This is a genomic window from Actinoplanes sp. DH11, from assembly GCF_020873875.1.
In the GTDB taxonomy this organism is placed as follows: domain Bacteria; phylum Actinomycetota; class Actinomycetes; order Mycobacteriales; family Micromonosporaceae; genus Actinoplanes.
On sequence record NZ_JAHWGU010000017.1, the window covers coordinates 57,672 to 113,672 of the forward strand.

The following is a 56,001-nucleotide window of genomic DNA, read 5'->3' on the forward strand; positions in this document are numbered from 1 at the left end:
GGTCGTCGTCATCGATGTCACCCCGATCCCCACCGCTTCGCGCGGCGGTCATGGCTGCGTCCGGCCCTGCCAAAGTACGCCCGGAGCGCAACCGTGTCGTCAGGGTCAACCCCCTACGGGGGCTCCCGGCGGCACGAACGGCAGCCCCACCGGCGCGCCCTTCTCGATCAGCCGCCACAGGGCATCGGTGTCCAGATGCTCGGCGACCAGATCACCGAGCACGTCCAGGGCACGCTCCCGGATCGCCGCGTATCGGGTGTCCGGCGCGACCCGGAAACCCGTCCGGCCGGCCTGCCGGGCAGCCCGGTCCAGGAACCGCCGGCGGAACTCGTCGGACTCGAACGCGCCATGCCAGTGCGTGCCATGAACGTTTTCGGCCACGGCACCTTCCGGACGGCCGTCCGCGTACCTCAGCAGCGGCTCCGGCGCGCCCGCGGACACGTACCCATGATGGATCTCGTAGCCCCGCACCGGCGCGCCCAGGCCCGACCCGGACGGACGCGCCAGCGTCTTGCGCGCCGCGAAAGTCACCTCGGTGGGGAGAAGTCCCAGGCCGGGCACCGTGCCGCGGCCGCTCTCCACCTCGTCGTGGATGCTGCGCCCCAGCATCTGGAAGCCGCCGCAGACGCCGAGCAGCGGCTTGCCGGCGGCGGCATGCGCGCGCACCGCGTCGGCCAGGCCGGTCTCGCGCAGCCAGGCCAAATCGGTCACTGTCGACTTCGAACCGGGCAGCACCACCAGATCGGCATCGGCCACCTCGGCCGGTTCGGCGGTCAGCCGCACGTGCACGCCAGGCTCGGCGGCAAGGGCCTCGGCATCGGTGGCGTTCGAGATCCGCGGCAGGCGGACCACCGCGACACGCAGCCACTCCGTGCCGCGCGGCGGGCCCGGACGACCCAGGACCCGGCCGTACGCGAGGGAGTCCTCCGCATCCAGCCAGATGTCCGGATGGAACGGCAGCACACCGTGCACCGGACGGCCCGTCGCCTCGGTGATCATGTCCAGCCCGGGCCGCAGCAGACCCAGGTCACCGCGGAACTTGTTGATCACAAAACCGGCCACGAGCTGCTGATCCTCCCGGGACAGCAGCGCCAGCGTGCCGAAGAACGCCGCGAAGACACCACCCCGGTCGATGTCACCCACCACCACCGCCGGCAGGCCGAACCGGCGGGCCAGACCCATGTTGACGAAATCGCCGTCCCGCAGATTGATCTCGGTGGGGCTGCCGGCGCCCTCACAGATCACCGCGTCGTACTCCGCACGCAACTCGGCCAGCGCGGCGTAGGCGGTCTCCGCCAGCCGCGGCTTCAACGACCGGTAGTTGCGCGCCGTCGCCGTGTCCACCGCCTCGCCCAGCAGGATCACCTGGCTGGACCGGTCGCTGCCCGGCTTCAACAGAACCGGGTTGAAGCGCAGATCCGGCGCGACGCCACAGGCCGCCGCCTGCATGGCCTGCGCCCGGCCGATCTCACCGGCCCGGCCGTCGCGACCCAGGACGACGACCGAGTTGTTCGACATGTTCTGCGCCTTGAACGGGGCGACGCGGACGTTGTTGCGGTGCAGCCAGCGGCAGATGCCGGCGGTGAGGATGCTCTTGCCGGCGTCCGAGGTGGTGCCGGCGACCAACAGGCCGGTCATCTGATGGGCCCTTGCGGGCCCGCCCCGCCCCCGCCGCCACCAACCTTGATCGAGCCCCGCACGCCCGCCGCGGCTGCCGCCAGCACGACCGCGACCGCACCCACCGCCCCCGAAACCCGGGCCGCCCGCCGCAGATGCACAGCACCCGGCCGGGGCCCGTCCCCCAGGAACGGCCGGACCTCACTGCGCCCGAAGTAGACGTTGCGCCCACCCAGCCGCACACCCAGCGCACCGGCCATCGCCGACTCGCACTGCCCCGCGTTCGGCGACGGATGATCGTTCCGGTCGCGCCGCCACACCCGCAGCGTCTCCGTCGGCGACCCGCCCGCGATCGGCGCGACCGCGACCGTGAGCAGCCCGGTCAGCCGCGCCGGCGCCAGGTTGAGCGCGTCGTCGAGCCGTGCCGAGGCGGTGCCGAACCGCGCGTACCGCGTCGACCGGTGCCCCACCATCGCGTCGAGCGTGTTGGCGGCCCGGTAGCCGAGCAGACCGGCCGGGCCGAGCAGCGCACCCCAGAACAGGGGCGCCACCACGGCGTCGGACGTGTTCTCCGCGACCGATTCGACGGTGGCCCGGGCCAGTTCGGGCTCGTCGAGCGCGGCCGGGTCGCGCCCGCAGAGGTGGTTCAACCTGCCGCGAGCGGCGGGCACGTCGCCTGCCGCGAGGTGGCGCGCCATGGTCCGGCTTTCCTTGCGGAGCGTACGGGCTCCGAGCACCGTCCACGTGGCGGCGGCGGTGACCGCGAACCGGGCCGCCGGACGACCCCGCGTGACCCGTGCGGCCGCGTACCCGGCAAGCACCGGCACCCCGACCGCGATCGCGGTGAACGCCGCACCCGCCCCGCGGGTGGGCCGATAGATGCGCCGTTCCAGGGCGGCCGCGGCCGTCCCGAACCCGGCGACCGGGTGGAACCGCCGTGGGTCACCGACGGCGGCGTCGAGCAGGTAGCCGGCGATCAGCCCGGCCGCGTCGGCGGCGGTCACCGGCCGAACGGCGTCAGGTCGACCGCCCACACGGCCAGCCCGGACGGCTCGTCGGGCTCCTCCGGGAACGGAACCGGTTCGAGCTCACCCCAGACGATCGAGCCGGGCGCCCGGTCCTGGAGGAACTCGACGACGATCGAACGCAGGTCGTCGGTCACCTGATAGTGGTCGTCGAACGGGAGGTCGCTCGGTTTGCACGTGCCGACCGAGCAGCGCAGCTGCCCGGCCACGGCGTCGTGCCAGACGTAGAACGTCGCGGCGCCCCGGTGCCCGGCAGCGGCCACCTGCTCGCGCAGCACGGCCGCGGTCTCCTCGAACGTGGTCACGACCTCGTCCGCGGACAGGCCCATGCGCTCGTGCGGTGGTGCACCGAACCAGTTGGTGTTGACCCGCTCGGCCGCCGGGTCTTCCGGCGCGAGCACCACGGTTTCGCTCACGATGGCGCGGATGTCCTTCAGAAGCACGGGTCCAGTTTGCCGCGTCGGGGTGCCCGGCACCCAATCGGGCCGCTCCGACAGCCGGGCGGAGAGAACGGCACGATCGGTTAACGAGGCCTGTTCCGGCAGGCAGCGAGCATCGATGTCCGGACCCGGGATGTCCGGCAACCGGGATGTCCGGCAACCGGCGGCCTGGCCGGTGACCCCTACCGGGCCAGGCCGCCGGGCGCCGCCGCGCCGGAGTGCACCGGGAGAATGCCTCCGGGCGGCGGCTATCCGGGAATGCCTCAGGCCGCGACCGGCTCCCGCTTGGCGCCCCGACGGGTACGCCGTGCGGCGGCCAGCGGCGACGGAGCCGTCTCCGCCGTGCCGGTGTTCTCCTCCTCTCCGGGTTCCGGCTCCCCGGTCCCGCCGGGACGGCCGGCGCCGACCGGACCGTCGGTGAGCCCGGCGACCACTTCGAGGAACCCGGGCTCCGGCTCACCGGGCTCCGGCTCGGGCACGCCGTCGCCGTACCGCACCGGCGCCTCGGTCTCGTCCAGCTCGGTCGTGGACTCGCCGCGGATCAGCGCGTCGGCCTCCGGGTCCTCGACGGCGCTGAGTGCGGGCACCGGCTTGTTGCGCTGGAACCGGCTCCGGCCACGGTTCAGGTCGTGGCCGATCGCGAACGCCTCCAGCTCGTACGAGACGCGGGTCCTCTTGTCCTCGTCGACCCACTCACGCGTGTAGATCCGGCCGTAGACGATCACCGGGTCGCCGACCAGGATCGACGACGTGACCCCTTCGGCGAGCCGGCGCCAGGCGGTGACGCGGACCCGCAGGCTGTCGCCGTCGATCCAGCGGCCGCTCTCCCGGTCGTAGCGGCGGGCCGTCGAGGCGACCCGGAAGTTCGCCACGAGTTGCTGGGAGTTGTTGGTGAGCCGCCACTCCGGGGCGGTGAGCACGTTGCCGACGACAACGATGTTGGTGTCGAACACGAATTCCTCCTCAGGACGTCGTTCGCATCGGTCGGCGGCCAGCCTGTCCGCCGCGGCACCGCGGCGGCGGAAGTTCGGGCCGGGCCTGTGGACAACCGCTGGACTGTGGACAACGCGCCGGTGTGGAGGCCGATCTGTTATGGCGCATCGGCGGCTACTCATGGGTAGCCTGGCTGCGTGGAGACCGATGTTCTGGGATGGCCGTACGAGCGGCACACCATCGACCTGGGCACCGACGACGAGGGCCCGGTCGTCGCGACGCTGGTCCGGCGGCGGGCCGAGACGCCTTCACGGCGGGCCGTGCTGCACGTGCACGGCTTCGTGGACTACTTCTTCCAGACCCATCTGGCCGACTTCTTCACCGAACGCGGCTGGGATTTCTACGCTTTGGACCTGCGCAAGTACGGCCGCAGCCTGCTCGCGCACCAGACACCCAACTTCACCCGCAGCCTCACCGAGTACTTCCCGGAACTCGACGAGGCGGCCCGGATCATCCGCGACGTCGACGGCCACGACCAGCTGCTGGTCACCGGCCACTCCACCGGCGGCCTGATCACGTCGCTGTGGGCGCACGCGCGCAGCGGCCAGGGCCTGGTCGACGGGCTTTTCCTGAACAGCCCGTTCTTCGACTTCAACCTGCCCTGGGTGGTGCGGCGGCCACTGATGTCCCTGATCCTGGCGGTGAACGGCCGGTCCCCGTACCGCAAGATGCCCGTCGCCTCCCTCGGCCTGTACGGCCAGAGCCTGCACAGCGACCACCACGGCGAATGGAGTTACGACCTGAGCTGGAAACCGATCCTCGGTTTCCCGGTCCGGATGGGCTGGCTCGACGCCATCCGCCGCGGCCAGCGCCGCCTGCGCGCCGGCCTGTCCATCGACGTCCCAGTGCTGGTCGCCTGCTCGAACCGCACCTTCCGCGGCCGCGAATGGCACGACGACGTCCACGTCTCCGACGCCGTCCTCGACGTCGACCACATCACCCGCTGGTCCCCCGCGCTCGGCCCCCGCGTCACCATCGCCCGCTTCGACGGCGGCATGCACGACCTCACCCTCTCCGGCAAGGGGGTACGGGCCGAGGTGTTCCGCGAACTGGCCCGCTGGACCGACGCCTTCCTCCCCGCCCCCGGCACCCCCGACGTCGAGATCCCACCCGCCCCGGAGGACCACGCCGGCGTGTCGATGCAGCTCGAGGCCGCCGAAGCAGCAACCGAGCACGCCGCCACCGACGAGGCGGACGACAGATCCGGCACGACCGCCTAGTATGTGCAGGCCAGCGCTCGTAGCTCAGCGGATAGAGCAACGGACTTCTAATCCGTCGGTCGCAGGTTCGAATCCTGCCGGGCGCGCCATCAAGAAGCGGCTTCGACCTTGCAATCCCTGGTGGTTGCAGGGTTCCGCTCCATCGGGCCTCATCGCCAGCGGCCGGGGATGTTGATCTGCTCGCGATGCGAAATCGCGGTTTTGACCCCTTGATCACAGCGATTTCGTAGTGCTAGCAGATCAACACCGCCGCCCGCACCGCCCCGCCCGGACGGTTCGGGTGCGTGGGGGCACCACTTGTTGATCTCCTGGCTTACCGTGGTGATCAGACACCCCACCACCAGGAGTTCTGATCTCGTTGTTCGTTCTCGGCATCATCCTCGCCGTAGTCGCTGTCGTTGCCCTCCTCGTCGCCGTCTCGGGCCGGACGATCCCCAAGACCCGCCGCACCGCCTGGCTCACCTTCGCCGGCGCCTCCCTCGCGGCCGTCGGTTTTCTCGTCGCCTCCTGCATCACCGTCGTGCCCACCCGGAACGTGGGCATCGTGACGGCCTGGAACAAGCCGACCGGCCGGACCACCGGCGCCGGATTGCAGTGGACGGCGCCGTGGGAGGACATCGACGAGTGGGATGCGTCCGGGCAGACGTACGCGCACCTCGGTGAGGAATGTGTGTGGGTGACCATCGCGGCGCAGCGGCGGGCCTGCATCCCGGTGCAGATCGAGTGGTCGGCGAAGGCGGAGAAGGCCCCGGAGAACTGGGCCGCCTACCGGGAGGTGGGTGGCAAGTCGCGGTTCGAGGTGTTCGTGGAGCGCCGGGTGAACCCGCAGATCAACGGGTCGCTGACCTCCATTTTCGCGTCGTTCGACCCGCTCGGGGCGGTGGATGTGACGAGCGGGGACGCACCGGCGCCGGATCTGAACAAGACCTACAAGGAGCCGCTGATCGGGGCGCTCACGTCGGCCCTGGGTGACGAGATCGTGGTGAAGTCGGTGGCGTTCGAGTCGCCGCGTTACGACGACCCGACGACGCAGGCGATCGCCGCCTACGGTCAGAAGATTCTCGAGGCCCGCAACCTGGAGATCGACCGGGCGAACGCGAAGACCCGTGCCGAGATCACCCGTACCGATGCGAGTGTGGACCAGGTGGCCCGTTGTCTGCAGATCGCGGAGAAGCTGGGCAAGGAGCCGGGCCTGTGCATGGGCAGCGGTGTCTCGCTCACCCGCCCGGTCGGTCAGACCGAGAAGTAGCGGCCGGCTCGCGCGCACCGGGCTCGGACGGGGCCTCGGTGCGCCGGGCCAGCCCCACCACGCCCCAGGCCATGACGATCGCGGCCACCCCGGCCAGGACCAGCCCCGCCACCCCGAACCGCACCCGCTCGTCGAACAGCACCACTCCCGCGACGGCCGCGACGAGCGGGTTGGTCACGCTCACCGTGGCGAGCGGCGTGGCCAGCCCGGCACCCCGGTACGACAGCTGACCGAGCACGTACCCGCTCACCGCGAACGCCACAACCATCCCCGCGGCCGGCCGGGACACGGCGCCGAGGCCACCCGTGGTGAACGAGGCGAGCACCGACTTGGTGAGCACGGAGGCGATCCCGAACGCCGTGCCGGACGCCCCGGCGAGCAGCATGGCGCGTACCCGTGGCCCGGACCGCCACGCGCCGAGTGCGCAGACCAGCACCACCCCGGCCGTGATCAGGGCGAGGGCCCGGGCGGCGCCGGAGCCGAGCAGGGCCGGCCCGGAGGCTTCCACGGAGAGCGACAGGATCAGGGCGAGTCCGAGAACGGTCAGTCCGGCGCTCACCCAGCTGCCCCGGCTGATCGGCCGCCGGTAGCGGATCACCTCGATCGGCAGTGCGAAGAGCAGGGTCAGGGTGCCGAGGGCCTGCACGACGGCGACCGTGCCGAAGTTCAGCGCGATCACGTGCAGCCCGACTCCGGCGCCGGTGAGCAGCAGCGCGACGGCCCAGCGGGAGACGCCGCGGTGGCCGCGCTCGGCGAGGCGTTCCTGTGCGACCGCCGCGACCGCGTAACTGGCGGCCGACAGCAGGGAAAGACCCACGGCCCATCCCAGCGACCCCATCGCCCCCCACCTCGCGATCACCGCAGCCGTACCCGGCTTCATCGACGATAGCGAGTGCGAGCCCACCGCCGGGTGACGGATTACCCCGTACGGGCTCGATCCACTCGGTCCGGGAAATACGTTTCGCCCGGCCCGGGTTGTTTGCCACGATCACCGGCACGGAAACGCGACTGAACCACATCCGCTGCGGGGCCGTAACAGTTACCGCATTGACCGGCAGATGGGACCACGAACACACCGATCCGGGTCCGCCGTACCGGGGGACTAGGCTTGACGCCCGTGAACTGGGCTTCGGCGTGGCGGCCCGGGCAGCCCACCGAAACATGGAACGGAAGATGATGATCGACCAGGCCAAGGTGCGAGTCCTTCTATTGGAGAGCATCCATCCCGACGCGGTTTCCCGGCTCGAGGAGGACGGCTTCCAGGTCGAGTCCCTCCGTAACGCTCTCGACGAGGCGGAGCTGATCGAACGCATCCGCGGCGTGCAGCTGCTCGGCATCCGCTCCAAGACCCAGGTCACCGCGAAGGTGCTGGAGGCCGCCGACAACCTGGTGGCGATCGGCGCGTTCTGCATCGGTACCGATCAGATCGACCTGAACAACGCGTCCGCGGCCGGCGTCGCAGTCTTCAACGCGCCGTTCTCCAACACCCGCTCGGTCGTCGAGCTCGCGATCGCCGAGATCATCGCGCTGACCCGCCGGCTCACCGAGAAGAACACGCTGATGCACAGCGGCGTGTGGGACAAGTCCGCGGACGGCGCGCACGAGATCCGCGGCCGGCGGCTCGGCATCATCGGGTACGGCAACATCGGCACCCAGCTGTCCGTGCTCGCCGAGAACCTGGGCATGGCGGTCTCGTTCTACGACACCGCCGACAAGCTGGCCCTGAGCAACGCCCACCGCTGCGCCAGCCTGGACGAGCTGCTGGAGACCAGCGACATCGTCACCATGCACGTGGACGGCCGCCCCGGCAACGCCGGCTTCTTCGGCGCCGAGCAGTTCGCCCGGATGCGGCCCGGCAGCCTCTTCCTGAACCTGTCCCGCGGCATAGTGGTCGATCACCTGGCGCTGCGGGACGCGCTGAAGAGCGGCCACCTGGCCGGCGCCGCCGTCGACGTGTTCCCGAAGGAGCCGAAGGGCCGCGGCGACGAGTTCGTCTCCGAGCTGCGCGGCCTGCCGAACGTGATCCTCACCCCGCACATCGGCGGTTCCACCGAGGAGGCGCAGTCCGACATCGGTGGCTTCGTGGCGAACAAGCTGGCGAAGTTCGTGACCGAGGGCAACACCACGCTCAGCGTCAACCTGCCGGGTGTGGCCCTGCCGGAGTCCCCCGGGCTGCACCGCATCGTGCACGTCCACATCAACACGCCGGGCGTACTCGCCCAGGTCAACCGGATCATGGCGGAGCACAACGTCAACGTCGAGGGCCAGCTGCTCAGCACCCGCGGCGAGTACGGCTACCTGATCACTGACATCGCGGCGGGTTACAGCGACGACGTGCTCGACCAGCTCCGGGCCATGGAGCAGACGGTTCGCCTGCGCGTGCTGTCCTGATCCGGCACGAACAGCGCCGCCCCTCGGCGAGGGGCGGCGCTTCGCGTCATCGCGCGTTCTCGACGGTCAGCAGCGTGATCGGCGCCGCCGCGTCGACGTCGTAGCGGTCGGCGTTCTGCCAGTCCTTGGGCGTCAGCGTGGAGCCGGGCGGAACATCACGGAGAGTACGCGTACCCGCCGTCACCGTACTGGCCCCGCCACCCACCTTGACCCGCACCGGACTGCTCGCCGGCGCCCGCAGCAGCAGTTCCTCCATGCCGCCGGTGATCCGCATGGGCACGGTCCCGTTCGCCTTGGCCAGGGTCATCTCGGCCCGCCGGGTGCCGCCGACGATCTCGATCCGGCTGACCCGGCCGGCGCTGAGGTCCACGATCCGCTCGGCCGCGTACCCGGAGAACCGCAGCGTCCACCGCACCTCCGCGGCGAGCAGCACCTCGATCTCGCCGGCCGCGCTGTCACCCTCCCGGGTCACGTCGAGGCGCACCTCGTCGTCGCGCACCTCCGGGTTGGGGAAGACCCCGGCATCTTCGGCGGCGCTGATCCGGTAGAGATCCGGGCCAAGGTCGGCGATCTTGAGGCGTACGCGGTCGGTAGCCGCCAGCAACTCGAACGACGCGATGGTCCGGTCGTCCAGCGGCGCGCTGACCACCCGCTGGTCACCGCCGCCCTCCCCGATCTGGAGCATCTCCGGGATCTTCGACTCCGGCCCGGAGTAGTACACCATCCCGGTCACCACGATCGCGGCCAGCGCGACGATGCCGAGCAGCGTCATCCCGATGGACACCAGCTTCGACTGCCGCGGCGCCGCCGCCGGTGCGGTCGCGGCCTGCGCACCGCCGTCACCCCACACCACGAGTTCGTCCCAGTCGGACCGCCCCGCCGGCTTGTCCGCCGCGTCCACCGAGGACGCCGGCCGCCCGCCGTTCTCAAAGGAGAGCGGCGCCCACGACGACCCGGCGGCCCAGTGCTCAACCGGCGGTTCCATCCCCGCCGCTCCCGCGAACCCGCCCCGCGCGCTCGCCGACAGACCTGAGTCACTCGATCGCGCGGCATTCACCCCATATGCCGGGAAACCCGAAGAGGTGGCGGAAGCCCGCGAGGCCGAGGGCGCCCGGAGGGCCGAAGAATCGGGGCCCGAAGGAGCTGGGACCGAAGGAGCCGAGGAAGCCGCAGAGGTGGCCGACGCCGAAACGCCTGCGGATCGCCTCCCGTCCTCGTAGCCCGACGCCCAGGCGGAGCCGTCCGGTCCCGTCCCCCAAGCCGGGTTCCCAGCGCCCGAAGCGTCCGTCCCCCGCCTGCGCACGACCGGCGCGGCACCGGGGGCGCCACCGGCCGAAACAGCCGAGGTACCACCGGTCGCGGCAGCCGGGGCACCACCCGTCGAGGCTGCCGGAGCGCCACCCGCCGAAGCCGTCGAAGCGCCACCGGCCAAGGCAGCCGGAGCGCCACCGGTCGCCGCCGCGGTGCCGCCGGTGCGCCGGGCGCCGCCGATGGGCCCGTCGCCGAAACCGAAGGAAGACCGCCCCGGCCCACCGGGTGAGGCGGGTCCGAACTGCGGCGCGGACCGCCCAGCGCCGGCCGCCTCCGAAGCCGAGCGACCCGAAGCCGAACGACCCGAAGCCGAACGGCCCGGAGCCGAGCGGCCCGGAGCCGACAGATCCGACGCCGACGCCGGCGCCGCACCGAACGCCGCGTCACCCTGCCCCGAGACCGCGCCGACCGGGCGGGCGGAAGCCGTACCGGCCTGCTCGAACGACGCACCAGCCGACCGGGGGGAAGTTTCCTCGTAGGACGCTCGGCCCGACCGGGCGGAAGTCTGCTCGAAAGCCGCTTTGCCCTGCCCGATGCTTCCACCCGCCCGCGACGAGAATCCGGAGCCGGACGACGAATCCGGACCCGCAGAGCCCGCGGAGGAGGAACGCACTGAACCCGCGGAGGAGGAACGCGCGGAGGAGGAACCCGCAGAAGAGAAGCCCGCGGAGGAGGAATCCACGGCGGAAGAAGCCGCGGCGGAAGAAGCCGCGGCGGAGGAGCCCGTGCCGGAGGTGCGCGAGGAGGCCGCCCCGAAGAACGCGGCGGCCGAGGATGACGACGATGACGCCGGCACGAAGGGCTTGGGGAGGTAGGCGTCGTCGTCGGCGGGCGTGGATTCCGGCGCCCCCGCGCCGAACCAGCCTTTCTCGGGCGCACCGACCTGCTTCACCGGCATGGTGGCCCCCGGCCGGCGTTGCGGAAGTGCGTTGTCGGTCACGGCCGGCTCCGACGTGCCGACAGCGGTACGGTCCACTGCGATTCCTCCCTGCGGCGCCTCTGGCGGTAGAGCGCGGTAGAGCGTGTCGAGCGCGAGCGCGGCGGAGCGCGCTGGAGCCCCCCGAAAGGAGTACGCACGGAATCGCTTCCCGGATGAGTGACGGGACGGTTTACCCCGGGTCAGCTCGCCGGGGTCACCGCTGGTCGGGCCGGACCAGGCCGCGCCGGGTGGCGATCGCCACTGCTTCGAGCTGGCTGTGCGCGCCGAGTTTCGCGAGCACGGCCTTCTGGTAGCCCCGGCAGGTGTGCACGCTGATCCCCAGCCGCCGGGCCACCGCGCGGGCGTCCAGACCGGCCGCCATCAGCTGTAACACCTCGTCCTCGCGGGCGGTGAGCACGCTGCCGCGGGGCACGCTCGCGGGTGAGGTGCTGCGCAGCAGGCGGGCGAGGATGTCGGTGGAGACGGTCATGCCGCCGCCGTGCGCGGTGCGCAGCGCGTTCAGCACGTCACCGAGCGCGCCGTTCTTGGAGAGGAAGCCGGCGAACCCGGCCGCTGTCGCGCGGCGTACCAATGCCTGTTCTTCGCTGGCAGTGAGGATCACCACACGGGAGTCCGGCTGGCGGACCCGGATCAGTTCGGCGATCGCGATGCCGTCGGCATCGGACAGTTCCGGATCGAGCAGGATCACGTCGGGCGTCAGTTCGGCGGCGAGCCGCAGCGCCTCCTGACCGGTCCGCGCATGACCCACGCACCGCAGGTCGGGCTGCCCGGCCAGCGCGTGCCCGAGCAGCTCGGCGAAGGTCTGGTGGCCGTCGACGACGAGGACCCGTATCGTCTCGCCGTTGTCCATAGGTCACCTTCCCTCTGTCTGCCCCAAGGCTCCGCGCAGTCTAAGGATTACCCGACCCGGTGCCCGCCCTACCAACAGACCGCCCTTGCCGCGCCGGGCCTGGCACCCCCGGTACGCGTGACGCCCGGTTGCCGCCGAGCGGTCGCGATAACCAGTCTTTCGGCCGAGTCTCCCCCTCGCTTTGGGGCCTTGCCGCAGCCCGGACCAGGGCGCACAGTTTTTGATCATGTTCGACATCCAGCTTTTCGGCCGTCTCGAGGTACGCACCCGGGGCATCCGTCTCGGCGGCGACGACTTCGGTGGCGAGCGTCCCCGTCACCTGCTCGCCCTGCTGGCGCTGCGTGGTGACCGGTCGTTCGTGGAGCTGGCGGGTCTGCTGGGTGGACCGGTCGATGCCGTGCGGGCGGACGTGGCGGCGCTGCGGGACAGCCTGGAGCCGGGGGTCCGCGACCGGGACTCGGTGGTGACGTCCCGCCGCGGCCGGCTGCGGCTGGTGCCGGATCGGGTCCCGGTCGACACGGCCACCTTCGACGAGTTGATCGCGGCTGCCGCCGGCCGTACCGCGGAGCGCGCCGCCCGGCCGCTGACCGCCGCCGCCTATCTGGCCTCCCGCCCGCTTCTGGAGGACGAGAACGCGCCGTGGGCCGCCGAGGCCCGCGCGGAGTACCGGGCGAAACTGATCATGGCGGGTCCGGCGCCGGTTCGGGGCTGACGGGAAGCGCCGAGGGCAGACAATCACCGGGTGCGACTGTCCACCCGGCTTCTGCCCGTCCCGCTCGCCCCGGAGCTCCGGCTCCATCTCGTCGACGACGGCCGCGGCCTCTTCGACCTGACCGGCGGCGAGTTCCACAGCGATCAGCCACCCCCGTTCTGGGCGTTCGTCTGGGCCGGCGGCCAGGCCCTCGCCCGCTATCTGCTCGACCATCCCGCCGAGGCCGCCGGCAAGCGGGTCCTCGACGTCGCCACCGGCTCGGGTGTGGCCGCGATCGCGGCGGCCCGGTGCGGTGCGGCCGCCGTCGCCGCGACCGACATCGATCCGGCTGCCGCCGAGGCGGCCCGGCGCAACGCCGCCGCCAACGACCTCTCCCTGGTCACCGACGTGGACGATCCGGAGCTGGTGCTGGCCGGTGACGTCTTCTACAGTCCGTCGGTCGCGCCGCAGATGACCGCGACGTTGCGCGCGGCACGCCGGGCCGGCGCCACGGTGCTGGTCGGCGATCCGGGCCGCGGCTTCTTCCCGGGGCGCCTCTTCGAGCTGGTCACCGAGTACGCCGTGCCGGTGCCGCGGGTCCTGGAGGAGACGGAGTCCCTGACCACCGGCGTGTGGCGGATGAAATGAAGATGCGTTCATCAAGCAACCACTTGTACGCTGCAACCAAACTCCGAGATCGAACGGCGGTGGAACGTTGACCGACGACATCACCCGGCTCGCCGATGAGATCGTTCGATTCGTCCGGATGAGCACCCGCTTCCGGGGCATGCTCAGGACCGGGGATCTCGGCGCCGAGTCCTCCGCGCTGATGCTGCTGCCCCCGCTGGTGGCACACGGTCCGATGCGGGTCACCGACCTGGCCGAGATCAAGCAGGCGGACCCGTCGACGATCAGCCGCCAGGTCGCCCAGCTCGTCAAGGCCGGGCTGGCCCGGCGCGAGGCCGACCCGGCGGACGGCCGGGCGTCCCGGCTCGCCGTCACCGAGGCCGGCGAGGCCGCCTGCGAACGGCTGCGGCAGGCCCGGGTGGCGCTGCTCGGTCAGGCGCTGAGCGACTGGCCCGACGACCGGGCCGCCGCGTTCACCGGACTGTTCGAGGAGTTCAACGACCTGCTCGAGGCGCACCTGCGGCTCGAGCCCACCGCACACCCACGGGAGTCTCCGTGAGCCATCCGAGCCCACCGGCCGCCGCACCGGTGGAATTCACCCACCGCCAGATCCTGACGATCCTCGGCGGGCTGATGATGGGCATGTTCCTGGCCGCCCTCGATCAGACGATCATGGCGACCGCGACGCGCACCATCGCCGACGACCTGAACGGGTTCGACCTGCAGGCATGGGCCACCACGGCGTTCCTGATCACCTCGACGATCTCCACGCCGCTGTACGGGAAGTTGTCCGACATCTACGGCCGGCGCCCGTTCTTCCTCTTCGCCATCGCCGTGTTCATCATCGGCTCGTTCCTCTGCGGCCTCTCCACCGACATGTGGCAGCTGGCCGGCTTCCGGGCGATCCAGGGCATCGGCGCGGGCGGCCTCATGTCGCTGGCGCTGGCGATCATCGGGGACATCGTGCCGCCCCGGGAGCGCGCGAAGTACCAGGGCTTCTTCCTCGCCGTCTTCGGCACCGCGAGCGTCCTCGGCCCGATCCTGGGCGGCTTCTTCGCCGGCGCCGACGAGCTGCTCTGGCTGGCCGGCTGGCGCTGGGTGTTCTTCATCAACGTGCCGATCGGCATCGCCGCGATGGCGGTCGTGGCGAGGGTGCTGCACCTGCCGCACCAGCGGGTCGACCACCGGATCGACTGGCCCGGCGCGCTCATGCTGATCGTCGGCCTGGTCCCGCTGCTCACCGTGGCCGAGCAGGGCCGCGACTGGGGCTGGGGGTCCGGCGGGTCGATCGCCTGTTACGTGATCGGCGGGCTGGGCGTCATCGGCTTCGTGCTGGCCGAGCGGGCCTACAAGGACGAGGCGCTGCTGCCGCTGCGGCTCTTCGGCATCCGCACGGTCGCGGTCGGCGCCGCGTCCAGCACGATCCTCGGCATGGCGATGTTCGGCGGCCTGATGACCGTCCCGCTCTACCTGCAGATCGTGAAGGGCTCGACCGCCACGGCCGCCGGCCTCCAGATGATCCCGTTCGTGGTCGGCATCATGACCGGCTCGATCGTCTCCGGTCAGCTGATCTCCCGGACCGGCCGCTACCGGATCTTCCCGATCGTCGGCAGCTTCCTCATGGTGATCGCGCTCTTCCTGTTCTCCCGGGTCGGCGCGGACACCCCGCTCTGGCAGACCATGCTGGTGATGGTCGTGATGGGCCTCGGCCTGGGCAGCAACATGCAGCCGATGATCACCGCGGTGCAGAACGCGGTGTCGCCGCGGGAGATCGGCGTGGCGACCGGCGCGGTGACGTTCTTCCGCTCGATGGGCGGCACCCTGGGCACCGCGGTCTTCCTCTCGGTGCTCTTCAACGTGCTGCCCGGCAACATCTCGGACGCCTACCAGGAGGCTGCCAAGGATCCGGCGTTCCAGCAGGCCGCCGCCGAGCCGGACCAGCAGGCGCTGCTCGATCAGGCGCGCAGCGCGGACGCGCTGAGCGACACGTCGTTCATCGGCGGGCTGGCCGACGTGGTGGCGCACCCGTTCAAGGTGGGCTTCGCGGACAGCGTCCACCTGGTCTACCTGATCGCCCTCTGCGTCATGCTCGTCGGCCTGGTGGTGGTCTTCTTCCTGCCGGAGCTGCCGCTCTCGCAACGGTCGGCACAGCAGGCCCGCGCCGAGGACGCGATGCAGGCACAACAGAGCGGCGGCGTGCCCGGCCCGGGGACCGGGCCACAGCCGGGACCGGGCGGGGTCAAGGCAGCGTCCGACGGCTGAGCCGCAACTGGGGGTACGGGCGGAGCACCGCGCCCGTACCCCGGCGTAGCGTGACCGTCATGGCTGTTGTGAAGATCAACGCAATCGAGGTCCCCGAGGGCGCCGGCCCCGAGCTGGAGAAGCGGTTCGCCGCCCGCCACGGTGCCGTGGAGAACTCCCCCGGTTTCCTCGGGTTCGAGCTGCTGCGCCCGGTGGCCGGCGACAACCGGTACTTCGTCTACACCCGCTGGGAGACCGAGGAGGACTTCCAGGCCTGGGCCAACGGCAGCGCCAAGGAGGCACACGCCGGCGAGCGCAGCCGCCCGGTGGCCTCCGGTGCCAGCCTCCTCGAGTTCGAGGTGGTCCAGCAGGTGAGCAAGCCGGCCTGACGGTTCGCCGTAAGGACGGACGGGCGGGCGGATTACGTCTGTGACTTGCGGGCGGCCGCGTTCACCAGGCGCTCGGCGACGAGGCGGCGGTCCATGCCGAGGCGCTGGGCGCTCTCCTGGAGGATCGCGTAGGCCTCCTGCACGCCGCACCCGCGCTGGGCGATGATCACGCCGACCGCGCGGTCGACCTCGGCGCCCTCGGTCAGGGCCGCACGCCGGCCCAGCTCGCCGAGGAGCACCTCTGCCTGCCCGGCCAGGGCCATCGCGGTGACCAGCACGTCGGGGCCCGGGTCGCCGGGCTCCTGCAGGTAGACGCTGAGGGCACCGACCGCGGTGCGCCGCACGTCCAGCGGGACGGCGGCCACCGCCCGGACCCCGGAGGTGGCCGCGGCGTCGCGCAACTGCGGCCACCGCTCGTCGGTCACCAGGTCGCCGGCGGTGACCAGGGAGCGGGTGCGGGCCGCGTCGAGCCCGGGGCCGCTGCTCTGGGCGTACATCTGCTGCTCGAAGGCCTCCCCCGCCGTGCCGGTCGTGGCCTCGGTGAGCGGGCCGCCCTCGCCGATCAGCGCGACCGAGCAGCGCACCGCGCCCGGCAGGGAGCTCGCCGCGAAGGCGGTGAGGCGGTCCAAGGCGCGCGGCATGGTGTCCGCCGTGAGGAGCCGGACCGTCAGCTCGTGCAGGAGCCCGGCCAGTTCGACCGGGTGCGGCCCGCCGGCGGTGGTGCTGGGCAGGGCGGACGCGGGTCGCCGGGACCGGCGGGAACTCAGGCTACGGCGGAGCGAACGGCTGCCGCTGGAGGCGGCCGGGACGCGTCGTTGCGGTACGGACACGCCAGGGATCCTGCCACGTCGATCCGGCTGCGTGGGCGGCAAGGTGCCCCGTTAGGGGCTTCCTGTCCGGATAAACCTTCTCGTCCGAACCAACCGAGAAGCCGGTAAGGGGACGGAAAGTCGGGAAAAGCGCGCCGCCCCCCGGTTTCCCGGGGGGCGGCGCAACGAACACTGGTGTGCAGGTCGCCTCGCGGCGAGTGGCTCAACACGGCTCCAGCCGAACGGTATTCCGTGAAGGCAAAGGGTGAGGCCCGGGGACACTTGACACACCAGCACTCGTTCACAACTGTCGGCCGCCCCGCAGGATTCCTGCAGTGATTGTGACCTGTATCACTCTTCCGGGGTTTGTCCGGAGCGGCCCGGGGTAGACCCGCCTGGTGACCGATGACATGCGTGAACTGACCGAATTCCTGGACGGCGCCTACGACGCTCAGGAGCGCCTGTCCAGTGGCGACCTCCAGCGCCGGGCGATCGCTGCGGACCTGCCCGCGGAGGCGATGACCCGGATCGACGCCCTGCCCGACGGCGAGTACGCCCAGGACGAGGCCGCCGAGGCCCTGCGCACGCTGTAGCGCCCGGCGCCCAGGCCCTCGGCGTGGCGCCTCAGCCCTCGGCCTTCTCCTTCGCCATTGTGTACGCCATCTGCAGGAAGTCGGAGACCGCGGTGGCCGTCAGCACGGTCGCCGCGAGCCGGGTGAACCGGGGCGCCAGCACCAGGCCGCCGGTCAGCCCGGTCGCCACCCAGACGGCCAGGCAGAACGGGCAGGTGATCAGTTCACCGATGCCGTGCCGGACGGTGCTGCCCTCGTCCCGGACCTCCTCGTTGAGCTCCGCGGCGCCGGCCGGCTCGGCGTACCGGGTGAAGGGCGCGCGCAACGGACTGGTGACCGCGTCCTTGGCGATCAGCCGGCTGAGCTTGTGCGTGGCGATGGAGATCAGCGCCACGTCGCCGAGAGACGGCCGCTCCGGCACCGGACGGCCGGTCAGCCGGGTGGCCGCCACCAGGCTGGCCGACAGCGCGCCGAACGCGCCCATCGCCAGCAGGTAGCCGTCCAGCGGCCGGTGGTCGTGCGGGGCGTAGGCCTGTGCGATCCGGTCCAGCCGGGGTCGGGGCAACGTCATCTCAGAAGTCCTGGGTGAGACGGGCCGGGTCGACCTCACGCCCCGGGTAGCGGGCCATGTATTCGGTCTCCAGTTCGGCCGTCCGCTTGAAGTGGTTCTCCAGCGCGGCGTCGGGTCCGTGCCGCAGGGTCTGCAACCGGGTGCGGTAAAGGCTGCCGAGCTCTCGGAAGAGATCCTCGTCGGCCAGACCGGCGGGGTCGATACCGGTGTCGAACACCACCGCCGCCCCCTCTTCGAATCGTGCGTCACTCATGCGCGTACCTCCGCCCTTTCGGGTCAACTCGTCCAGCACGGTTGCCCGACCCGGCGCACGCCAAACCCGCGCCGGTACGCTTCAGGACATGAAAGGGCTGTGGTCGCCGGCTTGGGTCGCCCGTCATCTGCTCGCGCTGGTCCTGACCGTGGGCTGCCTCGGCCTCGGCTGGTGGCAGTTCAGTCGCGCGGCCGACGGCAACTCGATCAGCTACGGCTACATGTTCCAGTGGCCGGTGTTCGGCGGGTTCGTGGTCTTCATCTGGCTGCGCGAGATCCAGCTGTTCCGGCGCAAGGCCACCGGCGAGCCGCCGGCGGAGCCGGCGCGAGCCGACCGGGCGCCGCGCGCGCCGGGTGCCCCGGTCACGTTCGGCCGCCCGGTGCGGGTCACCTCCCGGCCGGCGCACGGCGAGGCCACCGGCAACGACCCGGAGCTCGAGGCCTACAACGACTATCTGGCCTGGCTGGCCGCCCACCCGGGTGCCCGGCCCGCCGACTATCCCGGCCGGGTCCCGGCCGAGCCGCAGTGACAGCGAACAAGGAGACACAGGCCGTGCAGGGAGCCCTGACCCGATACCGGACCATCGCGTGGATCGTCGGCGTGGTCCTCATCCTCCTGGTCGTGATCGGCATGCCGCTGAAGTACCTGGGCGACAACCCGGTCGTGGTGGAGACCGTCGGGCCCTTCCACGGGTTCCTCTACATGGTCTACCTGGTGGCGACGTTCGACCTGGCGCGCCGGGTGCACTGGCCGTTCAGCCGAATGGTGCTCGTCATGCTCTCCGGCACCATTCCGTTCCTCTCGTTCTGGGCCGAGCGCAAGGTGACCAAGAACTGGGTGCCGAGTGCGGCGCCCGAACCGGCGTTGAGCAAATAGTCCGATTGGCGCGCGGAATTAACGCTTAGCTGTGATCAAATAACAGCCCGTTATCAGGATTTACCGCGCAAGCCTGGCTATTGGCATAAATCACGCGCGTAGGCCTTGATTTCTTTTCTTGCCTCGATAAGTTGATGCGGTTGGTCCGGTCCGCAGCCACAAACCCTCGGGTGGCGCCGGCCAACGCCGCCGAATCAACCGCGGCGATCCGGTGCCTTCCCCAACGGCGCCGACCGTCGCGACCCGCACCGGGGACGACTGGGCCTTCTTCCCGCCCACGTCCGTCAACCTGTGACCCGGTAGGCGGCGCAGCGGAAGAAAGGCCCTTCGACCAGTGCCACACCCCCGTACCCGGCTCCGGGCGCTCGCGGTCGCGCTGACCGCGTTCGCGATCACCCTGTCGGGAGCCAACGCCGTGCATGCGGCTCCGTCCGCGAGCGAGATCAAGAAGAAGATCAAGACGGCCGAGGAGAAGCTCGAGGACGTCACCGAGTCGTACAACAAGATGCGGCTCGACCTCAAGGAGACCAAGGCCGAGACGAAGAAGCTCGAGCAGTCGCTCAAGCCGACCGAGATCGCCCTCGCCGCGGCCACCGCCAAGGTGAAGACGATCGCCACCACCACCTACATGCAGGGCCGGACCGGCGGCATGACCGTCCTGGTCTCCGGCGAGCAGAGCAATCTGCTGGAGCGCATGACGTTCCTCGAGCAGATCGCTCAGGAGAACCAGCAGGACATCGACGCGTACACGCAGACCACTCAGACGTACGCGGAGCGCAAGGCGGCTCTCAAGACCACACAGGCCAAGCAGACGGCCCAGGTCAAGGAGCTGGCCAACCGCAAGAAGGGCATCGAGAAGGACCTCGACAAGCTGTACGACATGCGCGAGGCCGCATACGGCAGCCCGACCGAGCCCGGCAAGTCCTACAGCGGCTCCATCCCGTCCATCCCCGGTTCCGCGGGCAAGGCGGTCACCTACGCGTTCAACGCCATCGGCAAGCCGTACGGCTTCGGCGACGCCGGCCCGAGCTCGTACGACTGCTCCGGCCTCACCTCGGCGGCGTGGGCGGCGGCAGGCAAGTCGCTGCCACACAACGCGGCCGCTCAGTACAGCGCCACGGCCCGGATCAGCAAGTCCGATCTGAAGCCCGGCGACCTGATCTTCTACCGCTCGAACGCGCACGTCGCGATCTATATCGGCGGTGGTCAGATCATTGACGCCCCGTCGGCCGGCCGCAACGTGCTGAAGCGCTCGATGGGCATCATGACGCCGAACGGCTACGGCCGCATCAGGTAACTCCCAGCATGCCGAGAAGGCCGGTGCCCCCACGCGGGGGGCACCGGCCTTCTCGTTGTCGCAACGTTACTGTCAGGCCGCCTGCAGGCCCTCGGCCCGGGCCAGCTCCCGCAGCCGGCCGAGCGCCTGGATCTCCAGCTGGCGGATCCGCTCGCGGCTGAGCGAGAAGCGCGAGGCCACCTCGGTCAGCGAGTGCTCCCGGCCGTCCTCCAGCCCGTACCGCGCCCGCATGATGCCCGCGGACCGGTCGTCCAGGTGGTTGAGCAGGCCCTCGATGCGCTGCCGCTCCAGCGCGCTCAGCACGATCTCCTCGGGGGAGGGAGCGTCGCTGTCGGCGACCAGGTCACCGAGGTTGGTGTCGCCGTCGTCGCCGACGGGGGTGTCGAGGGAGACGGTGTCCTGAGCCCAGCGGGTGAGCTCGTTGACACGCTCGACGGTCACGCCGAGCGCCGCCGCGACCTGCTCGGGCTCGGGGTCGCCGCCCAGCTCACGGACGAGCTGGCGGGTGACGTTACGCATCCGGTTGACGTCTTCGACCAGGTGGACGGGGAGACGCACGGTGCGCTCCTGCTGGGCGATGGCCCGGCTGATCGCCTGGCGCACCCACCAGGTGGCGTAGGTGGAGAACTTGTAACCGCGCTCGTAGTCGAACTTCTCGACGGCGCGGACCAGGCCGGTGTTGCCTTCCTGGATCAGGTCGAGCATCGGCATGCCGGAGCGGACGTAGCGGCGTGCGATCGAGACGACCAGGCGAAGGTTCGCCCGGATGAACAGGTCCTTGGCGCGCTGCCCCTCGGTGACGAGCCGCTCCAGCTCCTCCCGGCTGACACCGCGCCGCTCCTCGCCCTGCTCGAGCAGGTGCTCGGCGTAGAGTCCCGCCTCGATCGACTTGGAGAGCTCAACCTCGCGTGCGGCGTCCAACAACGGCGTCCGGGAGATCTCGTGCAGGTAGACTCCGACGAGGTCGCGCTCCTCGGCGACCTGATCGGTACGCATCACGGTGTTCTTCTCCACGTTGCCCACGGTCCCCTCATTGCCGTCACTAACCCTGTTACGGGCATTACCTGCGTCCATCAGCCCTCTCCCGTAACGTCCGCAGCTCGTGCATTGCGGTTGCTGACATCTACACAACAAATTGCAGCCTGCAGTGATTCCGGCTGGTGGATCGAAAGTGTCACGAACGCCTGGGTGTCACCTGAGAGCCCAGTGCGGGGTAGCTGAGTGCGATCACCGACGACTGTTCGTGTTGACAGCCGGATACCCGTCGCGCGCCTCATAACACCACTGGCCTCTCATCGATCACAGCGACGGGCATCACCTCGGGCTACGCGATGCTCGTCACCCACGAGTACGGGAATCGCCCTCGCGTGGTTCATGTGCAGCATCGGCCGGCCGTGGACAGGTCTGAAACAAACGCCACCGGAAAAGCTCCCGTGCTCGGGAGGAACGGACCACCGGTCACAATGCGCCACGCCGCGTCGCAGTTCACTCGCCCACATGGGTGACAACGGGCCAACGAGGAACATTCCCAGGTGACGGCCGGGCGGGCCGTGGAAGTGACCAAGAGCACAGACACGGCCGTGTGACAGGCTTCCCGGCATGACGGACATGCGGACGGCTCTGGTGACGGGCGGCACGGGCGGACTGGGCGGCGCGACGATCGCGGCGTTCCGCGCGGCAGGCTGGCGGGTGGTGGCGCCGGCGCGGCCCGGCAGCACCGACCGGCTGCCGGCGGGTGTGGTCGCGGTGGAGGCCGACCTCACCGACCCGGACCAGGTGGCCGCGGTGGCCCGGACGGCGGCGGACGACGGGCGCGCCCCGCTCGCCGCGGTGGTCAACCTGGTCGGCGGCTACGACGGCGGCGGGCTGATCGCGGACACCCCGGTCGAGCGGTTCGAGGCGATGTTCGCGGCCAACCTGCGGCCGACGTACCTGACCACCGCCGCGGCCCTGCCGCACCTGGTGGCCGCCGGCGGTGGCGCGGTCGTCTGCGTGTCGTCCAAGGCGGCCGTGGCGCCCTTCCCGGGCGCGGCCGGTTACGTCGCCGCCAAGGCCGCGGTGCTCGCCTTCGCCGAGACGGTCGCCGTGGAGTACCGCGCGCAGCGGGTGCGCTGCAACACGGTGCTGCCCAGCGTCATCGACACCCCGGCGAACCGGGCGGCCCAGCCGGGCGCCGACCACAGCCGCTGGGTCACGCCCGAGGCGATCGCCGAGGTGATCCTCTTCCTGGCCTCGGACTCCTCCGCACCGACCAGCGGTGCCCGGATCCCGGTCTACGGCACCGCCTGAGCCGCCGGGGGACGGCGCGGTGCGGGCACCCGCGCCGGCCGGACCTCCAGCAGCGGCTTCAGCTCCGCCTGCAGGGCGGCGGCCACCTCGGCCGGTGTGCCGTTCGCGTCGATCACCACGAAGGACGGGAACTCGGGCAGCGAACGGTACGCCGCGTCGGCCGCCCGCAGGTAGTCGAGCGTCTCGTGGTCGTAGCCGCGCCGGTCGATCCGCTGCTGGGCGATCTCCGGGTCGACGGCGAGCAGGAACGTCACGTCGGGCGCCGGGAACAGCCGGTACGCCAGGCGGGCCCGGCGCTCGGCGGCCGGGCGGGCACCCCTGGCGCGCAGGCTCGCGTACTGGCAGACCGCGTACCGGTCCATCACGGTGAGTTCCGTGGAGAACCTGCGGCGCACCACCGTGCGGAGGATGGCGAGCCACCGCAGGACCGATTCGACGGCCAGCATCCCGCGCCGGCCGATGAGCTCGTCGGCGTCCGCGCGGCCGAAGTGCCCGGCCACCCGGCCGACCCAGTGCCGGCCGCCGGCGTTACGCCGGTAGACCGCCGGGAGGCCGGCCGTGGCGAGGTCAGCGGCGAGGAGGTGGGCCTGGGTCGTCTTGCCGGAGCCGTCGATGCCCACCAGGGCGATGGTCCGGACGCCGGCATGAACGCCCGGGGACTGCGCGGGGAGAGCCATACCAACTGACAGTAGCTCTCGCCTGCACGTTCCGTTCCGCACCATGGGGCTGCCCGGCCGGGCGAGAATGGGCACGAGGGTTCAAGGTGGGGCGACTCCGGGTAGTCGTTCACGGACCGGACACGGGTACCAGGAGGGTCGCCATGCCACACCGTGTGGACGAGGGATTGGCCGTCACCTTGAAGCGCGTTGCGTCCACGCTGAAAGCGGCGGACATCCCCTTCGCGCTGGGTGGAAGCTTCGCCGTGTACGCCCGAGGAGGCTACTCGAGCGATCATGACGTGGACTTCCTGCTCCGCGAGCAGGACAAGGACCGAGCGCTGTCCGAGCTGTCGGCGGTCGGTTTCGAGACCGAGCAGCCGCCCGAGGACTGGCTCGTCAAGGTGTACGACGAGGGCCGGATGGCGGACCTGATCTACCGGCCGGTGGAGTCGCCGGTCACCGACGAGACGCTTCAGGACACCGATCAGATCTCGGTCGAGGCGATCTACATGCCGGTCCTCTCCGCGTCCCAGCTGATGATCCACAAGCTGCTCAGCTACAGCCAGCACTACTGCGACTTCGCGACCGGGCTGCCGGTGGCGCGCTCGCTGCGGGAACAGATCGACTGGGACCGGGTTCGCCGGGAGACCGCCAAGTCGCCGTACGCGGACGCGTTCTTCGTGCTCCTCGACCGGCTGGACGTGGCGTCGGTCCCGGACACCGCATCGGTCTGACGACGCGGCACCGGTCCCGGACGCCGAGCTGAAGGTAGGGGGATGAGATGACCAACCAGATCGACCTGGAAGCCGAGATCCAGCGGTTGCTCACCGAGCACGACCGGATTTCCGAGCAGGGGATCACCGTGCAGCGCCGGGAACACCAGGTGGTACTCGGCGGGGAGGTGGAGAGCGCACAGCGCCGCGACGAGATCTGCCGGCAGATCACCGAGCGCTTCCCCGACATCGAGATCACCTGTGACATCGGCATCACCCGGGCGCAGGCGCCCAGCGAGGTGGAGGAGATTTCATGATCCGGATCGCCGCCGTGGGAGACGTCCACGTCGACAAGGACGTGGTGGGCCGTTACCGGCCGGCCCTCGAGCAGCTCCCTGACCGGGCCGACGCGCTGCTGATCGCGGGTGACCTCACCCGGCACGGCACCGTCGAGGAGGCACGCTGCTTCGCCACCGAGTTCGGCGGGCTCGAGGTGCCGGTCGTCGTGGTGCTCGGCAACCACGACCATCAGAGCGATCTGCAGGACGACGTCAGCGCGGTGCTCACCGATGCGGGCATCACGGTGCTGGAGTGCTCGTCGACCGTCCTCGAGATCAACGGGCACCGGCTGGGCATCGCCGGCAGCAAGGGGTTCGGTGGTGGGTTCGCCGGAGCCTGCGCGAGCAACTTCGGTGAGCGCGAGATGAAGAACTTCGTCGGGACCACCGAGGACATCGCGCAGCGGCTCGGCGAGGCGCTGCGGTCGGTGCGGTGTGACGCGCTGGTGGCGCTCACCCATTACGCGCCGGTGCCGGAGACGCTCGTCGGCGAGCCGCTCGAGATCTACCCGTTCCTCGGGTGCTATCAGCTCGGCCAGGCGATCGACTCGGCGCCGACCGCGCTGGCCCTGCACGGGCACGCGCACCACGGCTCCGAACGCGGCCGCACGCCCGGTGGTGTGCCGGTTCGCAACGTCGCCCACCCGGTGATCAAGCAGGCGTACAACGTGTATCAGCTGCTCTCCGACTCGGTGGACACCGAACTGGTGAACGCCTGAGCTGACTGACGGATCACAGGTTTTCGATTTTCGGGGTTCGGGTATCGGTGGGGCATGGCTCTTCTGCTTTGGATTCTCGCCGTTATTCTCGTGGTCGCCGGCATCCTCGCGCTGTTCCGGCGGCAGGTCCTCTGGGGCGTCGTCCTGATCATTGTCGGTCTTCTCGTGGGTCCGGGCGGTGTCAGCATCTTCAATGTATGACGCCGTGGTGTGACCACGGCCCGCACGGCGAACCGGGGTCGCCGCCGCTCCGTCCGACTCGGACTGGGTGACGGTGGTCCCGGTTCTCTTTCGGTCTACCGACGCACCACAGGTGCGATGCACGGTCGCTGATTTCTGACTGAATCCCCCGCGGACGATCGCCGACTCCCCGCGAGGTAACCCAGTGACCCACGTGCATCACTTCACCTATGGCGCGTTCAACCCGATAGCCGCGTACCTGCTGGCGTTCCTCGGGTCGTTCCTCGGCCTGCTCTGCACCGGCCGGGCGCGCGACGCGCACAGCCGAGGCCGGCGCAACCGGTGGCTGGCGATCGCGGCCTTCGCGATCGGCGGCGGCGGCATCTGGCTGATGCACTTCTCCGCGATGCTCGGCTTCGAGGTCCCGGACAGCCCGGTCCGGTACGACCTCGCACTCACCCTGCTCAGCCTCGTCTTCTCGGTGGTGACCGTCGGGATCGGGCTGATGGTGGTCGGGCACGGCAAGCGCAGCACCGGCCGGATTCTCGTCGCCGGGACGCTGACCGGCGGTGGCGTGATCGCCATGCACTACACCGGCATGGAGGGCATGCGCATCGCGGCCACCATCCACTACTCACCCGCCCTGGTCGTCGCGTCCGCGGCGATCGCGATCGCGGCCAGCACCGTGGCGCTCTGGTTCGCGGTGTCGGTCCGCGGCTGGGCCCGGGTGACCGGTGCGGCGGCGGTGATGGCCGTCGCCGTCTGCGGCATGCACTACACCGGGATGGCAGCCATGTCGATCGAACTCGACCCGGCCGGCACCGCACCCGGCGGCATCCGCCCGCTGACCATGCTGGTGCCGATCACCGTGATCACCGCGGCCACCATCATCGGTGTGGCGCTCAGCGCCCTGCAGGCGATGACCGAGGAGGAGTTCACCGACGGCGCCGGCACCCCGAAGCGCGGGGTGCACGCGGAGGAGCCGCAGCCCTGGTCGCTCAAGAGCCCGACGACGGGCGGGGTCCGTCTGTCCCCCGCCGCGCGAGCTGTCGTGTCCGGCCGGGCCGCCACGGGCAACACCGGCCGGCCCGCCACGGGCGACACCGGCCGACCGGCCGCCGGCAACCGGCCCTCCCCCGCCCCGCGCCCCTCGCCGCGGCCGGTCCCGGCGGCTCCGGCGGCCACCCCCGCCGCGCCTCCCGCAACATCCGGTAGCTGAGCGTGACCCACTGCGTGCCGTCATCCGGTATATGTGATCGGCATGGCACCACGGATGCTGCTCTCCATGCCCCTGCACGCGATCACGGAGGTGTACGGCGAAGCGGGACTGCGTGACCGGTTCGCGCTCGAACTCGAGTCGTTCCCGGACGCCGGCCGCGAGCAGCTCCTCGAGGCGCTGGACCTCGCCTCCGCCCTGCACGCGCACGATCGGCGGGTCCGCGAGCCCTACCTGAACCACCTGCTGCGGGTCGCCATCCGGATCATCAAGTACTACGGGGTCCGGGACATCGACGTGCTGGTCGCGGCGCTGCTGCACGACGCCGTCGAGGACCATCCGGACGAGTTGGGTGGCGTACCGCCGGGCACGCCGTACCCGCAGGCCACCGAGGCCGCCCTCGCCGAGCTGGCCCGCCGGTTCAACCCGCGGGTGGCCGAGTTGGTCAGTGCGGTCACCAACCCCGAGTACGACCCGGACCGTGACCGCCACGAGCAGTACCGGGAGCACGTCGCGGAGAACCTGGAGAACGATCCGTGGGCCCGGGTGATCAAGATCTCGGACTTCACCGACAACGGCGTCGGGGTGATCCACACGACGATGGACAAGGCGTTCCGGGCCGCCACGAAATACCGTCCGCTCGTCCCCACGCTGCGGGAACTCGTCGGCCGGCCGGACACGCCGCTCTCCACGCAGGCCAAGGAGCACATCCTTGACCAGCTGGATCTGGCCGAGGAGCGATTCGCCGCCATTCTGGACGTCTGAGCGGGGCCGCCGCATAACCTTGGGCCCATGCCCTCCACAGAAGCCTGGTGGCGTGACGCCGTCATCTACCAGATCTACCCGCGTTCGTTCGCCGACTCGAACGGTGACGGCATGGGCGACCTGCCCGGGATCACCGCGCGCCTGCCGCAGCTCCGCCGGCTCGGTGTCGACGCCGTGTGGCTGTCGCCGTTCTATCCGAGCCCGCAGCACGACGCCGGGTACGACGTCGCCGACTACCGCGGCGTCGACCCGCGGTTCGGTTCGCTCGGCGACGCCGACAAGCTGATCACCACCGCACACGAGCTCGACCTCAAGATCATCGTGGATCTGGTGCCGAACCACACCTCCAGCGACCACGTGTGGTTCCAGGCCGCCCTGCGCGCCGCCCCCGGCAGCCCGGAGCGGGAACGCTACATCTTCCGCGACGGCACCGGCCCGGACGGCTCGCAGCCGCCCAACTCGTGGCAGAGCGTCTTCGGCGGTTCGGCGTGGGAGCGGCTCCCCGACGGCCAGTGGTACCTGCACCTCTTCGACGTCTCGCAGCCCGACCTGAACTGGGATCACCCCGAGGTCCGCGCCGAGTTCCTCGACATCCTGCGGTTCTGGCTGGACCGCGGCGTCGACGGCTTCCGGGTGGACGTCGCGCACGGCCTGATCAAGGACGCCGAGCTGACCGACTGGACCAGCCCGGCCACCGTGCTGGGCGGCCTCGAGCCGGCCGGCCCGCCGCCGCCGATGTGGGACCAGGAGGGCGTGCACGAGATCTACCGGCAGTGGCGCGCCGTCCTCGACGAGTACCCGGGCGGCCGGATCCTGGTCGCCGAGGCCTGGGTGCAGCCCGAGGAGCGGCTCGCCCGCTACGTGCGTCCCGACGAGATGCACCAGGCGTTCAACTTCCCCTACCTCGAGGCGCCATGGAAGCCGGCCGAGCTGCGCGCCGTGATCGACTCCTCGCTGGCCGCGAACGCCACGGTCGGCGCGACCACCACCTGGGTGCTCTCCAACCACGACGTGGTGCGGCACGCGTCCCGGCTCGGCTTCGACGTCGGCGAGCCGCGCAAGCCGGGCATCGGCGCCGACGACCCGCAGCCGGACACCGCGCTCGGTCTGCGCCGGGCCCGGGCCGCCACGCTGCTGATGCTGGGCCTGCCCGGCTCGGCCTACCTCTACCAGGGCGAGGAGCTCGGCCTGCCGGAGCACACCACGCTCGCCGACGAGTACCGGCAGGACCCCGCCTGGGAGCGGTCCGGGCACGCCGAGAAGGGGCGGGACGGCTGCCGGGTGCCGATCCCGTGGGAGGCCGACACCCCGTCGTACGGGTTCGGCCCCGCCGACGCGAGCTGGCTGCCGCAGCCGGCGGTCTGGGCCGAGTACGCGCTGGACCGGCAGGTCGACGTGCCCGGCTCCACCTACGAGCTCTACCGCTCGGCGCTGGCGGCCCGGCGCGAGCACGGCCTCGGTTCCGGGACGCTGAGCTGGTCGGAGCCGGCCGGTCAGGTGCTCGCCTTCCGCAACGGCGGCCTGCTGGTGCTGACCAACTTCGGCACCGAGCCGGTCGCGTTACCGGACGGCGCCCGGGTCCTGCTCAGCAGCGAGCCCCTGGACGACGACGGCCGGGTCCCCACCGACGTCACCGTCTGGGCCGTCCGCTGAGCTCTCCTGCTCGGCGGCGACGGCCAGCAGGGCGGCGTGCGTCTCGGACATGTCCTTGGCCACCGTCCTGCTGGCCAGCCAGTACATGATCCCCGTCGGGATGAAGAACAGCTGGAAGGCGGCCAGCCCGACCGCGTAGTTCAGCGGCGGCGGGAAGGCGCCGGCCAGGCCCCGGAAGGCGACGCCGACGAGCGCGTTGCCACCGGCCCGGCCGGCCCCGTTGATCAGGTTGCCGAGGCTGTAGACGGTGCCGCGGTGCTGCGGCGGGTTCACGTCGGCGATCATCGCGAACCAGTTCGGCGAGTTCGCCGACGTGAGCATCAGCGCGAAGATCGCGATGACCAGGCTGGCGGCCACGGTCGGCTCGGTCACCACGTTGGTCAGCACGCCGCGGATCACCGCGCCGGTGCCGGCGCCGTCCGGCACGGTGATCTTCATCGGGACGAAGAACAACACCACGTAGAAGGGCACGGCGGCGAGCACGCCGACGGCCGCGACCAGGGCACGACCCCGGGGTGTACGCCGTTGCAGCCGGTCACCCGCCAGCCCGCCGAGGATCGACAGCGCCGCGCCGACCTGGAAGACGGTGGCGAAGATGGTGCCCACCAGCACCGCCGTGCCCGTCGAGTAGCCCTGGTCCTCGGCCCGGGCCCGGAACAGGATCGGCAGCCAGACCAGCGAGCCGAAGGCGATCTGCGCGGTGCCGCCCTGCAGGATCAGCCAGATGTTGGTGCGCCGCTTCAGGATCAGCGGCAGGTCCTCGTGGTGGATCCGCTCGTCGTACTCGACGCCGTCCAGCTCCGGCTGGCTGTCGCCGCGCGGCACGTTGTAGGTGAGCAGGTAGGCGAGGGTGGCGACGACGCCGGCCGCCGCGGTCGCCAGGAACGGCCGCCGCCAGTCCTCGTGGCCGAGGATGCCGCCGACGAGGGTGCCGGCGAGCGTGCCGACACCCTGCGACAGACCCCAGAAACTCATCACCAGGCCCCGGCGGCGTGGCGAGATCAGATCGCTGACCACGGCGAAACTGACCGAGGCCACGCCGCCCAGCCCGAAGGCCGCGACCACCTGGGCGGTCAGGAAGGACGGGTAGCTCGTGGCGAGCCCGGACCAGGCGGTGCCGAGCACCCAGATCGCGGTCCCGGCCACGAGCACCGGCTTGCGGTCGGTGCGGTCACCGACGTACGCGAAACCGATCGCCGCCACCGCACTGATCAGGAACATCACCGTGGTCGCGAGCGCGATGTGCCCCTCGCCGACCGCCAGGTCCGCGCCGATGCTGCCGTAGAGCGGCGGCACGATGCCGATGGCGACGTTGTCCAGGGCGGCCAGGATCACGAAGACCACCACGCTGTAGGCGCGGTGCGCCGGCCCGCCCCTGGACATCACCCGGTAGAGGTTATCCGTACCGCCGCTCGCCAACCCTGTTGCCGGATCAGTTGCCGATGTTCGCCTGCGGACCGGCGTACTTGGCCAGCAGCGCGGGGACGTCCGCCGCCGGGTCCAGGGTGTACGCGTAGAAGCTCTTCGGATCGAAGGCGGAACCGTTCGTCTGCTGCTTGCCGCTGGAGTTCTTGACGATGCTGCCGCTCTGCTTGAGCTGGGCGGCCGCCGTGTCGTTGTAGTACGGGTTCGCGACGTTGTCGAAGTAACTGTTCTCCAGGACCATCCTGGTGCCGCCGCGCGACAGGTTCCCGTACGACGTGATGTTCTGCATGTGGTTGTTGTAGAGGTGGGCGTACGCCACGTTGTCGGTGCTCGGGTTCCGCTGGCTGGTGTTCCTGATCCAGTTGTGGTGGATCGTCATCCGGGCCGTGAGGTTCTCGGTCCAGCCGATGCCGAAGGCCTTGTTGCCGGTGTCGAGCACGTTCCAGGACACGGTGAGGTACGTGGTGTCCTTCCGGCTGTCGATCATGCCGTCGTTCATCCGCGTGATCCGGTTGTGGTCGATCCAGATGTGGTCGGCGGTGTCCATCTGGATGCCGTCGTAGTCGAAGTCCTTGTCGTCCGGGTCGTCCTCGGTCATCTGGGTGTCCCGGATGGTGAGGTTCCGGATGATGACGTTGCGGACCCCGGCGCCGAGGAAGAACCCGCCGCCGACGATCTCCCCGCTGGTGCCGGCGCCGACGATCGTCTTGTTCGACTTGACCTTGAGTTCGGTGCCCTTCGGAGTGATCGTGATGGCGCCGGCCACCTTGATCACGTAGGGCTCGGTGGCGGTGACGTACCGGGTCAGGTCTGCCAGGTTCCGCACGGTGACCGTGGCGCCGGCCGCGCCGCCGGTGGTGCCGCCACCGGTCGCGGCGAAGCCGTCCGGAGTCGACGGCCAGGTGCGCCCGCTCGACGTCGGCGCCGGCGTCGCGGAGCCGGTGACCGGGGTGAACGCCCACTGCTTGTTCGAGTTCGCCGTGCAGGTCTCCTGGATGATCGACGCGCCGTTCGCGGTCGAGGCACCCTGGTCCGAGACACACAGGCCGCTGTTCACGTTGACGATCTGGAAGGTGCCGGCACCGGAGGCCACCACCTTCCACTGCTGATTGGTCTGCGAACCGGCACAGCCCCACTGCTGCAGGCGCTGACCCGAAGTCTTCGAACCACCCGGCACGTCGACACACTTGCCACTGCCGACGTTCTTGATCAAGAAATTGCTGCCCGACGCCACAAGCGTGAACTGCTGCCAGCCCGCGTTCGCGGTACAGCCCCACTGCTGGAGCGGGGCGCCGTTGTCCTTCGACGCGGCTGGCACGTCGATGCACTTGCCGCTCTTCTTCACGGCCAGCGTGTAGGTGGTGCCGGCCGTGGGAACGGCGGCCGCGTCCGACGGCAGCACGGCCCAGCCGATCAGGGCGGCCGGGACGGCCGTCACGACGGCCGCGAGGACGGCACGCTTCTTCGACATCTTCATGATCAACCCACCGGGTTCCAGTTGTCCGAGCCCGCGAGGTACTTCTGCGGGGTGTGGTTGGCAGCGGCCGACGCGCTCATCTGCGGCCGGTTGCTGTTCGTGGTGGCGCCCGCGCCGGTGTTCGCGTACTCGAAGAACCGGGCTTTCTGCCATGAGTTCGCGGACATGTCGGTCCACGGCTGGGCGGTCCGGACGGTCGCGCTCAGGGTGGTCTCGCGGAACAGCACCTGCGCGGCCGGGCCCCACGGGCGGCCGAGCTGGGTCGTGTTGTTCGTCGCGCCGGTCACCGTGGACCGGTGGATCAGGAAGCCGTACGGGTTGGCCGGGTCGGTCCGCGCCGCCGTGATCGGGCCGCCGCTGCTGCGCTTCTGGTGGATCCTGGTCGCGTCGAACACCGCGGTGCCGCCGCCGAAGATGAAGTCGACGGTGCCTTCGACGTAGGAGTTCTTGATGTACGAGCGCCCGCTGTTGACCAGCAGCGTGTCCTGCGCGCCGAGGAACCGGACGTTGTCGAGGACCAGCCTGTCGCCGCCCAGGTTCGCGGCCACCGCCTGGCTGCCCTCGCCGTAGTCGTTGGCGATCGTCAGGTTGCTCGCGATCAGGTCCTTGCCGTTGGCGAAGAAGGTCGCGCTGCCGGAGGTGCCGTAACCGCCGGCGTTGCTTCGGTTGTTCACGATCACCACGTCGTCGGCCGAGTCACCGCCGCCCCGGAGCGAGACGAACGGCTTGTTCGACGGGACGGTCACGATCTCCCGGTAGGTGCCCGGCTTGATGGTGATGGTCCGGCGGCTCGTGTTGTTCGCCGGGACCGCGTCGATCGCGGCCTGCACGGTCCGGTAGGTGCCGGTGCCGTCGGCGGCGACCGTGAATCCGCCGGTGACCGGGCCGCCGGTGACCGGGGTGAACGCCCACTGCTTGTTCGAGTTCGCCGTGCAGGTCTCCTGGATGATCGACGCGCCGTTCGCGGTCGACGCTCCCTGGTCCGAGACACACAGGCCGCTGTTCACGTTGACGATCTGGAAGGTGCCGGTGCCGGAGGCCACCACCTTCCACTGCTGATTGGTCTGCGAACCGGCACAGCCCCACTGCTGCAGGCGCTGACCCGAGGCCTTCGAACCACCCGGCACGTCGACACACTTGCCGCTGCCGACGTTCTTGATCAAGAAATTGCTGCCCGACGCCACAAGCGTGAACTGCTGCCAGCCCGCGTTCGCGGTACAGCCCCACTGCTGGAGCAGGGCGCCGTTGTCCTTCGACGCGGCAGGCACATCGACACACTTGCCGCTCTTCTTCACCACCAACTGATACGTCACACCGGCGGCCGGGGCAGCCGCGGCGTTCGAGGGCAGCACGGCCCAGCCGATCAGGGCGGCGGGCACGAGCAGCGCGGCCGCGGCGCCGAGCAGCGTGCGCTTGCGAGATCGTCTCTCTGCCACTGCGGGTCCTTCCTACATGCGGGGATGCCGGCCGGGGACAGCCGGAGGTTCCGTGCAGGTAGATGCGGTGGCAGGGCGGGGACAACAGAAAACCGAAAAAAATCTCCCGCCCTCCCCGGCCACACGGTGGGTGCGGCGGGGAGGGCGGGAGAGAACAGCAGTGGTACGCGCGGACGCCCGTCAGCGGGCTCGGTCGAGCACCGCGTGCTGGGCTGCCGCGTACTGCTCGCGGATCAACGGGACGGGCTTGTCCTCGTACACCTCGGGGGTGGCCGCCGACCAGGCCGGCGCGGCGTCCCCGCCCAGGGCGACCCACGCGGCCTGCCGGGCTGCACCGTCGGCGACGTATTCACCGGGCGGCGGCACCAGGACCGGCTTGCCGAACAGCGCGGGGGCGATGCGGCGGACCGCCTCGCTGCGGGCGCCACCGCCGACCAGGACGATCCGGTTGGCCTCGGCACCGTGGGCGACGAGGGCGTCCAGCCCGTCGGCGAGGGCGCAGAGCATCCCCTCGACGGCGGCCCGGGCCAGGTGCGCCGGGTCCGAGGTCTTGAGCGTGAGCCCGTGGATCGCGCCGGTGGCGTCCGGCCGGTTCGGGGTCCGCTCCCCCTCCAGGTACGGCACCAGGACCAGCCCGTCCGCGCCCGCCGGAGCGGTGAGCGCGAGCCGGGACAGCTCGTCGTGATCGACGCCGAGCAGCTTCGCGGCCGCGTCGAGCACCCGGGCCGCGTTGAGCGTCACCACGATCGGCAGGAACCGCCCGGTGGTGTCGGCGAAACCGGCCACCGTGCCGGTCGGGTCGACCGGCGCGACGTCCGAGGAGACGAAGACCGTGCCGGATGTGCCGATCGAGACGATCACGTCACCGGGGAGCGCGCCGGTGCCGAGGGCAGCCGCCGCGTTGTCACCGGCGCCCGGTCCCAGCGGCGCGCCGTTGGGCAGCCGGCCCGCGAGGCCTGTCGGACCCAGCACCTCGGGGACGCCGATCCGCCGGCCGAAACCGAGTTCCAGCAGGTCGTGCCGGTACTCGTTGGTCTTGGCCGACCAGTAGAGGGTGCCACTGGCGTCGCTGCGATCGGTCTTGATGTCGGCGATGTCCGTGGAACCGGACAGCTTCCAGGTCAGCCAGTCGTGCGGCAGGCAGACCGCGGCCACCCGCGCCGCGTTGGCCGGCTCGTTGCGGGCCAGCCAGCGCAGCTTGGTGAGCGTGAAGCTGGCGACCGGCACGATGCCGACCGCATCCGCCCACTTGTCGCCGCCACCGAGCTCGGAGATCAGGTCGGCGGCCGCGCCGGCGCTGCGTGTGTCGTTCCACAGCAGCGCCGGGCGGACCACCTCACCGTTCTCGTCCAGCGCGACCATGCCGTGCTGCTGACCGGCGACCGAGGCGGCGGCGACGTCGTCCAGACCGCCGGCCTCCTCGATCGCGGTCCGCAGAGCGGCCCACCAGGCGTCCGGATGCACCTCGGTGCCGTCCGGATGGCTCGCCCGGCCCTGCCGGACCAGCGCGCCGGTCTCGGCGTCGCGGATCACGACCTTGCAGGACTGGGTCGAGCTGTCGATCCCGGCTACCAAAGCCATGGTCAGCGGGCCCCGAGCAGGTGGTCGATGGCGAGCTGGTTGAGCTTCACGAAGCCGTAGCCCTTGGCGCCCACCGCGTCCGCGTCGTAGTCCTCGAAGGCGCTGCGGTCGGCGAGCAGCTCGGCGTAGCCCTCGCCGCTGTTGAGGGTGGGCTCACGGAGCTCGGCGACCTTGGACTCGGCGAGCGCGGCCTGCACCTCCGGGTCGGCGCGGAACGCCTTGGCCCGCTCCTTGAGCAGCAGGTACATCCGGATGTTGGCCTTGGCCGACTCCCAGACACCGTCGTAGTCCTCGGTGCGCGACGGCTTGTAGTCGAAGTGGCGCGGGCCGTCGTAGGCCGGGCCGCCGTCGGGGCCGTTCTCCAGCAGGTCGACCAGGGAGAACGCGTTGAGCAGGTCACCGTGGCCGAAGACCAGGTCCTGGTCGAACTTGGGGCCGTGCTGACCGTTCAGGTCGATGTGGAACAGCTTCTTGTGCCAGAGCGCCTGGGCGATGCCCTGGGTGAAGTTGAGGTTCGACATCTGCTCGTGGCCCGTCTCCGGGTTGATGCCGAACAGCTCGGGGCGCTCCAGCTCCTGCACGAACGCGATGGCGTGGCCGGCGGTCGGGAGCAGGATGTCGCCGCGGGGCTCGTTCGGCTTCGGCTCGATCGCGAAACGCAGGCCGTAGCCGCGGTCCTCGGAGTACTGCGCGAGCAGGTTGAGGGCCTCGCGGTAGCGGTCGAGGGCGGCGCCCACATCCTTGGCCGAGTCGTACTCGGCACCCTCGCGGCCGCCCCAGAGCACGAGGGTCTTGGCGCCCAGCTCGGCACCGAGGTCCATCTGCCGCATCACCTTGCGCAGCGCATAACGCCGGACGCTGCGGTCGTTGCTGGTGAAGCCGCCGTCCTTGAACACCGGGTGGGTGAACAGGTTGGTGGTCACCATCGGGACGATGAGACCGGTCTCGTCGAGAGCCTTCTTGAAGCCGGCGATGATGCCGTCGCGGGTCGCGGCGTCCGCGCCGAAGGGCACCAGGTCGTCGTCGTGGAACGTGATGCCGTAGGCACCGATCTCGGCGAGCTTGTGCACGGCCTCGACGGGGTCGAGGGCCTCGCGGGTGGCGTCACCGAACGCGTCACGAGCCTGCCAGCCGACGGTCCAGAGACCGAAGGAGAACTTGTCATCGCGTGTGGCCTGGACCGACACGGTTACCTCCGGGAAACGCGGTGGATTTGTTTATTGGTTGAATTATTTGACGCCGGTATGGCATTGTCAAGACGTGCCGGCCCGCCTGACCTCTCCCTCCAGTGCCCCCGTCCGGCAGTCGAGCGTGCGAGCCCATAATCTCGCGCTTGTCCTGCACACCGTGGCAAACAGCACAGATCGGCCATCTCGGGCTGCCGTCGCCGCCATCACCGGGTTGACCCGGGCCACCGTCTCCGCGCTCGTCGACGACCTCGTCGCCGGTGGCCTGCTCACCGAGGTCGAGCCACCACCGCGGACCGGGGCGGGCCGCCCCGCGGTGGGCCTGGCGGTCAGCGCGGCCGGCCCGGCCGGCCTCGGCCTCGAAATCAACGTCGACTACCTCGCGGCCTGCGTCGTCGACCTCACCGGCACCGTCCGGCAGCGCTTCGCCGAGCACGCCGACCAGCGCCCCGCCGACCCCGGGCAGGCGCTCACCATGCTGGGCCGCCTCGCCGCCCGGGCCCGGCTCGCCGCCGAGGCCGACGGCCTCATCGTCGCCGGTGCCGCCCTCGCCGTGCCCGGCCTGGTCGCCGACGACGGACTCGTCCGGGTCGCCCCCAACCTGGGCTGGCAGGACGTGGACGCGCCGGCCCTGCTGGGGGCCGTCCCGGAGCTGGCCGACCTGCCGATCACGGTCGACAACGAGGCGAACCTGGCGGCACTCGGCGAGCTACGGGTCACTGGCGGCGACCCCACCTTCCTCTACGTCTCCGGCGAGGTCGGCATCGGCGCGGGCCTGGTGCTCGGCGGCGAGCTCTACCGGGGCGTGCGCGGGTGGAGCGGCGAGATCGGGCACGTCACGGTCTTCCCGGACGGCCGGCCCTGCCGGTGCGGGGCGCGGGGCTGCCTGGAGCAGTACGCCGGGCAGGAGGCCCTGGCCGGCGACGAGCCGCTGGCCGCGGCGGCGCTCGGCATCGCCCTGTCCGCGGTGGTGAACCTGCTCGACGTACCGGTGATCGTGCTGGGCGGCGCCTACGCCCCGCTCTTCGCCACTCTGCGCCCCGGCATCGAGGAGGAGCTGGCCCGCCGGGTGCTGACCTCCGGGATGGCGCCGGTCGTGCTCCGGCCGGCCACGCTCGGGCCGGACGCCGCGATGCGCGGTGCGGCGGACACCGTCATCCGGGCGGTCCGCGACGACCCGGCGGCGTGGCTGCGCCGCTGACCGCGGGCTTCGCCACGTTCCAGCCGGTAACGCCATCGGCCGCCGCCCCTGAGGGGACGGCGGCCGATTCGCGGTGGATCGATCAGCTGGCGCCGGTACGCGTACCGATCGCCTCGAGGAAGATGTCGCTGATGCGGGCCGGGTCCTCGGCGATGAAGACGCCGCTCCCCTTGACCGCCTTGGAGATCGTCTTCAGCTCGTTCTCGTTGACCTCGTTACCGATACCGATCAGCACGAGCCGGACCGGCCGGCGCGGGTCCTGTACCTTCTTCAGCTCGGCGAGCAACTGGTCCTCGTTGAGGCCGTCCGGGTTCTGGTTCTCGCCGTCCGTGAAGAGGATCACCGAGTTGCTCCGGCCCGGCGCCCACTTCTCCTGCACCTTCTTGTACGCCGCGAGGACCGTGTCGTAGAGCCCGGTGTCACCCAGCGGAACCGGGTCCAGGTCGTCGATCGACTCCTGGAGCTTCTGCCGGCCGTTGGTGAGCGGGGTGATCGGGACGAGCTCCTTGTACGGCAGCGAGCCGTCCAGTTTGGTGGAGAACCGCCAGACGCCGACCGCCCACTTGTTGTTGAAGAGCGCGAGACCGCCGCGCGCCGCCTCCTGGGTCACCGTGGCCCGGGACTGGTTGCCGGCGGTGGGCACGGGCTTCTCCATCGAGCCGGAGACGTCGAAGACGGCGAGCACCCGGCCGGGCAGCGTGGTGGCGATCCAGCTGCCGACGGCCTGACTGAGTACGCCGCCGGAGATCCCGGAACCGGCCGAGCCGCCCTCACTGGAGCCGCCCGAGGTCTTCACCGCGGGCGACGCGGCGGGCGCACCGACCGGCGCCTGGAACCCGGCGCCGTAGGTGCCGTCCGGGGCACGCAGACCGGAACCGGCCAGCGCGTCCTTGGCGCTTGCCCCGGTGAGCTGGGCCAGCAGCGCCGTGGCGGCGGCCGCCTTCTCGCTCTCCACCACCTGCGGCATGATCGAGTACGGGTAGTCGAGCGGCACCGGGGCGGGATCCAGGTAGAGCGCGCTGAGCTGCACCGCGGGACGCTGGGCGTTGTACGCCACCACGTCCTCCTCGGACAGCGGCGCGGCCTGGAGGCTGTTGCCCAGGTCGTTGGCGTCGCCGGACTTCGGGAACTGGGCGAGCAGTTCGTCGCGGAGCGACGAGTCGTTCTCGGCGAGGGCGGTCAGGGCCTGTGTTTTCTTCAGCAGCGCTTGCTGCTTGTTGCCGTTGCCCGCCATCGCGCCGATCGCGAGCAGGCTGCTCAGCCCGGAGGCGTCCCGGGTCGGGTCGACGATGCCGACCTGGAGCGCGTTCTCCGTGCCGAATTGACCGAGCAGGGCCTCCCAGCTCATCTTCTTCTCCGGCCAGCCGAAGTTCTTGGCGACCGGCTCGGGCATCGCGAGCACCACGGGGCTCTGCGCGATGGAGGCGACGTTGGTGGGCTTGAAGCCGGAGGCCTCGCTCTGCAGGCGCAGCAGCCAGGTCGACGAGTCGGGGATCCACACGTCGGGGACCTGAACGGTCTCCGGCGCGGTGCCCAGACCGGCAAGGGCGACGTCATGCTCCCGGGAGACCGCGCCGGCGATGTCGGCGGGGAGCTCGTCGGTCACGTCGACCGCGACACACGTGCCCCCCACCTCGGCGCCGGCGGTCGTCCATTGCTGGGCGACCCGCTGCACGGCAGGCGTGATCTCCGGGGCGGCGGCGACCGTCAGTCGCACGGAACCGGTGCAACCCGAGTCCGACAACTGCTGATAGCCGAGCCACGTCCCCGCAATTACGACGACTATCGCCATCGCACCTCCGACGACGCCCGCTCCCTTTGCGTTGAAGTTTCTACGATGGCGGCCAGACACGCGCTCCATAGTGCTGATGTCTGAAGCTGAATGCCATATACGTTCGGACGAAAATTACTCAGATTGGTGCTTCCCGATCTAGGGGACACACAGAGTAGTCACGCCGTGTCGATCAGTATCGACTTTTGGCCCCGAGGCGCCGGATATCGACGTAAAGATCACAGACGTACCGGCGTGACCGATCTCGCCTATGGCCTGATCACCGGCGGATTCCAGCGGAGCAGGCAGGTCGGGCTGGGCTCACCGGTCGGTTCTCCTTGAACTCCGGGAATTCCGGTGTCCGGATCGATGCGGAAAATGGTCACGTTGTGTGAACGCTCATTGGCTACGTAGAGGTGATCCCCAAGCAAGATCATGTGGCGCGGCCACTCCCCTCCGGTGGGCACCTCGGCGATCAGCGTGGCCGTCTCGCCGTCCCAGGAGAACGCCGAGACAGTGTCCGGGCCGCGGTTCGCGACATAGACGAACCTGCCGTCCCGGCGGATGGCGACCTCGGACGGGAAGACCTGACCGGACGACAGGCTCGCCGCCGTCGCACCGGCATGGTCCAGCACCGGGCCACCGGCCGGGCGGTACCAGCTCAGATCGCCGGCCAGCTCACCGGCCAGCAGCAACGCACCACCCGCCGCGCGGGCCAGGTGCCGCGGCCCGGTGCCGGGCCGCGCCCGCACCGCCGTGTCCGGCAGGGAGAGCCGGCCGGAGACCGGGTCCAGCCGGGACCGCCACACCCGGTCCGAGCCGAGGTCGGAGATGAGAACCTCGGCGCCGTTCGGGTCCGGGACGACCTGATGGGCGTGCGCCGAAGCCTGACGCTCCGTGTTCGGGCCGGAACCCTGGAGCAGGAGCAGGTCACTGCGCCCGGCCGGGACACCCTCGCCGTCCAGCGGGAAGACCGCCACCGATCCACTGCCGTAGTTCGCGGCCAGCAGGTGCCGGCCGTCCGCGGTGACCGCGAGGTGGCACGGGTCGGAGCCACCCGTGGGGTGGGTGACCAGCGGGGTGAGCGAGCAGTCCGGCGCGACCGCGAAGGCGCTGATCGTGCCCTGGTCCAGTTCGTTCACCGCGTAGAGCACCGGGAGGGTGGGGTGCTGCGCGAGGAAGGACGGGGACGGCGTACGGGCGGCCAGCCCGAGCCGGGTCAGATCACCGGTGGACGGATCGCGGCGTGCCAGCGTGATGCCGTCGCCCTCGCCCCCCTTGTCACCGGTGTAACAGCCGACGAAGACGTATTCAGCGCTCGAGCCCATGCCACGATCCCACCACATCTCCCACATTCCGCACGCGCAGCCACCATCTTGACCGGTACAGAACACGGCGGTTACTGTACCGGTACAGATCTTTCCTCCGCGAGAAGCTGGGACCGCCCTCCGCCACCGTCCGGCTGAAGGCGGTCCCAGCTCGCGGAGGTACCGTGCGGGCAGCGGAAGGAACGGTGACCGGGTGCCCAGGGTGACGCTGCAGACCATCGCGGACCGGGTCGGCGTCAGCCGGATGACGGTCTCCAACGCGTTCTCCCGCCCCGACCAGCTGTCCCCCGCCCTGCGCGAGCGGATCCTCGCCGCCGCGCAGGACCTCGGTTACGCCGGCCCCGACCCGACCGCCCGCGCCCTGGCCACAGGCACCACCGGCGCGGTCGGTGTCCTGCTCACCGACTCCCTGCGCTACGCCTTCACCGACCAGGTCGCCGGCGGCTTCCTCGGCGCCATCGCCACCGAGCTGGCCCCCACCGGGCTCGCCATCACCCTGCTGACCTCCTCCGGCACCGGCGACGTGGTGCCGGCCCGGGACGTCGCGATCGACGGCGCGGTCGTCTACTCCTGCGACCCCGCCTCGCCGGCGGTCGCCTGGCTGCGGCGGCGCCACCTGCCGATGGTCTTCGTCGACCAGGACCCGGCGGACGATGTGCCCTGCGTGAACATCGCCGACCGGGAGGGCGCCCGGGCCGCGGCACAGCATCTCGCCGACCTCGGCCACCGCCGGTTCGCGATAGCGTCCGCGCTGCTGGAGGGGCACGCGGCCCGCGAGCGGCAGCGCGGCTGGTCGGACGTCCTCGACCCGCTGGGGGTCGAGCCGGTGTTCATCCGGCACCCCCTGGAGCAGACCGAGGGTGTACGCCGGGACGCGCGCGCGTTGCTGTCCGCAGCGGATCGGCCCACCGCGTTCCTGTGCTACTCGGACACCACCGCGGCCGGTGTCCGCCAGGCCGCCGCGGACCTCGGCCTGCGGGTGCCGGAGGACCTGTCCGTCATCGGGTTCGACGACGGCCCGGTGGCGGCGCGGATGCAACCGCCGCTCACCACCGTGCGGCAGGACGTGGAGGAGAAGGGCCGGGTGGCGGCGGCCGCGCTGACCGAGGCCATCCGCCGGGCCCGGACCGGGCCGGACGGTCCGGTCCGGCACGTGCTCCTGCCGACCTCGCTGGTGGTGCGTGACAGCACCGGGCCGGCGCCGCGGACCCCCGTCCGACCCGCGCCGCCAGCCGATCCACCCGCCGATCCCCCGGCCGATCCACCCGCCCTCAGCCGGCCTTGAGCCGGTCGGTTCTCAGCCCTTGAGCAGGTCGTAGACGACGGCGGGCGCCTTGACCGCGTCGGCCGGCGCGGTCAGCGGGTCCGCGGTGCCGTACTCGTCGTAGGTGACCGTGTAGGTGCTCGCCTTCGCCTTGCCGGCGGCCGGAATCCGTACCGCGGCCCGGGTGATCCGGCCCGCGTCGTCCACGGTGACCTCGAGGGGCAACTTCTTCGCCTTCGCGCCGAGCGCGGTGAGCGTGGCCGGCTCGACGATCCCGGACTCCGCCGAGTCACTCAGGTCGGTGGTGCCGGTGAACCGGCCCGGCGCCGTCCCGGCCAGTCCGTCGGCGTGCTCCACCAGCGCGGCGACATAGCCGGGGTCGTTCTCGGCGTCGGCGTACTCCAGGTCGGCGACGTCGGTGCCGGCGAGCTTCGCCCGGTCCAGGGTCATCCACTTCTTCGGCAGCTTCGGCAGGCCCGAGCCGGCCGTCGGCCCCTTGAAGGCGATCTTCGCCCAGATCCCGTCCCCCACCACCAGGAAGCGCATCGACAGGGTGATCGGGGTGTCCGGGACCTTCTGCTCCACGCCGCTGACGAGCGCCTTGTTCGCGGGATCGATCACACCGGCGACCGGCTGCGCGCCGCCCTTGATCGTGTAGCGGTACACCGGGGCGTCCGCACCCGGCACCGCGTCGAGCAGAATCGCGCTGACCGGCTTGGCGGCCGGCCCAGCGGTGGCCGGCCCAGCGGTGGCCGGCCCAGCGGTGGCCGGCCCAGCGGTGGCCGGCCCAGCGGTGTTCTCGGCCGCGCCGCACGCGGTGAGTGCCGTGCCCGCGATCAGCAGGGTTCCGGCGGCGGCGAGGCGGCGGACGATCGTCATGGCTGTCTCTTTCTCTACGGGTTCGCTGTCGTCTGACGTCCGGAAGCCTCCACGTCATGACTGCCGATGCGCTGCGGATATGCTGCCGACGACTGCCGTCCCGCTGCCGTGACGGAAAAGCGCTGCTCACAGGGGGATGACGGGGTGACTGACGGCCCTGCTGCCGTTCCGCTGCGGTTCGAGATCCTCGGGCCCGTGCGAGCGTTCCGCGGCACGGAGCGAGTCGACCTCGGCCCGGCGAAACAGCGCGCCGTCCTCGCGATCCTGCTGCTGAGCCCGGGCAGGCCGGTGCCGACGCACCGGATCGTGGACGCGGTCTGGGGCGACGATCCGCCGGAGAACGGCCCCAACGTGGTGCAGAAGTACGTGGCCGGGCTGCGCCGGGTGCTCGAACCCGACCGGTCCCCGCGCACCCCCGGCGAGCTGCTCACCTTCACCGACGGCGGGTACGTGCTGCGCCGCACCACCCTCGACGCCGACGACTTCCAGGCCCGGCTGGCCCGCGCCGACGCCGAACGCCGGGCCGGGCACCCCGCCCGTGCCGCCGCCACCGCACGTGCCGCCCTCGACCTGTGGCACGGCGAAGCGCTCAGCGGGCTGACCGGCCCGATCTTCGAGGCCGCCCGGAACCGCCTCACCGAGGAGCACGCCAGCGCCTGGGAGATGTGGGCGGAGACCGAACTCGACCGGGGCGTCGACAGCGGCCTGCTGTCCGAGCTGGGCCGGCTGGTGGAACAGTTCCCGCTGCGCGAGGCGCTGCGCGCCCACCTGATGGTCGCGTTGCAGCGCAGTGGGCGGCAGGCCGAGGCGCTCGCCGTGTTCCGCGACGCCCGGGAGTACTTCCTGGACCAGCTCGGCGCGGAACCGGGCGAACTGATGCTCCGGGCCCACCAGCGGATCCTGCGCGACGAAGCCGTCTACACCGAGGCGGTCGACCCGTGGGCCGGTCGCGACGTGACACCGCAGGTCACCGTCGTACCGATGGCCGTGTCACCGCCCGCCCCCGTCCCGGAGCCGCCGCCCGCGTTCCCGCCGCCCGCCTTTCCCGCCCCCGGGCTTCCCGCCCCCGGGCTTCCCGCGCCCGGCTTTCCCGCGCCCGGCGTCTCGCCGGATCGGCCGGTGCTGGTGCCGGTCCAGCCCCGGCAAGGGACGCACTGGGTCGAGGTGGCCGCCGCCGCGCTGCTGCCGATCGTCGTCTGCACCTTCGGCAGCTGGATCTGGTTCGCGTGGGCGGCCGCGCAACGGCGGACCCGCCACGAGCTGATCGCGGCGATCGCCTACTTCGCCGGTTTCCTGGTGGTGGTCGTCCTGCTCGCGATCGACCCGAGTCCGCTGGACAGCACCCAGCTGAGCTCGGCCGAAGGAGCCGGACTGACGCTCGCGCTGGCCCTCTCGGTCACCGCCGCCGTGCACGGCGCCATCCTCGCCTCACACACCGCCGACAGCCGGGCAGCCCGGGCCCGGCGCGAACTGGCCCGCCAGTTCGCCGCCGCCGACCCGGCCGGCGCCCGGCAGGCCGGTATCGGCCGGCCCGACCTGCTGCGGCCCTTCGACGACGGCGGCCTGCTCGACCTCAACCACGCCCCGGTCCAGGAGATCGCCCGGCTCGCCGGTGTCGGCCCGGCCGCGGCACAGCGCATCGTGCACGACCGGTACCAGCGTGGCCCGTTCGCCACACCCGCCGACCTGATGACCCGGGGCCTGCTGCCGCCCGCGACGGTCAAGCGGATCGAGCGCTGGCTGATCTGCGTCGCCCCGGGCTGATCCGGTGGGTCAGCGGCTGGCCGCGGTGGTCAGCTGGCGGCGGGCCACGTACTCCACCAGTTCGATGAGCACATTGCGGGCCGCCACCTGGTCGCGGGCGTCGAAGAGCACCACCGGCACGCCCGGGTCGAGGTCGAGCGCACGGCTGACCGCGTCGGGGGCGAACCGCTGCTGCGTGTCGAAACAGTTCACCGCCACCACGAAGGGTGTGCCGCGCTGCTCGAAGTAGTCGATCGACGGGAAGCAGTCGGCCAGCCGGCGGGTGTCAGCCAGCACCACGGCACCGAGTGCGCCCTGGGACAGCTCGTCCCAGAGGAACCAGAACCGGTCCTGCCCCGGCGTGCCGAAGAGGTAGAGCTGGAGGTCCTCGGTGATGGTGATCCGGCCGAAGTCCATGGTCACCGTGGTGGTGGTCTTGCCTTCCACCCCGGAGACATCGTCCGCGCCCTCGGCCCCGGTCAGGACCTCCTCGGTCTGCAACGGCCGGATCTCGCTGACCGAACCGACCATGGTGGTCTTGCCCGCACCGAAACCGCCGGCGATAAGGATCTTGAGCGCGACGGGGATGCGCGACGAGCCGCCGTTGCGGTCAGAGCGCACGGAGTCCATTGACAACCGCCTTGAGTACGTCGACGTCGTGCGGCTGTGTGGCCGCCGGAGGTTCGTACAGCGAGATGAGCCCCGCTGAGCGTAGATCACCGAGGAAGACCCGGACCACGCCGATCGACAGGTCCAGTTGGGACGCCAGCTCGACCACCGAGATCGGCTCCCAGGCGGCGGCCACGATGGCGTGGTGCTCGGGTTGCAGCTGCGGCCCGATCGGCAGGTCCGGCACGGTGGCGACGACGAACGCGACCAGGTCGAAGTCGCCACCGGACGGTGCGACCCGGCCGCCCGTCATCGCGTACGGCCGGACCACCGGACCGGCGTCGGAATCGAGCCAGTCGTGGTTCACACGCGGCTGCTCAGAGGGCATCGGACGGTGCCAGCACGGTCCGCTCGGGGGCACTCATGATCTGCCCCACCCGGGTGACCAGCATCGCCATCTCGTACGCGATGAGACCGAGGTCGGCGTCGGCCGACGCGAGAACGGCCAGGCAGGCGCCCTGACCGGCGGCCGTCACGAAGAGGAAGGCCTCCTCCATCTCCACCACGGTCTGACGCACCTGACCGGCACGGAAATGCCGGCTCGCGCCCTTGGCGAGGCTCTGGAACCCGGCCGCCATCGCGGACAGGTGTTCGGCATCCTCCCGGCTCATCGCCGCGGAGGCGCCGAGCATCAGCCCGTCGGCCGACAGCACCACGGCCTGCTGCGCGGTCGGCACCCGTTCGATCAGATCGTCGAGGAGCCAGGTGAGGTTCGCGCTCTGCTTCGTCTGTGCCACTATGCGTCCTTCTCCAGCCTGAGGTTCTCGCCGGACCCCGGGGCACGGTCGCCGGCCGCGCCCGCCTCGGTTCCGGTTGATGCGTTGTCCCGGGCCGCCGTGACGTCCACGAGGGCCGGGAAGCTGACCGTATCGTCCGCGCGCTCGGGTTCCACGACGGCCGTTTCGCCGCGTGCCGCGTCGACGCGGCCGCGGGTGGTGCCGTGCTGCAGGGCGCTCATGAGCGTACGGACCTGTTCCGGGCTGCGCGTCGGCGCGGTGGACGCCCGCTCCGCCACCGGCTGACGCAACTGCGGCGCCAGGCTCGCCTGCCGGACCCGTTTCGGCAGGCCGTCCAGCGAGATCTCGCCGGTGTCCTCGGGGTCCGATGTGGAGACCGGTGCGGGCGCTTCGGCGGGCGCGGAGTTCCGGGGTACGGCCCGGGCCGCGCCCGTCAGCTCGCCCGGGATCTCCACCGTGGGGTTCGGTGTGCGCCGGACCCGCCGCCGCTGGACCAGCCCCTCGGCGCTCAGTTCCTCGGCCACCACGCTCGCCGCCGGTCCCCCGGCATCGGTCACCGCGCCCTGCCGCGCGGCCGGTGCCGGCGACGGCTGTTCGTCGGTGGCAGCCCGGCGCCCGGCCACGGTGATCTCGCGCAGTTCCTCGGGACCCGGCCACTGCAGCGACGCCAGCGAGTTCCGCGACGGATCCTCCGTGCCCGATCCGACAAGCGGGACGTCCCAGCTCTTCCCGGACCCGTTCACCGAGCCGCCGGCCGAACCACCGGCCGGGCCGATCGGCAGTGCCGGGCCGGGAACACCGGTCACCAGTTCACCGGGGAGCAGCACGATCGCGGTGATCCCGCCGAACGCGGAGGCGCGCAGCGACACCCGGATCTGATGCCGGTTCGCCAGCTGGGCCACCACGAACAGGCCGAGCCGGGCACTGTCGGTCGGGTCGAAGTCGGGCGGCTCGGCGAGGCGGCGGTTGGCCTGCTCGATCGCCTCCGCGCTCATCCCGAGGCCACGGTCCTCGATCTCGATCGCGTACCCGTTCGGCAACGCCTGGCCGACGACCTGCACGCGGGTGTGCGGCGGGGAGAACGACGCCGCGTTCTCGATCAGTTCGGCGAGCAGGTGGATCACGTCGCCGACCGCGCGGCCGAACACCGCCGAGGAGGTGATCGTGCGGATGTCGACCCGCTTGTAGTCCTCGACCTCACTGATCGCGCCACGGACGACGTCGATCACCGGGACCGGGTTGCGCCAGCCCCGGCCGGGCGCCGCGCCGGCCAGGATGACCAGGTCCTCGGCGTGCCGCCGCATCCGGGTGGCGAGGTGGTCGACGCGGTAGAGGTCTTCGAGTTCCTGCGGCTCGGTCTCCCGGCGCTCCATCTTGTCCAGCAGCGAGAGCTGGCGGTGCAGCAGGGTCTGGCTGCGCCGGGCGATGTTGAGGAACACCTCGTTGATGCCACGCCGGACGTTCGCCTCGTCGACCGCGGACAGCACGGCCGTACGCTGCACCTCGTTGAACGCGCGCCCGAGCTGGCCGATCTCGTCGCCGCCGTACTCCAGGGGTGGGGTCTCCACCTCGACGTCGACGGCCTCGCCGCGCTGAAGCCGGCGGACCACTGACGGCAGCCGCTCCGACGCCATCTCCAGGGCCTCCCGGCGCAGCCGGATCAGCCGGCCGACGATCGACCGGCCGAAGCGGACCGAGACGAGGATGGAGAGCACGAACGCGAGCAGGCCGAGCAGCCCGGCGACGCCGAGCCGGAGCAGCACGCTCGCGGCCAGCGGGGTGGCGTCCTGGGCGACCTTGTCCACCGACCGCAGCACGAAGTCACTGAGCTCGGCGTTCGTCCGGTCGTAGGTGGGCTGCCAGTCGGCGCCCGAGACCGGCGGCGGCCCGCCCGCGTAACTGTCGCCGATCAGCGAGTTCTGCATGATGTCGAGGTTCACGAACGGCGGGCTGGTGATCACCCGCGAGTAGTCGCCGCGGGCGCCCTCCGGCATGTCGGCGACACCGGCCTTCAGCAGATAGCGCGAGTTCGCGATGTCCTCGATCAGCACACCGCGGTTGATGGCGTGGATGTAGCCGGCGGCGTTCGCACCGGCCAGCATCGCGTCGACCCGGCTCAGGTGCTCCAGCCCGCGCAGGGCGCTGATCAGGCCGCGAACCTCACGGTCGACCCGCTCGTGGAAGAAGATGGCCGCGGAGGTGGACACCTCGAACGCGGCGTCGATCACCGCGCTGTAGTCCCGTACCACCGGAAGGACGTCCTTGACCAGGCGGTCGTCGATCCGGCTGCGGTTCTGCGGCAACTCGTTCAGCAACGCGATCATCGCGTCGACCCGGGGCCGCACCGCCTCGGTGAGGTCGGCGTCGGCCACCGCCGCGCGAAACGTGCCGGCGGCCCGGTCGGTGGCGTCCCGTTCCCGGTTCAGTTCGGTGGCGGCCGGCTTGGCCGCGGAGACGTAGATCGCGGAGAAGTGCCGCTCGCGCTGGAGCTGAGCGATCAGTTGCAGTCCCGGGTTGCCGAGCTTGTGGACCGCGTCGCGGGATTCGAGCAGGTTGAGAGCCGGACCGGCGGTGACCACCGTTGCGAAGATCCAGAGCGCGAGCAGCGCGGCGAGAGGCACCGCGGCCATCGCGATGATCTTCGAACGGATCGACCAGTTGCGGCTTCTCATCAGGCTCCGCCCGAGGGGTTCGGTAGCAAACAAGCAACGCGCCGAGCAGCCCTGACAGCCGATCAGAATGGGACGGCCGTCATGCCTGTGTCATGCGCTCGGCGAAGAATACGTAATGACGTGCGTCTCAGCTAGTTCCCCGGCATTCCGGATGCTGGGCATCCGTCCCGTTTGTCCAGCCAGATCGGCATCCGATCTTTTTTGGAGATCGTCGGTCTTACGACAGAGCACGTCGGACACCCCGCGACGCGGTGGGTGAACACGAGGGTTGGCAGCCGGTGCCGGATGGGCATACATCCCCGTGGAAGAAGGAGGAACCTGATGTCCGCCACCGTCACCATCATCCTGATCGTTGTCGCCCTTCTGGTCCTGGCCGCGATCGTCCTCGGTGTCCGGGCCGCGCGGCGCCGCAAGCTCCAGCAGACCTTCGGCCCCGAGTACGACCGTGTGGTCGCCGACACCGGCAACCGCACCGAGGCGGAACGTGAACTGCACGAGCGCACCAAGCGGCACGCCCAGCTGGAGTTGCGTGAACTGTCCGAGGAGTCGCGCACCAAGTACGCCGCGGCCTGGGAAGAGGTCCAGATCCGCTTCGTGGACAACCCGAAGGAAGCGGTCGCCACCGCCGACGAGCTGGTCACCGCCCTGATCGCCGAGCGCGGGTACCCGACCGGCGACTACGACGACCGCCTCGCCAACCTCTCCGTCGAGCACGCCGCCACGCTCGAGCACTACCGCGCCGCCCACGAGATCAGCCGGCGCAGCCGCAACGACGAGACCGAGACCGAGGACCTGCGTCAAGCCCTGGTCCACTACCGCGCCCTCTTCGCCGACCTGCTGGGCGAGAACCCGATCGGCGCGTCCACCCCGGCACCGCGCCCGGCCGCCGACGACTCCGCTCCGGCCGATGCGCCGGGCCGCACCGTGACCGACACTGAGGACACCGCCACCGAATCCGGCGTCGCACGGCCCCGCCCCGACGCCGCCAGCCGCTGAGGAGCACCAACGATGCGCTTCTTCTCGAACGAGGCCAAGGACAACGCCGACGAGCAGGACACCGGCGACCGTACCGACAGCGAGCGGAAAGAGCCGGCGGCGTTCCCGGCGCAGCGGGCCGGGTCGCCGTGGGAGCACGCACCTGGTGACAGCGCGGACCGGCCCCCGGTGCACGACCCGGCACCGCAGCCGACCGCGTTCGGCGCGTCCACTGTGGGTGGTGCGGTCGCCGCGTCGGCCGCCGCCGGACCCTACGACGTCGACGACCGCCGGACCACCGACCGGACGACCGACGCCGCGTCGGGCATCGCTGACGACCGGACCGTCGCCTTCGACGCCGGCGGCCACAGCACCGCCGCCGCCCGCGATGCCGCCGGCCGCGATGCCACCGGCCGTGATGACACCTCCGACGACCTCGCGGACCGGCGCGGCACCGTCGACGGGTACGCCACGGATCGGCAGGACGCCGACGGCACCGACACCGACCGGAACCCGGCCGCGGTAACTGCGGACCGTGCCGCGGACGTTCAGGTCCCGGTGCGGGCCGTCGTGATCGAGACGGACCAGGACAAGACCGTGGCTCTGGGCGACCGGCCCGCACCGGACGCCGAAGCGGCGCGCCGGAACGCCGAGGCCCACCAGGACCGGACCGGTCATGACGACCGGACCGACGCCGTCCTCGAGGACCGCGGCACCTTCGACGACCCGCAGGTGATCACCGAGTCGGGGGCCGGCAAGTCCGAGAATGATCAGAGTGTGGCCACCGGCGGACCGGTTTCCGAGATCGGTGCGGGCGAAGTCTCCGGCCCCTCGCCGTTCTTCCCGGCGGCCGAGACCGAGGTGCTTCGCAACCGCTGGCGGGATGTGCAGCTGCGCTTCGTCGACGACCCGAAAGGCGCCACGAACGACGCGGCTCAGCTCGTGGACGAGGCCGTCGACACGCTGACCGCGGCGCTGCGCGAGCAGCGCGGCGGGCTGGCGAAAGGCACCGATGACACCGAGTCGCTCCGGGTGGAGCTGCGTAGTTACCGCGACATTCTCGACCGGCTGCTCGGCCTCTGATCAAACGGGGGCGACGGGAAGGGGAGGAAAGCCGGACGGCTTTTCTCCCCTGCTCAGTACGGCAACCTGATCAGTACGGCAACGTGATCAGTACGGCAACGACGTGATCGCGTCGTCCTGATCCGTGACGCCGTCGCCCTCACCGGCGTCGCCCTCGCCGCCCCCGCCCGCGCCACCCTCGCCCTCATCGTCACCGTCCGAGACGGACTGTGACGGCTCCGGCGACTGGCTCGCCTCGTCGCTCGCCGACGTCGAGGGCGCCGGCGAGCCGGTGCCGGACGACGGGCTCGGCGGCAGCGGGACGACAGATGCGCTGGTGGACGGAGTGACGGACGGGCTGGACGGCGCCGCCGGTGACGGCGTTGTCGGCCGGGGCGCCACGAAGGTCGGCTTGGGGCTCGGGGACGACGGCACGACCGCCGGGCTGGACGCGGCACGGGTGACCGGGAGCCCGGGGTCGACGCGGACCCAGCCCGCCTGCTCCGGCGTCTCACCGGCGCCGACGCCACCGAAGTCCCGGTCGCTCTCCGGGTACTGCTCGCCCACGGTCGAGGGGCGCTCGTTGGGCGCGATGTTGACGGTGCCCAATTGAGCGCCGAGCCACATCGACGGACCCAGCCCGAACGCGACGATGGCTCCGAACAGTGTCAGCGGACCCCGTTCCATGAGCGCCCTCCCCGGCTTGGAGACGATCGTCGCGCCTCACCCGGCAGTCGTGCTACCCATTTCGGATGCCGTCGAAGCGAACATTCTCCGAGGTTATTGTGACCCAAAGTGACGTAATGGTCGCTCATCCGTCAGGGATGAGACTGTCCTAGTCATCGCTACGGGTATTGACCGCTGCCGGTTCAGCACCACCCTCGTCCGAGGCGGGCGGCGAGACCGGCGTCACCCCCGTACGCGTCTCGGTGAGGAAGCCCACCGTCTCGTCCCAGGCCTGCCAGCCGCCGGGCAGTTCGTCGCTGTCCAGGCCCGGCCGCAGCGAGATCTCCCCGCCGTCCCGCAGCGCGATCACCCAGCCCTTCCGCCGGCCCGGCAGCGTGGTCACCGCCGTGACGTCGGCGAACGGCACGAACCGGCCGTCCGATCCGGCCCGCGGGCGCGCCGCCGTCCCGGCGAGCCGCCGCTTCGACTCACCACCGCGGCCCCGGGGCAGGCCCGGCACCAGCAGCAGCCCGAGGTCGGTGATCAGCAGGTCGGTACGCGCCCCGTCCGCCACCAGGTTCACCAGCCCGCCGAGGATCCGGGCCGCGCCGTCGCCGGCCGGCGCACCGAGGTCCACGCCGATCTTCATCAGGTACTCCCGGACCGCCTCGACGGTACCGGGGTCCGCGGCGGCGGCCGCCAGTTCGGCGAGGTTGAGGTACGCGCCGTCGACGCCGACGACCTCGGCCGCACCGGTCCAGCTGTGCCGCCAGCGGACCACGCCGCTGCGCAGGGCCGCGAGCGCCAGCATCAGGCCGAGCAGGTCGACGATCCGCTCGGTGGTCTGTTCCGGCGTGGCCTCCGGGAAGAGTGTCGCCGCCACCGGCCGCAGCCGGTCGCCGGCGGCCAGGTCGAGCACCTGCGCGGGCCCGGTGACCTCGGTCCCGGTGGCCCGGGAGAGGGTCGCCAGGGTGGCCTCGGCCTCGCGTTCCATCTCCGCGGTGCGCGCGACGCTCAAACACTCGTCCCAGGTCACGACGGTGCGGCCGGCGGCCGGGTAGGCGACGTCCTGCAGGGCCCGCCCGAGCAGCGGAAGGTCCGGCACCAGCTCCGGCTCCGCCGCGGAATCCTCGGGCGCCGACGCCGCGGCAGCCGATGAGGGCGCGGCGGGCTCGGCGGCAGAAGGAGAAGAAGGCGCGGCGGCCGGGGGCAGTGCCGTGAGCGCCGCCACCCGCTCACCCGCCGGCGGATGCGTGTCCCACTCCCCCGACGGCGGCAGTTCCTGGCCTCGCAGCACCTCCATCTCGGCCGACCGCGCCGCGAGCACCCGCAGGAACCCGCCGAACACGTCGTCCGGCACGAACCCGGCCTGCCATCCGGGCCCGACGTACTCGGCGTGGAACAACCGCTGCATCCCGGCCAGCACGGGCAGGTCGCGCAGCACAGCCGTCATCGCCTCGACGCCGGCGTGCCCGGCCGCGATCCGGTCGGCGGCGAACTCCTGTTCCCGGCTGAATCCGGTGTCGATCCGGCGGTACAGCCCGGCATAGGCACGCAGCAGCAGGTGCCGCCGGGAGATCCGGGGTGCCACCCGCGCCACCGCCACCCGGCCGCGCCGGGCCAGGGGGGCCCACCGGCTCAGCACCGGCGACGCATGCGCCAGCTCGTGCGTCACCGCGGCACGCAGCCGGGCCGGGTCGAACGCCTGGAGCAGCGGCAGGCCCAGGTAGAGGTCGCGACGGCCGCCGATCAACCCGAGCAGACGGGTACGCTCCCCGACCGTCACCGTGGCGTCGGCGACCACGGTCAACCCATCCGGCGGCGTCACCCCGGCGGCCGCGGCGGCACCGTCGACCAGCTTCCACAGTTCCGGCGCCCGGTCCCGGGTCACCACCACACCGGCCGGTTGCCGCCGCCGGGTGTGCAGGGCGCGCCACGTCGCGTACCCGAGGGCACCGAACGTGGCGATGCTCAGCGGCACACCCAGTCGCAGCGCCACACCGCTGGGCAGGATCCGCAGAACCGTCCAGAGGATGAGCAGCACGAACACCGGCTGTGCGCCCGCCACCAGCACGAATCCGGCGAGCCCCGCCGCCGATCGGGCACCCTTGCTCAAGCCGTCACTCCTGTCGTCGGACCGGGCCCAGCGTAGGGCCCATTCGGTGGCGGGGGCGTTTCGCGTTCGCCCAGCGGGTTATACGGGCGACATGGCCGACCTCGATCAGACTCTTGCCGTTGCTCTCAAGGGATACGCGTGGCTGCCCGATCTGCGCCGCCGGTCGGGTGGTGCCCCGGTGCGGACGCGGGTCATGGGGCAGCGGGCCGTCGGCATCTGCGGTCCCGCCGCCGCACAGTTCTTCTACGGCACCGGCAACCTGGAGCGGCACACCGCCCTGCCCAGCCTCGTCGTGCACACCCTGTTCGGCCAGGGCGCGGTGCACACCCTCGACGGCGAGGCGCACCGGCACCGCAAGGCACTCTTCACCAGCCTCCTTCTCGGTGACGGCGTCGACACCCTGGCGAAACTGGCCGGTGAGGCGTTCGACCAGGCCGCCGACGGCTGGCGGGGTGGCCGCGAGGTGACGCTCTTCGACGAGACGGCCCGGGTCATCGCGAAGGCGGTCACCCGCTGGGTGGGCGTACCCGAGGAGGACCGTGAGCTGACCTCCCTGGCCCGCGATCTCGTCGCGATGGTCGACGGTTTCGCGACCGTCGGCCCGCGATTCGCGCGGGCTCTGGCGGCACGCGACCGGCAGGAACGGCGCCTGGCCAAGGTCATCGAGAGGGTACGGGCGGAGCCGCCGACCCCGGAGCCCATCTCGGTGATCGCGCACCACACCGACGACGGCGTCCCGCTGGACCCGCGCACCGCGGCGGTCGAACTGCTCAACGTCATCCGCCCGTCCACCGCGGTGGCCTGGTTCGTCGCGTTCGCCGCGCACGCCCTGGACCGATGGCCGCACCACGCGACGCGGCTGCGCGCCGGCGACGACGAGTTCACCGCCGCGTTCACGCACGAGGTGCGCCGGTTCTACCCGTTCGCGCCGTTCCTCGGCGGCCGTGCCGCCCGTGACCTGGTGTTCCAGGGCGAGTCGATTCCCGCCGGCACGCTGGTGCTGCTCGACGTCTACGGCCAGAACCACGACCCGGACCTCTGGGACGACCCGTACGCGTTCCGCCCGGAACGGTTCCTCGGCCGCGAGATCGGCGACTTCGACCTGATCCCGCAGGGCGGCGGCGATCCGCGCACCGGCCACCGCTGCCCCGGCGAGAAGATCACCGTCGCCCTGCTGGGCACGCTGGTCCAGCGGCTGTCCCGGCTGGACTACTACCTGCCGCCGCAGACCACCGACATCGACCTGTCCCGGATCCCGGCGATCCCGCGCAGCCGGATCAAACTGGTGCTGCCCTAGCGGCGAGATCGGCGGCCGGCGACGTCAGCGGGGCCAGTCGATCTCCGGGGCGCGGTGGTAGGCGACGCCGGCCGCGTCCCAGCGAGGGCCGAACGCCGCGACCCGGCCGCGGAACGACTCCCAGTCCCGGGCGGCGCGCGGCGACCAGGCGACCTCGGCGATCGCCGGCAGCCGGGGGAACGTCAGGTACTGCACGTCGGCCACGCTGCGCAGCGTCTCCGACCAGAGCGGAGCCTCCACCCCGAGCAGCGCCTCCTCGCCGACACCGGGCAGCCGGTCGGCCGGGTCCCAGTCGTAGGAGCGGCGGACGTCGACGAGACCGGCCCAGTCCAGACCCAGGCGTGTGTCGGCGTCGTACTTCATGTCCAGATAGGTCCGGTCCGCCGGCGCCATGATGACCCGGCGCCCGTCCAGCGCGGCCCGCGCGGTGTTCTCGTCGGCCGCCTCGATCCGCCAGTACTGCACGATCGCGTTCTCCGGCAGCTCGACGGCGGCGATCTCGTGCCAGCCGATCACCCGCTTGCCGTACTTGCCGGGCAGCGGCAGCACCCGGGACAGGAACGTGCGGTAGTCACCGGGCGGCGTGGACAGGCACTCGTCGCCGCCGATGTGCAGGTAGGGCCCGGGCGTCAGGTCGGCGACCGTGCGGATCACGTCCTCGACGAAGGCGTACGTCTCCTCCTTGCCGGCCACCAGGGAGCTGTAGCCGACCTCGGCGTCGGTGCGTTGCGGCACCGGCTGCCCGTCCGCGGTCAGCGACGGGTACGCGTGCTGCGCCGCGTTGACGTGTCCCGGCATGTCGATCTCCGGGACGATCGTGACGAACCGCGCGGCGGCGTAGGCGACGATGCCGGCGTAGTCGTCGAGGGTGAGGAACCCCGGGCCGGCGCCGTCCACCCCGGTGCCGGGGCCGCCGCTGACCTCGGTGAGCCGCGGCCAGCCCGGGATCTCGAGGCGCCATCCCTGGTCGTCGGTGAGGTGCAGGTGCAAGTGATTGATCTTGAACTGGACCAGCTGGTCGATGTGCGCCTTGACCTCGTCGGCCGTGAAGAAGTGCCGGGCCAGGTCCAGCATCGCGCCGCGGTACTCGTACCTCGGGGCGTCCTCGATCACGCCACCGGGCAGGTCAGGCGCCAGCTGGAGCAGCGTCTGGACACCCCAGAACAGGCCCTGGGGCGTACCGCCTCGCACCGTCACCGCGTCGGCGGTGATCTCCAGCGTGTACCCCTCGGCGGCCAGGGACGGGTCGAGTCCGAGCCGGATCGCACCGCCGGGACCGATCGGGACCGGGTGACCGGTGGCCTTCTCCAGCGCGTCGCTCAGAAATTCGGCGACACCGATGACCTCAGGTTCGCAGGTCAGACCCGTACCCCTGATGATCGTGAATGTGGCGTCGGTGATCGGCCGCACAGAGGCGGGGACGGGGATCACATCGCCGAGTTGCTTCGTCAGAGCGCGCACTCCAAGGACTCTAAACTGTCGCGCCATGGCCATCACCACACGTCACGGCGTCATCGGCGACGAGCCGGTCCTGCACGACCTGGCGGCTCGCACGTTCGGACTGGCCTGCCCGCCCGGGACCCGGCAGAGCGACATCGACGCGTTCATCGCGACGAACCTC

56 protein-coding genes and 1 tRNA gene (2 of these 57 running past the window's edge) are annotated in these 56,001 nt (G+C 71.2%); 29 read left to right on the top strand and 28 right to left on the bottom strand.

Annotated features, from left to right (window positions below; genetic code table 11):
* From LPA41_RS24035 to LPA41_RS24055, 5 genes are all read right to left on the bottom strand, one after another.
* A protein-coding gene (locus LPA41_RS24035) for a M48 family metallopeptidase (RefSeq protein WP_229073020.1) crosses the window boundary here: on the bottom strand, positions 1–12 show its beginning. The gene continues 1,071 nt to the left of window position 1, outside the view; 12 of the gene's 1,083 nt are visible here — the first part of the coding sequence; it begins with the start codon at positions 10–12; the stop codon falls past the left edge of the window.
* Between the two features lie 93 nt (positions 13–105).
* Complete coding sequence (locus LPA41_RS24040) at positions 106–1,638, bottom strand: cobyric acid synthase (RefSeq protein ID WP_229073021.1); 1,533 nt, start codon at positions 1,636–1,638, stop codon at positions 106–108.
* Complete coding sequence (locus LPA41_RS24045) at positions 1,635–2,621, bottom strand: cobalamin biosynthesis protein (RefSeq protein WP_308036606.1); 987 nt, start codon at positions 2,619–2,621, stop codon at positions 1,635–1,637. The genes LPA41_RS24040 and LPA41_RS24045 overlap by 4 nt, the downstream gene beginning before the upstream one ends.
* A complete protein-coding gene (locus LPA41_RS24050; RefSeq protein ID WP_229073023.1) occupies positions 2,618–3,085 on the bottom strand; it encodes a hypothetical protein in 468 nt (155 codons plus the stop codon). The genes LPA41_RS24045 and LPA41_RS24050 overlap by 4 nt, the downstream gene beginning before the upstream one ends.
* A gap of 260 nt (positions 3,086–3,345) precedes the next feature.
* The gene (locus LPA41_RS24055) at positions 3,346–4,035 is read right to left on the bottom strand and encodes a single-stranded DNA-binding protein (protein ID WP_229073024.1); all 690 of its coding nucleotides are present in this window, start codon (positions 4,033–4,035) and stop codon (positions 3,346–3,348) included.
* Positions 4,036–4,212: 177 nt separating this feature from the next.
* Here LPA41_RS24055 and LPA41_RS24060 point away from each other — a divergent pair, with 177 nt between their 5' ends.
* From LPA41_RS24060 to LPA41_RS24070, 3 genes are all read left to right on the top strand, one after another.
* Complete coding sequence (locus tag LPA41_RS24060) at positions 4,213–5,295, top strand: alpha/beta hydrolase (RefSeq protein ID WP_229073025.1); 1,083 nt, start codon at positions 4,213–4,215, stop codon at positions 5,293–5,295.
* A gap of 13 nt (positions 5,296–5,308) precedes the next feature.
* Positions 5,309–5,384 (top strand) — tRNA-Arg (locus LPA41_RS24065).
* Positions 5,385–5,653: 269 nt separating this feature from the next.
* Positions 5,654–6,544, top strand: coding sequence for a stomatin (locus LPA41_RS24070; RefSeq protein ID WP_229073026.1), 891 nt, complete (start codon positions 5,654–5,656; stop codon positions 6,542–6,544).
* Here LPA41_RS24070 and LPA41_RS24075 read toward each other — a convergent pair.
* A complete protein-coding gene (locus LPA41_RS24075; RefSeq protein ID WP_229073027.1) occupies positions 6,513–7,382 on the bottom strand; it encodes a DMT family transporter in 870 nt (289 codons plus the stop codon). The genes LPA41_RS24070 and LPA41_RS24075 overlap by 32 nt on opposite strands.
* 323 nt (positions 7,383–7,705) lie before the next feature.
* Here LPA41_RS24075 and serA point away from each other — a divergent pair, with 323 nt between their 5' ends.
* Complete coding sequence (serA, locus tag LPA41_RS24080) at positions 7,706–8,935, top strand: phosphoglycerate dehydrogenase (RefSeq protein ID WP_229073028.1); 1,230 nt, start codon at positions 7,706–7,708, stop codon at positions 8,933–8,935.
* A 46-nt stretch (positions 8,936–8,981) separates the two neighbouring features.
* On the opposite strand, the gene LPA41_RS24085 is transcribed toward serA, so the two are convergent.
* A complete protein-coding gene (locus tag LPA41_RS24085) occupies positions 8,982–9,920 on the bottom strand; it encodes a hypothetical protein (RefSeq protein WP_229073029.1) in 939 nt (312 codons plus the stop codon).
* Positions 9,921–10,779: 859 nt separating this feature from the next.
* Between LPA41_RS24085 and LPA41_RS24090 the strand changes: the two genes are divergently transcribed.
* The gene (locus LPA41_RS24090) at positions 10,780–11,061 is read left to right on the top strand and encodes a hypothetical protein (RefSeq protein ID WP_229073030.1); all 282 of its coding nucleotides are present in this window, start codon (positions 10,780–10,782) and stop codon (positions 11,059–11,061) included.
* Between the two features lie 318 nt (positions 11,062–11,379).
* Here LPA41_RS24090 and LPA41_RS24095 read toward each other — a convergent pair whose 3' ends face one another.
* On the bottom strand, positions 11,380–12,036 hold the full coding sequence (locus tag LPA41_RS24095; RefSeq protein ID WP_229073031.1) for a response regulator transcription factor: 657 nt from the start codon (positions 12,034–12,036) through the stop codon (positions 11,380–11,382).
* Between the two features lie 226 nt (positions 12,037–12,262).
* On the opposite strand from LPA41_RS24095, the gene LPA41_RS24100 reads away from it, so the two are divergent.
* The 5 genes from LPA41_RS24100 to LPA41_RS24120 all read left to right on the top strand — a co-directional run bounded on the left by LPA41_RS24100 (position 12,263) and on the right by LPA41_RS24120 (position 15,984).
* Positions 12,263–12,748, top strand: a complete 486-nt coding sequence (locus tag LPA41_RS24100; RefSeq protein WP_229073032.1) for a hypothetical protein — start codon at positions 12,263–12,265, stop codon at positions 12,746–12,748.
* A 30-nt stretch (positions 12,749–12,778) separates the two neighbouring features.
* Complete coding sequence (locus LPA41_RS24105; RefSeq protein WP_229073033.1) at positions 12,779–13,375, top strand: methyltransferase; 597 nt, start codon at positions 12,779–12,781, stop codon at positions 13,373–13,375.
* 67 nt (positions 13,376–13,442) lie between these two features.
* A complete protein-coding gene (locus LPA41_RS24110) occupies positions 13,443–13,913 on the top strand; it encodes a MarR family winged helix-turn-helix transcriptional regulator (RefSeq protein ID WP_229073034.1) in 471 nt (156 codons plus the stop codon).
* Complete coding sequence (locus LPA41_RS24115) at positions 13,910–15,616, top strand: MDR family MFS transporter (RefSeq protein ID WP_229073035.1); 1,707 nt, start codon at positions 13,910–13,912, stop codon at positions 15,614–15,616. The genes LPA41_RS24110 and LPA41_RS24115 overlap by 4 nt, the downstream gene beginning before the upstream one ends.
* 59 nt (positions 15,617–15,675) lie before the next feature.
* Entirely contained in the window at positions 15,676–15,984 is a 309-nt protein-coding gene (locus LPA41_RS24120; protein WP_229073036.1) for an antibiotic biosynthesis monooxygenase, read from the top strand.
* A gap of 32 nt (positions 15,985–16,016) precedes the next feature.
* Here the strand turns inward: LPA41_RS24120 and LPA41_RS24125 are convergent, their stop codons facing one another.
* The gene (locus LPA41_RS24125) at positions 16,017–16,814 is read right to left on the bottom strand and encodes a GAF and ANTAR domain-containing protein (protein ID WP_229073037.1); all 798 of its coding nucleotides are present in this window, start codon (positions 16,812–16,814) and stop codon (positions 16,017–16,019) included.
* Positions 16,815–17,191: 377 nt separating this feature from the next.
* On the opposite strand from LPA41_RS24125, the gene LPA41_RS24130 reads away from it, so the two are divergent.
* Positions 17,192–17,386 (top strand): hypothetical protein, encoded by a 195-nt coding sequence (locus LPA41_RS24130; protein ID WP_374238203.1) that lies wholly within the window; start codon positions 17,192–17,194, stop codon positions 17,384–17,386.
* A 31-nt stretch (positions 17,387–17,417) separates the two neighbouring features.
* On the opposite strand, the gene LPA41_RS24135 is transcribed toward LPA41_RS24130, so the two are convergent.
* Together LPA41_RS24135 and LPA41_RS24140 are read right to left on the bottom strand one after the other, a co-directional pair.
* Positions 17,418–17,936 carry a DUF1360 domain-containing protein gene (locus tag LPA41_RS24135; RefSeq protein WP_229073038.1) on the bottom strand — a complete coding sequence of 173 codons (519 nt, stop codon included), beginning with the start codon at positions 17,934–17,936 and terminating at the stop codon, positions 17,418–17,420.
* 1 nt (position 17,937) lies between these two features.
* Positions 17,938–18,189, bottom strand: a complete 252-nt coding sequence (locus LPA41_RS24140; protein WP_229073039.1) for a DUF6158 family protein — start codon at positions 18,187–18,189, stop codon at positions 17,938–17,940.
* Between the two features lie 88 nt (positions 18,190–18,277).
* Here LPA41_RS24140 and LPA41_RS24145 point away from each other — a divergent pair, with 88 nt between their 5' ends.
* The 3 genes from LPA41_RS24145 (at position 18,278) to LPA41_RS24155 (ending at position 20,362) form a co-directional block, all read left to right on the top strand.
* The gene (locus tag LPA41_RS24145) at positions 18,278–18,718 is read left to right on the top strand and encodes a hypothetical protein (RefSeq protein WP_229073040.1); all 441 of its coding nucleotides are present in this window, start codon (positions 18,278–18,280) and stop codon (positions 18,716–18,718) included.
* 23 nt (positions 18,719–18,741) lie between these two features.
* Positions 18,742–19,065 (top strand): DUF3817 domain-containing protein, encoded by a 324-nt coding sequence (locus LPA41_RS24150; protein ID WP_229073156.1) that lies wholly within the window; start codon positions 18,742–18,744, stop codon positions 19,063–19,065.
* Between the two features lie 334 nt (positions 19,066–19,399).
* Positions 19,400–20,362 (top strand): NlpC/P60 family protein, encoded by a 963-nt coding sequence (locus tag LPA41_RS24155; protein WP_229073041.1) that lies wholly within the window; start codon positions 19,400–19,402, stop codon positions 20,360–20,362.
* Positions 20,363–20,434: 72 nt separating this feature from the next.
* Here the strand turns inward: LPA41_RS24155 and LPA41_RS24160 are convergent, their stop codons facing one another.
* Complete coding sequence (locus LPA41_RS24160) at positions 20,435–21,436, bottom strand: RNA polymerase sigma factor RpoD/SigA (protein WP_185039886.1); 1,002 nt, start codon at positions 21,434–21,436, stop codon at positions 20,435–20,437.
* Between the two features lie 525 nt (positions 21,437–21,961).
* On the opposite strand from LPA41_RS24160, the gene LPA41_RS24165 reads away from it, so the two are divergent.
* Positions 21,962–22,651, top strand: coding sequence for an SDR family NAD(P)-dependent oxidoreductase (locus LPA41_RS24165; protein ID WP_229073042.1), 690 nt, complete (start codon positions 21,962–21,964; stop codon positions 22,649–22,651).
* Here LPA41_RS24165 and LPA41_RS24170 read toward each other — a convergent pair.
* Complete coding sequence (locus LPA41_RS24170; protein WP_229073043.1) at positions 22,636–23,328, bottom strand: thymidylate kinase; 693 nt, start codon at positions 23,326–23,328, stop codon at positions 22,636–22,638. The genes LPA41_RS24165 and LPA41_RS24170 overlap by 16 nt on opposite strands.
* A gap of 143 nt (positions 23,329–23,471) precedes the next feature.
* Here LPA41_RS24170 and LPA41_RS24175 point away from each other — a divergent pair, with 143 nt between their 5' ends.
* The 7 genes from LPA41_RS24175 (at position 23,472) to LPA41_RS24205 (ending at position 28,894) form a co-directional block, all read left to right on the top strand.
* Positions 23,472–24,044, top strand: coding sequence for a nucleotidyltransferase domain-containing protein (locus tag LPA41_RS24175; RefSeq protein WP_229073044.1), 573 nt, complete (start codon positions 23,472–23,474; stop codon positions 24,042–24,044).
* Positions 24,045–24,091: 47 nt separating this feature from the next.
* The gene (locus LPA41_RS24180; protein ID WP_229073045.1) at positions 24,092–24,340 is read left to right on the top strand and encodes a hypothetical protein; all 249 of its coding nucleotides are present in this window, start codon (positions 24,092–24,094) and stop codon (positions 24,338–24,340) included.
* Positions 24,337–25,080, top strand: coding sequence for a metallophosphoesterase (locus LPA41_RS24185; protein ID WP_229073046.1), 744 nt, complete (start codon positions 24,337–24,339; stop codon positions 25,078–25,080). Before LPA41_RS24180 ends, LPA41_RS24185 begins: the two co-directional genes overlap by 4 nt.
* Positions 25,081–25,134: 54 nt before the next feature.
* Positions 25,135–25,281 carry a GPGG-motif small membrane protein gene (locus LPA41_RS24190; protein WP_229073047.1) on the top strand — a complete coding sequence of 49 codons (147 nt, stop codon included), beginning with the start codon at positions 25,135–25,137 and terminating at the stop codon, positions 25,279–25,281.
* 184 nt (positions 25,282–25,465) lie between these two features.
* The gene (locus tag LPA41_RS24195) at positions 25,466–26,479 is read left to right on the top strand and encodes an MHYT domain-containing protein (protein WP_229073048.1); all 1,014 of its coding nucleotides are present in this window, start codon (positions 25,466–25,468) and stop codon (positions 26,477–26,479) included.
* A 42-nt stretch (positions 26,480–26,521) separates the two neighbouring features.
* The gene (locus LPA41_RS24200; RefSeq protein ID WP_229073049.1) at positions 26,522–27,241 is read left to right on the top strand and encodes an HD domain-containing protein; all 720 of its coding nucleotides are present in this window, start codon (positions 26,522–26,524) and stop codon (positions 27,239–27,241) included.
* A gap of 27 nt (positions 27,242–27,268) precedes the next feature.
* Positions 27,269–28,894 (top strand): glycoside hydrolase family 13 protein, encoded by a 1,626-nt coding sequence (locus tag LPA41_RS24205; RefSeq protein WP_229073050.1) that lies wholly within the window; start codon positions 27,269–27,271, stop codon positions 28,892–28,894.
* On the opposite strand, the gene LPA41_RS24210 is transcribed toward LPA41_RS24205, so the two are convergent.
* The 5 genes from LPA41_RS24210 to xylA form a co-directional block, all read right to left on the bottom strand.
* Positions 28,802–30,277, bottom strand: a complete 1,476-nt coding sequence (locus LPA41_RS24210) for an MFS transporter (protein ID WP_229073157.1) — start codon at positions 30,275–30,277, stop codon at positions 28,802–28,804. The two genes, LPA41_RS24205 and LPA41_RS24210, sit on opposite strands and share 93 nt — an antisense overlap.
* A 49-nt stretch (positions 30,278–30,326) precedes the next feature.
* Complete coding sequence (locus LPA41_RS24215) at positions 30,327–31,790, bottom strand: RICIN domain-containing protein (protein ID WP_229073051.1); 1,464 nt, start codon at positions 31,788–31,790, stop codon at positions 30,327–30,329.
* Positions 31,791–31,798: 8 nt separating this feature from the next.
* Positions 31,799–33,232 carry a pectinesterase family protein gene (locus tag LPA41_RS24220; RefSeq protein WP_229073052.1) on the bottom strand — a complete coding sequence of 478 codons (1,434 nt, stop codon included), beginning with the start codon at positions 33,230–33,232 and terminating at the stop codon, positions 31,799–31,801.
* 180 nt (positions 33,233–33,412) lie between these two features.
* The gene (gene xylB, locus LPA41_RS24225; protein ID WP_229073053.1) at positions 33,413–34,813 is read right to left on the bottom strand and encodes a xylulokinase; all 1,401 of its coding nucleotides are present in this window, start codon (positions 34,811–34,813) and stop codon (positions 33,413–33,415) included.
* Between the two features lie 2 nt (positions 34,814–34,815).
* Positions 34,816–36,000, bottom strand: coding sequence for a xylose isomerase (xylA, locus tag LPA41_RS24230; RefSeq protein WP_229073054.1), 1,185 nt, complete (start codon positions 35,998–36,000; stop codon positions 34,816–34,818).
* A 73-nt stretch (positions 36,001–36,073) separates the two neighbouring features.
* On the opposite strand from xylA, the gene LPA41_RS24235 reads away from it, so the two are divergent.
* Complete coding sequence (locus tag LPA41_RS24235; protein WP_229073055.1) at positions 36,074–37,201, top strand: ROK family transcriptional regulator; 1,128 nt, start codon at positions 36,074–36,076, stop codon at positions 37,199–37,201.
* 82 nt (positions 37,202–37,283) lie between these two features.
* On the opposite strand, the gene LPA41_RS24240 is transcribed toward LPA41_RS24235, so the two are convergent.
* Together LPA41_RS24240 and LPA41_RS24245 are read right to left on the bottom strand one after the other, a co-directional pair.
* On the bottom strand, positions 37,284–38,993 hold the full coding sequence (locus LPA41_RS24240) for a substrate-binding domain-containing protein (protein WP_229073056.1): 1,710 nt from the start codon (positions 38,991–38,993) through the stop codon (positions 37,284–37,286).
* Positions 38,994–39,241: 248 nt separating this feature from the next.
* Positions 39,242–40,300: a lactonase family protein gene (locus tag LPA41_RS24245; RefSeq protein ID WP_229073057.1), complete on the bottom strand. Its 1,059-nt coding sequence runs from the start codon at positions 40,298–40,300 to the stop codon at positions 39,242–39,244.
* A gap of 202 nt (positions 40,301–40,502) precedes the next feature.
* On the opposite strand from LPA41_RS24245, the gene LPA41_RS24250 reads away from it, so the two are divergent.
* Positions 40,503–41,585 carry a LacI family DNA-binding transcriptional regulator gene (locus LPA41_RS24250; protein WP_229073058.1) on the top strand — a complete coding sequence of 361 codons (1,083 nt, stop codon included), beginning with the start codon at positions 40,503–40,505 and terminating at the stop codon, positions 41,583–41,585.
* A 12-nt stretch (positions 41,586–41,597) separates the two neighbouring features.
* Here the strand turns inward: LPA41_RS24250 and LPA41_RS24255 are convergent, their stop codons facing one another.
* Complete coding sequence (locus tag LPA41_RS24255) at positions 41,598–42,443, bottom strand: hypothetical protein (RefSeq protein WP_229073059.1); 846 nt, start codon at positions 42,441–42,443, stop codon at positions 41,598–41,600.
* Between the two features lie 144 nt (positions 42,444–42,587).
* Here LPA41_RS24255 and LPA41_RS24260 point away from each other — a divergent pair, with 144 nt between their 5' ends.
* Positions 42,588–44,207, top strand: coding sequence for a BTAD domain-containing putative transcriptional regulator (locus LPA41_RS24260; protein ID WP_229073060.1), 1,620 nt, complete (start codon positions 42,588–42,590; stop codon positions 44,205–44,207).
* 9 nt (positions 44,208–44,216) lie between these two features.
* Here LPA41_RS24260 and LPA41_RS24265 read toward each other — a convergent pair whose 3' ends face one another.
* The 4 genes from LPA41_RS24265 to LPA41_RS24280 are packed head-to-tail and all read right to left on the bottom strand — an operon-like array spanning position 44,217 to position 48,264.
* Positions 44,217–44,816, bottom strand: a complete 600-nt coding sequence (locus LPA41_RS24265) for an ATP/GTP-binding protein (protein ID WP_229073061.1) — start codon at positions 44,814–44,816, stop codon at positions 44,217–44,219.
* Complete coding sequence (locus tag LPA41_RS24270) at positions 44,797–45,183, bottom strand: DUF742 domain-containing protein (protein ID WP_229073062.1); 387 nt, start codon at positions 45,181–45,183, stop codon at positions 44,797–44,799. Before LPA41_RS24270 ends, LPA41_RS24265 begins: the two co-directional genes overlap by 20 nt.
* A complete protein-coding gene (locus LPA41_RS24275; protein WP_229073158.1) occupies positions 45,173–45,595 on the bottom strand; it encodes a roadblock/LC7 domain-containing protein in 423 nt (140 codons plus the stop codon). The genes LPA41_RS24270 and LPA41_RS24275 overlap by 11 nt, the downstream gene beginning before the upstream one ends.
* Positions 45,592–48,264 carry a nitrate- and nitrite sensing domain-containing protein gene (locus tag LPA41_RS24280; RefSeq protein WP_229073063.1) on the bottom strand — a complete coding sequence of 891 codons (2,673 nt, stop codon included), beginning with the start codon at positions 48,262–48,264 and terminating at the stop codon, positions 45,592–45,594. Before LPA41_RS24280 ends, LPA41_RS24275 begins: the two co-directional genes overlap by 4 nt.
* Before the next feature lie 321 nt (positions 48,265–48,585).
* On the opposite strand from LPA41_RS24280, the gene LPA41_RS24285 reads away from it, so the two are divergent.
* Both LPA41_RS24285 and LPA41_RS24290 read left to right on the top strand, forming a co-directional pair.
* Complete coding sequence (locus tag LPA41_RS24285; RefSeq protein ID WP_229073064.1) at positions 48,586–49,260, top strand: hypothetical protein; 675 nt, start codon at positions 48,586–48,588, stop codon at positions 49,258–49,260.
* A 12-nt stretch (positions 49,261–49,272) separates the two neighbouring features.
* Positions 49,273–50,322, top strand: a complete 1,050-nt coding sequence (locus LPA41_RS24290) for a hypothetical protein (RefSeq protein WP_229073065.1) — start codon at positions 49,273–49,275, stop codon at positions 50,320–50,322.
* A gap of 87 nt (positions 50,323–50,409) precedes the next feature.
* Here LPA41_RS24290 and LPA41_RS24295 read toward each other — a convergent pair whose 3' ends face one another.
* Both LPA41_RS24295 and LPA41_RS24300 read right to left on the bottom strand, forming a co-directional pair.
* Complete coding sequence (locus LPA41_RS24295; protein ID WP_229073066.1) at positions 50,410–50,988, bottom strand: hypothetical protein; 579 nt, start codon at positions 50,986–50,988, stop codon at positions 50,410–50,412.
* Between the two features lie 148 nt (positions 50,989–51,136).
* Positions 51,137–53,083, bottom strand: coding sequence for a M48 family metallopeptidase (locus LPA41_RS24300; RefSeq protein ID WP_229073067.1), 1,947 nt, complete (start codon positions 53,081–53,083; stop codon positions 51,137–51,139).
* 91 nt (positions 53,084–53,174) lie between these two features.
* Between LPA41_RS24300 and LPA41_RS24305 the strand changes: the two genes are divergently transcribed.
* Positions 53,175–54,380, top strand: coding sequence for a cytochrome P450 (locus LPA41_RS24305; protein ID WP_229073068.1), 1,206 nt, complete (start codon positions 53,175–53,177; stop codon positions 54,378–54,380).
* Between the two features lie 24 nt (positions 54,381–54,404).
* Here the strand turns inward: LPA41_RS24305 and LPA41_RS24310 are convergent, their stop codons facing one another.
* Positions 54,405–55,841: a beta-N-acetylhexosaminidase gene (locus LPA41_RS24310; RefSeq protein ID WP_229073069.1), complete on the bottom strand. Its 1,437-nt coding sequence runs from the start codon at positions 55,839–55,841 to the stop codon at positions 54,405–54,407.
* Positions 55,842–55,866: 25 nt separating this feature from the next.
* Between LPA41_RS24310 and LPA41_RS24315 the strand changes: the two genes are divergently transcribed.
* Positions 55,867–56,001, top strand: partial view of a GNAT family N-acetyltransferase gene (locus LPA41_RS24315; RefSeq protein WP_229073070.1) — the 5' portion only. It continues 411 nt past the right edge of the window; the window shows 135 of its 546 coding nt (coding positions 1–135); it begins with the start codon at positions 55,867–55,869; the stop codon falls past the right edge of the window.

Coding starts and splice junctions, on each gene's coding strand:
- LPA41_RS24040 (WP_229073021.1), bottom strand. CDS start 1,638: ATGACCGGCCTGTTGGTCGCCGGCACCACCTCGGACGCCGGCAAGAGC.
- LPA41_RS24075 (WP_229073027.1), bottom strand. CDS start 7,382: ATGGGGTCGCTGGGATGGGCCGTGGGTCTTTCCCTGCTGTCGGCCGCC.
- serA (WP_229073028.1), top strand. CDS start 7,706: ATGGAACGGAAGATGATGATCGACCAGGCCAAGGTGCGAGTCCTTCTA.
- LPA41_RS24085 (WP_229073029.1), bottom strand. CDS start 9,920: ATGGAACCGCCGGTTGAGCACTGGGCCGCCGGGTCGTCGTGGGCGCCG.
- LPA41_RS24090 (WP_229073030.1), top strand. CDS start 10,780: ATGCTTCCACCCGCCCGCGACGAGAATCCGGAGCCGGACGACGAATCC.
- LPA41_RS24095 (WP_229073031.1), bottom strand. CDS start 12,036: ATGGACAACGGCGAGACGATACGGGTCCTCGTCGTCGACGGCCACCAG.
- LPA41_RS24100 (WP_229073032.1), top strand. CDS start 12,263: ATGTTCGACATCCAGCTTTTCGGCCGTCTCGAGGTACGCACCCGGGGC.
- LPA41_RS24120 (WP_229073036.1), top strand. CDS start 15,676: ATGGCTGTTGTGAAGATCAACGCAATCGAGGTCCCCGAGGGCGCCGGC.
- LPA41_RS24135 (WP_229073038.1), bottom strand. CDS start 17,936: ATGACGTTGCCCCGACCCCGGCTGGACCGGATCGCACAGGCCTACGCC.
- LPA41_RS24140 (WP_229073039.1), bottom strand. CDS start 18,189: ATGAGTGACGCACGATTCGAAGAGGGGGCGGCGGTGGTGTTCGACACC.
- LPA41_RS24145 (WP_229073040.1), top strand. CDS start 18,278: ATGAAAGGGCTGTGGTCGCCGGCTTGGGTCGCCCGTCATCTGCTCGCG.
- LPA41_RS24160 (WP_185039886.1), bottom strand. CDS start 21,436: ATGGACGCAGGTAATGCCCGTAACAGGGTTAGTGACGGCAATGAGGGG.
- LPA41_RS24165 (WP_229073042.1), top strand. CDS start 21,962: ATGACGGACATGCGGACGGCTCTGGTGACGGGCGGCACGGGCGGACTG.
- LPA41_RS24170 (WP_229073043.1), bottom strand. CDS start 23,328: ATGGCTCTCCCCGCGCAGTCCCCGGGCGTTCATGCCGGCGTCCGGACC.
- LPA41_RS24175 (WP_229073044.1), top strand. CDS start 23,472: ATGCCACACCGTGTGGACGAGGGATTGGCCGTCACCTTGAAGCGCGTT.
- LPA41_RS24180 (WP_229073045.1), top strand. CDS start 24,092: ATGACCAACCAGATCGACCTGGAAGCCGAGATCCAGCGGTTGCTCACC.
- LPA41_RS24185 (WP_229073046.1), top strand. CDS start 24,337: ATGATCCGGATCGCCGCCGTGGGAGACGTCCACGTCGACAAGGACGTG.
- LPA41_RS24190 (WP_229073047.1), top strand. CDS start 25,135: ATGGCTCTTCTGCTTTGGATTCTCGCCGTTATTCTCGTGGTCGCCGGC.
- LPA41_RS24200 (WP_229073049.1), top strand. CDS start 26,522: ATGGCACCACGGATGCTGCTCTCCATGCCCCTGCACGCGATCACGGAG.
- LPA41_RS24205 (WP_229073050.1), top strand. CDS start 27,269: ATGCCCTCCACAGAAGCCTGGTGGCGTGACGCCGTCATCTACCAGATC.
- LPA41_RS24210 (WP_229073157.1), bottom strand. CDS start 30,277: ATGTCCAGGGGCGGGCCGGCGCACCGCGCCTACAGCGTGGTGGTCTTC.
- LPA41_RS24215 (WP_229073051.1), bottom strand. CDS start 31,790: ATGTCGAAGAAGCGTGCCGTCCTCGCGGCCGTCGTGACGGCCGTCCCG.
- xylB (WP_229073053.1), bottom strand. CDS start 34,813: ATGGCTTTGGTAGCCGGGATCGACAGCTCGACCCAGTCCTGCAAGGTC.
- LPA41_RS24240 (WP_229073056.1), bottom strand. CDS start 38,993: ATGGCGATAGTCGTCGTAATTGCGGGGACGTGGCTCGGCTATCAGCAG.
- LPA41_RS24245 (WP_229073057.1), bottom strand. CDS start 40,300: ATGGGCTCGAGCGCTGAATACGTCTTCGTCGGCTGTTACACCGGTGAC.
- LPA41_RS24255 (WP_229073059.1), bottom strand. CDS start 42,443: ATGACGATCGTCCGCCGCCTCGCCGCCGCCGGAACCCTGCTGATCGCG.
- LPA41_RS24265 (WP_229073061.1), bottom strand. CDS start 44,816: ATGGACTCCGTGCGCTCTGACCGCAACGGCGGCTCGTCGCGCATCCCC.
- LPA41_RS24270 (WP_229073062.1), bottom strand. CDS start 45,183: ATGCCCTCTGAGCAGCCGCGTGTGAACCACGACTGGCTCGATTCCGAC.
- LPA41_RS24280 (WP_229073063.1), bottom strand. CDS start 48,264: ATGAGAAGCCGCAACTGGTCGATCCGTTCGAAGATCATCGCGATGGCC.
- LPA41_RS24285 (WP_229073064.1), top strand. CDS start 48,586: ATGTCCGCCACCGTCACCATCATCCTGATCGTTGTCGCCCTTCTGGTC.
- LPA41_RS24290 (WP_229073065.1), top strand. CDS start 49,273: ATGCGCTTCTTCTCGAACGAGGCCAAGGACAACGCCGACGAGCAGGAC.
- LPA41_RS24295 (WP_229073066.1), bottom strand. CDS start 50,988: ATGGAACGGGGTCCGCTGACACTGTTCGGAGCCATCGTCGCGTTCGGG.
- LPA41_RS24305 (WP_229073068.1), top strand. CDS start 53,175: ATGGCCGACCTCGATCAGACTCTTGCCGTTGCTCTCAAGGGATACGCG.